A 57,671-nucleotide genomic window follows, 5' to 3' on the forward strand; every position below is an offset into this window, starting at 1 on the left:
TGGTACGGCGAGGTCCGTATCGCTTCGTGCGCCACCCGAACTACATCATCGTCGCCGGGGAGATTGCGACCCTTCCACTAGCGTTCGGCGCCGTCGCGATTGCGATCGTTTTCTCGGTGCTCAACGCACGTTTGTTATTCGTGCGAATTCGCATCGAAAATGCCGCGCTAGCGACGCGGACGCCGGCTTAATCCCGGCGGTCCAGCCGGTATCCGACGCCTCGCACGCTCGTAATTAGGAGCGGAGCGCCGATTTCGGCGAACTTCTTTCGCAAGGCGGCGACGTGAACGTCGACCACGCGCGTTTGCACGCCCGACGTGTCGTTCCAGACCGACTCGAGGAGCTGTGCGCGTCCCAGCAATCGCCCTTCGGCCTCACCCAGGCACCACATGAGACGGAATTCTAGCGCGGTCAAGGACGTGTCGTTTCCGTCGTGGGAGAGCGTGTGCAAATCGTGGTCGAGGCGCGTCGATCCAATCGCGAGACCGGGACCGGTGCGCCGCCCCGCAATCTTCAGGCGCCGGCGAAAAAACGACGAAACGCGAGCCAGCAACTCACAGTCCGCGAATGGTTCGACCACGTAGTCGTCGGCGCCGAGTTCCAATCCAAGCGTCACGTCGCTGTCGTGCGCCTCGCCGCCAACCATGACGATAAAAGCCTGGCTGCATTTCGACAGCGATTCGCATGCATCGAAGCCCGAACGATTCGGCAAACCCGCATCCAGAACGACCACGTCCGGATCGAACGATCCGGCCAGATCGAGCGCCGCCGCCGCAGTCGACGCCGCACGCACTTCATACCCGGCTGCGCGGAAGGCGTTCGTGCGCATATCCGCGACGCGCGTGTCGGCGGCCACTACTAAAATCCGCCCCGGAGCCAGATACTCGCGGGCGCCGTCGCTAGACGCGGACTGAAACATCCTCGCCCTCGTTCTTCGACGAACGGCGTGCCGCGCCGTCGTCGATGGCGGCATTTGCAACCGCCTTCGCCACCGCGTCGACAACGCGCGTATCGAATACGCTTGGAATGATGTATTCGGGATTGCGCTCTTCATCGGTGACGATTCCCGCGATCGCGAATGCCGCCGCGAGCTTCATGCGCTCGGTGATGCGGCGAGCTCGTACGTCGAGGGCACCGCGAAAGATTCCGGGAAACGCGAGCAGGTTGTTGACCTGATTTGGAAAGTCCGAACGTCCGGTTGCGACCACGGCCGCGACCGGCGCCGCTACGTCGGGCATAATTTCCGGCGTCGGGTTGGCCATCGCGAACACGATGGGATCGCGCGCCATGCGCGCGATATGTTCGGGTGCTAAGATACCCGGCGCGGAAACGCCGATAAATACATCGACGCCGGCCAGCACTTCGGCCAAAGAACCGCGGCGATTTTCGCGGTTGCAATGTTCGGCTAGCCATCTCCAGTGTGGGTTCTCATACCGGTCATCGCGATTCAACGCGCCGCTGCGATCGACTGGAATGACATCGAGCACGCCCGCACCCAATAACATCTTAATAGTTGCCGTACCCGCCGCGCCGCTACCAGAAACGACGACGCGGAGATCCTCCAGCCGTTTACCCACCACGCGGGCGGCGTTGATGAGCGCGGCCAAGATGACGACGGCCGTGCCGTGCTGATCGTCGTGCATCACGGGAATATCGAGCGCTTCGATCAGGCGTTCTTCCACTTCGAAACATCGCGGTGCGCTGATATCCTCGAGGTTGATGCCGCCGAACACCGGAGCGATTCGGATGACGGTCTCGACGATTTCGTCCGGATCTTTCGTATCCAAACAAATCGGGAATGCATCGATACCGGCAAATTGCCGGAACAGCATCGCCTTGCCTTCCATCACCGGCAAGGCACCGAGCGGACCGATGTCTCCTAAACCCAGCACTGCGGTGCCATCGGTGACCACGGCAACCGAGTTTCGCTTAATCGTCAGCGAAAACGCTTTGCTTGGATCGGCCGCGATCGCCATCGAAACGCGCGCGACGCCCGGCGTGTACACCGTCGACAGATCTTGACGCGTCCTGACGGGGATCTTGGGTTCGATGCGGATCTTTCCGCCGAGGTGCGCCAAAAACGTCGAATCGGAGGCGCTGACGATACGCGCTCCCTCGAGCATTTCGACCGCCGAGCGAACGTCGTCCGCCACAGCGTCCGAAGCAACGTTGATCGTGACGTCGCGTACGGTGCGCGTTTTCGTAACGGTGTGCATGTCGACCGCCGAGATCGTGCCGCCCGCGTCGCCGATCGCATTGGTGAGCGATCCGAACGCGCCCGGCTCGTTTGGCATCTCGACGCGCACGATGAGCGTAAAGCTGATAGGGGGTAATGACATGTCGTTACACCTCGTGCTCAGTTGCCGCTGATCGTCATCTCGGATACCCGGAACGACGGTGCGGTGACCGCACCGTCGAATCGCAGGTCGTTTCCGATAAGGTCGATCGCATTCAGCATTTCAAGATACCCGCCGGCTATTGTGAACTCGTCGATTGGATATGCCTTTTCTCCACGCTCGATGAAAAAGCCGCGTGCGCCCCGGCTGTAGGTTCCGCTAGCATGCTCGGTTGCAAAGCCAATCGTGTCGAGCACGAGCACGCCGCGCGGCGTCGCCGCGATTGCGTCGTCGAGCGAGGCAGTCCCCGCTTGCAGAAAACAATTGTTGGCACCCACACCGCTTCCGTTTGAGTTTCCGGTGCTCTGTAGGCCTAACCTGCGCGCGTAGTACGTATCGCACAAATAGGTCGTTAGCGTGCCGTTTTCGATCGCCGGCGTACGCCGCGTTTCCACTCCTTCGCCGTCGAATGGAGAACTCCCCAAGCGCCCGGTTAACCGCCCGTCGTCGACGATGGTTACGCTGTCCGCCGCGACGCGTTGTCCGATCCGGCCGATCAACCACGAGTTGCCTGCAGCGACGTTCGCGCCCGAAAGGGCGGCGAAGATATCGTCGACGATCGACGCTGCCACGTCGCGTTCGAAGATAACCGGCACACGCATTGTTAACGGCTTACGAGCGCCAAACATCTCGGTCGCGCGACGAACCGCGTTGCCGGCCACCAATTCGAGCGGTTCCAGCTCGTCGAGACGCCGCGCGGCAGTTCCGTAATGGCCGGTGCGCTTGAATCGCCCGTCGACCGCAACCGGACCACTCGAACGCGACGCTCGCGTCGAACGATACGAGCCCGAAAACTGCGCCGAGTTGGCAATCGCGATCTCCGACATCGCGTCGCTGTAGTGCGAACCGTTGGAGTTGACGATGCGTGCGTCCAACTTGCGAATCGCGCGCTCGAGCTCGAGCGCTTCTTCGACTTTGACGGATTCTTCGCGCTCGGAGATCGCGGGATCGTGCAGTCCTAAATCCGGAACCGCCTGCGCGAATCGCTCCGGTAAGCCGGCCAGTTCGTCGCGCGCGACGAAGGCCGCCGCTGCAATCGTTTGGCGCAGCATCTCGCTAAGCGTGCTGGCCGTAAAATCGGACGTAACGAGCGTCGCCTTGCGTCCGTCTACGAATGCGCGAACGTGCAACGCTTTGGCGGTCGAGCGTTCCAATCGCGAAACCACATCACCGCGCGCTTCGGCGTGAAACCGACGGTCGATCGACACCGTTGCCTCGACGGTATCGGCACCTTCGCGCAAAGCCAGTTCGACCGCGCGTTCGGCGACGTCATGCGCCGCGTCAGGCACCCTGCGTTCCTCCGACGGTGATCGATGCGATTTTCACCGTCGGCATCCCGACTCCGACGGGAACGTACTGGCCGCTCTTGCCGCAGGTGTAATGTCTGCGAGCCAAACGGCAGTCGCCGGCCACCGCGACAACTTTCGTCATCACTTCGGGTCCGTTGCCGACGATGGTCGCATTTTTCACCGCCGCAGTGACTCGTCCGTTCTCGATTAAATATCCCTCGCCCACCATGAACACGAAATCGCCTTTGCCGATTTCCACCTGGCCGCCTGCGAACGATTTCGCATAGATGCCGCGCTTGGTCGATGCAACGATTTCATCGACCGACGATTGTCCGGCCGGCATGTACGTGTTGCACATACGTGGTAGCGGCAAGTGCCGGAACGATTGCCGCCTGCCGCTCCCGGTCGAAGCCACGCCCATGAGACCCGCGTTCAACCGGTCTTGCATGTACGAGCGCAGAATGCCATTCTCGACTAACGCTTTGTGTTGGCCGGGCGTGCCCTCGTCGTCGACGTTCAGACTGCCGCGTTCTTCGGGCAGATTTGCATCGTCGTAAATCGTGACCAGCTCGCTCGCAACGCGTTCGCCGACGCGCCCGCTGTAGAGCGACGTTCCGCGCCGGTTGAAATCGCTCTCGAGCCCGTGGCCGACGGCTTCGTGCAGCAGTACGCCTCCGCCGCCATTGCCGACGACCATCTCCATCTCGCCCGCCGGCGCCGAGATCGCCGTGAGATTGACCGTTGCGACGCGAGCGGCTTCGGACGCCAGCGCCTCGGGCGTGTGCTCGTCGAAATACGCCAGCGACGTGCGGCCACCGTCGCCCGCAAAGCCCGAGCCGCGCTCGCGCCCGTTACCCGCCACGGCTTGCACGCCCAGCGCGACCATCGGCCGACGATCGTGCACCAAACGGCCGTCGCTAGCGGCAATCCACACTTCTTGTAGTTCTTCCGACACGTGCGCGTTCACGGACGCGACGCGCGAATCGAACGCACGAGCGGCGATGTCGGCACGTTCGAGTAAATGTACGAAGCGCTCTTCGCCGCTAGGATGGGTCGCAACGCGATACCAGTCGGCGATCGCGGCGGTCTTCAAGGGTTCGATGCGGACGGTACCACCGCGGCTCGTGCGGGCGATCAACGAGGCCGCGTCGGCCGCGCGCAGAAGCGCCTCTTCTTCAAGTTCGTCGGAAAACGCATACCCCGACGACTCTCCGACGATCACGCGAATGCCGACGCCGGCCGTAACGCCGATCGACGTTTCATGAATGCGGCCGTCTTGCAAGCGAAACGAACGCACGATCCGCCGCTCGCAGAACACGTCGGCGAATTCACCTCCGTGTCGCAACGAACGCTTCAGCAGTCGCGTCAGTGTCGTTTCGTCAAGCATCGGTAACAGCAACCCTCCTGGTTACAGCGTCGCCAAACGATCGACCGCGCGAACGATCGCAGCGTCTGGATCCCCGGGCGAGCCATTGATCATGAACGCGAACGCTATGCGTCCGTGATGCAGCGTATTGACGTATCCCGCCAAAGAGGCGACGCCGTCGATATGCCCGCTCTTCGCTCGAACGCGCCCCAGCGCGGTCGTAAAGTAATATCGACGCAACGTACCTTCGCGACCGCCGGCCGGCAGCAGCATATACATCGACGACGCTCCGCCGCGCGACTGCGCGTCGGCCAAGAGTCGCGCCAGCGTAATGGCCGCGATCCGATTGCTGTCGGCCAGACCGCTTCCATCGGCCAACTGCAATCCCGGCCGCGGAATTCCACGCTCGCTCAAGAATTGCGCTTCGGCCTTGAGCCCGGCCGCATCGTCGCCCGGTCCGCGTTCTGCGCCGAGCGAACGCAACAACTGCTCGGCATAGTGATTGTCCGAAACGAATAGCATGTGCGTTTCGAGTCCGCGAAGAGAGTCCGAGCGGTGATCCCACAGCACGATGGTATCGAGCGGTGCCGGGGCGACGACGGGTCGGGTCGCTACCGCGATGCGGCGATCGCGCAGCAAACGATCGACGACCGCTCCCGCCCAGCGATTGACGCCGTGCACGGCGGTCCAAAAATGTTCTTGCACGCCGCCGACCGTTTGCGTCGATTCGACGGTGTCTTCATCGATCGAGACGGCATTGGTCGGCGCGGCATAATCTTCGTCGGCATCGTCCTGACTCCAATGCGGATTCTGCTCGGGGCCTTTCATCGCGCTCGCGTCGACTGCGACCGCGCCGCGAACGCGCCGCAAGCCCGAACGCGCCAACATTCCAACGCCCGACTGCAAGTTTTCGCGGGTTAGCGACGGGTCGCCCGATCCGACGAGCCAGAGATTCCCATTCAACGTCCCGTCGACGCCGGCAGGTTGTTGCGCTGCGAGCACCGTGTGGTAACGGAACGTCGGGCCGAGCACATCGAGCGCCGTCGCTGCGACCACCAGCTTTTGCACGCTGGCGGGCGTCACGGCGTCGGAGGCGCGGTCGTCGAACAACATGTTTCCGGCGGCGTCCACCACGGCCAAGCTCCAGCGGTGCGCACCCGCGGTCGCAGGACGAAACGCATCCGCCATTCCGTCGCGAAGCCGCCGAGTATCGGCAGAACTCCAGGACGGCGGCGCAGACGGTTCGAGTAACGCGGGTAAGTCGCGAAAGAGATCGGATGGCGTTCGCACTTGGGGCAGACGGGCCGCCGCGTGCGCCGTGCGATCGCGGCTCCATAAGGAGGCCGCTAACGTAACGCACGCAATCAAAACGACGACGGCAATGAGTCTGCGCCTAAGTCCGCGCGAGCGCCTCGATCTTCTCCTGTAGTTTCCGCTGCTCTTCACGTAGCCCATCGATGTCGCTTCGCATTGCCGTTACTTGCGACGGCACCTTCGCGTTTTCGCGAATGCGGACGATTGCCTCCACCGCGTCTCGACGCGTGCGAGCGTCGCTGGCCGACGACGACAGGCGGTCGAGCGACGAAAGGAGACGCGAGTCTCCGAGCGATTCGGCAGCCGAAACCACCGCTAACTGCACCAAATATGCGGGATCGTCGATCAAGCGTTCGAGCGCTTCGACGACCGCGGTCCGCGCCGGTTCGACCAACTGGCCCAAACGCGACAGCGCACCGGGAGCCGCGCGCCGGACGCCTTCATCGCGTTCGCCGGCGGTCGTGTCGAGGATCGGTTCGAGCGCGCGCGCGTCCGCCAACTCCGACAGCCCCCGAACCGCCCCGGCTTCCACCGTTCCGTTCCAGGTTCGTTCGTGCGACGCGGCGACCAGAACGTCGAACGCGCGAGCGTCCCGCGTCTTGCCCAAACTCTCCAGCGCGGCCGCGCGCACGAAATAGGATGCATCCGAACGCGCAACGTCCAGCAACGCTCCGGCCACATCGGCGTCGCGATAATTTCCTAGCGCGGTCGCGACGGCGCGACGAACCTTAGGCTGTTCGTGGGTCAGCGCTCCCAAAAGTATGTCGCGCGCCCAGGGTGCTCGCGTTCCGCCGATTGCAGAAGCCGACTGCGCGAGCACACCCCAAAAGGGTTCGCTCGAAAACGACGCGCGTAACGCGTCGACCGCGGTCGACGAACCATCTCGCGCTAGTTCGCGCGCGGCGCGAATCCGCGCAACTACGTCGGGATCTCCCGCGAGCACGGCTGCAGATCGCTGCGCGCCGAACGCATAGGTAACGTCGGCCAGAACGAACGCGCCCGGATCGAAACGGATGAGTTTGGGCTCGGCGTCCAGCGGTATCGCGATGGTTTCGTGCGCGCGCTCCACGCGTACGTGCAGACGCCTCTCGCCCGCCACGGGACACGGGCCTTCTCCACTCGTCAGAGCCGGAAGAGTCGGCACGAATCCGAGATCCACGTCGAAAAGATAGGCTGGATTCTCGTCGTCGACCTTCTGCGTTTGATCGATCGTCACGGTAGCCACGCGCCGCTCGTCGTCCCACTCGACGGTTACCTTCAGCTCGGGATGGCCACCGCGAAAAACCCATTGGTCGAAGAACGCGCGGACGTTTCGCCCGGTCGCTTCCTCGATCGCGCGAATGAGATCGATCGTTTCGACGTTGCGTTCGGCATTGCGCTCCACGTAGCGGTGGATCGATCGCCAGAAACGTGCGTCGCCGAGGTATCCGCGCAGCATGTGGAGCACCGCGCCGCCCTTCTGATACAAGTGGCGGTCGAACAGCTCGATCGGATCGCGGAAACGATTATACACGATCGGACGGCGATATCGATTGGCGTCTTCGTCGAGATAGGCCGAAACGAACTCGAAGACATCGTATTCGTATTCGTCGAATCCCAAATTCTCTTCACGCCAAACGGCTTCGAAGAAGGTGGCGAAACCCTCGTTCAGCCACGCGTGCGCCCAGTCGCGGCACGTCAGCAGATCGCCGAACCATTGATGCGCCAATTCGTGCGATACCAACGGGTCGCTCGAAAAGTCGAGATGCGCCGTCGCGTCGTGGAGTGTGCGGTCCGTCTGGGTGGTCGCCGCCGTGTTTTCCATGCCGCCAAAAATAAAATCGGCGACCGCAATCTGCGAATACCGGGCGTACGGGTACGCGCGGCCGGTGCGCTTTTCGAACGTCTCGATCATCCGCGGCGTGTTGGAGAAGGCGCGCTCGCCGTCGGCTTCTCGCCCCGGCAAGACGTAGTACCGTACCGGCGTTTTTCCAGCGCCGGCCGTTCCTTGGCCGACTTCGACGAACGGTCCCGCGACGATCGTCATCAGGTAGGTGCTGTGCGGAACGTCCTGGCGATAGCGATAGATCGTCCGGCCGTCCCGATCGATTTTCTCGACCAACTCGCCGTTCGCGAGCGCGAAGGTACCGGCGGGCACATCGACGCGCGTCTCGGTCGGCTGTTTCTCGCTGGGACGATCGATGCACGGAAACCAGAACCGCGCGTTTTCGTCCTGGCTCTGCGTCCACAGATGCACGCGTTTTTGCGGCTGCGCTTGCGTCGGCTTGATGAAGAACAATCCGTGGCGCGGGTGCGACACGCGATATTGTACCGCGAACGTCGTCGTCTCGCCCGCACCAAGCGGCGGAGAGAAATAGACGTCGAGTTTTCCGTCGCGCCGTTCGAACTGCTGGGGTTGTCCGTCGCGTTCGACCGATGCGATTTCGAGATCGACCGCATCGAGCTGCAGCCGTTCGACGGGCTCGTCGAGCGCTCGCACCGTCGTCGTGCAGACGCCGTCCAGCGTTTCCGCGTCGAAGTCGGGTCGAAGATCTAACGCAATTCGTTCGACTTCGACGATGCGATCGGGTCCGTAGTTGGCCCGGGAGCCGGGCAATGCAAAAGCTCGATGGTCGTTCGTACCGTCACCGTTGATCATGGGTGCGGCTCGTTTCGCTCGTCGAGTTGCGTCGCCCCCCCGGTGACGTCGAGGACGCTTCCGGTCACGAAATCTTGGTCGCGAGCGACCAGGAATCGGACGGCATCTGCAATGTCCTGTGCGCTTCCGGCGCGGCCGACGGGATTCGGCGCCGTCCGCGAGCGCGCGACTTCGCGGTCGATCGTCTTGTCGCCGACATAGCCTGGAACGACGACGTTGACGGTGATTCCGTCACGCGCTTCCTCCAGTGCGAGAACGCGCGCGAAGGTCGTAAGCGCGCTTTTTGCCGCTTGATAGAATGCAGAGCCGGCAAACGGCTGCGTCGTGGCGGCGCCGAGCGATCCGAACACCACGATCCTCCCGAATCGCGCCGCACGCATGCCGGGAAGGACGGCTCGCACCGCCTGCACCGCGCTGCGCACGTTGCCATCGAACGCCTCGGCGTAATCCTCCAGCGTCAAACGCTCGAAGCGCTTGACCGTTAGCGGCCCCGCTCCGTGTACCAAGGTATCGAACGGTCCTCGCAGCTCGACGAGTTCGCGCAACCGCAGCTCGACGTCGTTCGCCGGAGCCGAGAAGTCGATGCGATCGGCGCTCCCGAAGGCGTTTGCGGCTGCAATCGCGGCCAGCGTCGAATCCGGCGACGTCCGGCGATACGTTATCGCTACGTGCTCGAAGCCGTCGGCTGCCAGCGAGACGGCGGCCCGCGCCGCCAATCCGGTCGCGGCTGCCGTCACCAACGCCCGTCGGGGCATGCCTTCGTTGCGCTTAATAGGCGGCTTGGTAGAAGGTCCAGCGCACATCGAACGCGTCGCCTCGCTGCGTCCGGCCGCGAACGCGGACCGTGTGGTTGCCCATCGGGAGCGATCGCGGCGCCGCGAAGTAGTACCATTTCGCGCTGCGCGAGATCGTAACGTCCACAGGCTTGCCGTCGATCGAGGTTTGGAACGAGCCCGGACGGACCTGGCGATCCAATTCGAATCGCAACTGGGGCTGATGGTTGTAAATCGTCCCGGTCGGCCAATGATAGACCAGCGCCGCTGTCGGCGTGGGCGGCGGCGGCATGGGCGGATGTGGAGGCGGATAGACCGGAGGCGGACCGCCGCCACCCGGTTGCCGTTTGCCTCCGGTGATCGAGACCGTGCTGGTCGAGTCGTTCCAATTGACACTCGCACCCAGCGCCGAGGCGACAAAGCGCAGCGGCACGAGGGTGCGTTCGCCGACCAAGAACGGCGCCACGTCGAGCGTCTCTTGGCGCCCACCGACGGTCGCTTGCAGCGAACCGATCGTGAGCGAAACGCTGGTCCCGTGGGCGGTCGCGTTAATCTGTCCGTTGGAGTACACCACGCTTGCGCCAAGACGCTCGAAAACGCCGCGCAAGGGTACGAAGACGCGCCCGGCTTGCACTACCGGCGGTTGATCGAACTGGACCGGCTGGCCGTTAACCACCACGGTGACGGATTGGGCCGCGGTCTCCAGCGGCACCGCGACAGCGAACACCGCCAACAGCGCCGCGCAGCGAGCTACGCGGCCTGTCGAGAAAACCTTCATACCGCTTCGATACCCGGGCCGGGCAGGCGGCAAACGAGCGAGCGCCCGATATTATCCGACGGGCGCCGGGGTCTGCGCCATCTCGGCGGCCACAGCGTTTCGGTCGGCCTGTCGCTCGTACCACCCGATCCACGAGTTGTAGATCATCGGCACGAGAAACAGTGTGAGAATCAGCGAGCTGGCGAGACCGCCGATGATCACGGTGCCCATCGCTTGGCGCCACTCGCCGCCTTCGGCGAAGCCCAGCGCCAGCGGAAGCATTCCGAAAATCATCGCTAACGTCGTCATCAGAATCGGCCGGAATCTCGTGGTGGCGGCCTGCAACACGGCCTCGCGAACGCGCATTCCGCGCTTGCAGAGCGTGTTCGAATAATCCACCAATAATATCCCGTTCTTTGAAACGAGACCGAAGAGCATGACGATGCCGATCATCGAAATGATATTCAGCGATTGACCCGCGTTCGGCTCGATGCGATGCATCACCGACAATCCCGTTAACGCACCGATGATTGCCAGCGGCACCGAGAACATAACGATCAGCGGCTCCAAGAACGAACCATACAAAATCACCATCAGCATGTACACGAGCATGAACGACGTCAGCAGTGCGATGCCCATGTTTTGCAGGGTCTCGATCATGTACTGGGTGTCACCTTGCGCCGTTAAACCCACGCCTTCGGGTAAAAATCCGGGCGTCTTGAGTGCGGTTTCGAGCGGGCCGGTCACGGTGCCCAGCGAGTAGCCCGGGAGTACGCCGCCGTAGACGTTCACGACGCGCTGCCGGTTCAAGCGCTGAATCTGGACCGGTGCTGAGGTCCACACGAAGTCGGCGATATCGGCAAGCGGGACGATCGTTCCGTCTTGCGCGCGCACTCGCACTGCTTTAAGATCTTCTGCCGTCGAGCGATATCCGACCGGAAACTGCACGCGCACGTCGACCAAACCATTTTCGGTGCGCACCTTGGTCGCGACCGCCCCGTCGACCGCAAAGCGTGCGACCGCTGCCGCGTCGGCCGGAGCGACGCCCAGTACCTCCGCACGCTGTGCGTTGATGTTTACGTTCAAACGGGGAGCGGCCAACTCGTTGCTGGTGTCGACGTTGACGCTGCCCTTTTGTTGACGCAGGAAATTCGCGACCTTTTCGGCCGCCGGTCCGATCGCATCTTCAGGACCCGAGAGTGAGTAGAATATCGAACTGCCCGAGCCGCCGCCGCTATCGCCCGCGACCTCGAACGAACCACCCGGTACTAAGTACCCGAGCGGGCGAATTTTATCGATGATCGAGTACGTCTCTTTGCGCCGGTCGGGAAGCGTTTGCGCGTTGAGACGCGCGTAGTTGTCGCCGATCGCGCTACCCCAGCCCTCGGGCTTGCGCCCGACGGTCGAGCTTACCGACTGGATACCGTCGATTTTGAGAATCGCAGCCTCGAGATGGCTCACGTACTTTTCGGTGACGCCGATCGGCGTTCCGGGCGGATATGTCACGGTCATCGAGATCGAACCGTTTTGCACCGCCGGCACGAAATCGAAACTGATCGGTCCGAGAATCGGGAGCGCGATCGCCAGCGCGACGGGCAACGCGAACGTCACGGCCGTAAGCCAAAATCCGCGGCCGGTAGCGGCGAACCACTGCCCGAGCATTCGAACGGCGTTAACGGCGCCATCCATAGCGACCGTGCCGGCCCGTCGCATGGCCGGCATCCGGCGAGTCCGGCGCCAGCGCATGTCGAGTTTCTTCGAAGAGAACGCGCGGCGGACGAGCAACCCCACGAGATGCCAGACGAGCGCCAAAGCCAGGAAGATGACGTTCACGCCGATGGTCGTGTTGCCGGCCCCGGCAGCCAACGTCAACGCGTTGACGACCAGAACGACGCACACGTACACCACGAACAATCCGTGTTCGAGTGCGAACGAGAGCGCGCGCGTGCGGTACCAGTTGAGGATGCGGTCGTAGTTCTGAACGAACGCGCCTAGAAAGAGCACTGCAAAAATCATGACCGGAATGACGAGGTTCAATTCTTTCGGCAGTCCCAGCATGCCGAACGGGATGAAATAGACCACGGCGGCCGCAGCCACCATTGACAGCGCGACCTTCCACGAGCCCAGCGCGTCCATCCAACGAGGCTTGGCGGTCGAACGCTCCTTGACGCTCCAGCGAGCCGCCAACAGCGGTGTCAACGTGAACGATACGAGTAGCGAAAAGAGCGTCGCGATGACGATGACCGAACCGAACTCGCGCAAATACTGACCGACGATACCCGGCAAGAACGCGATCGGCAAAAATACGACCACGTCGACCATCGTGATCGCGATGGCGGCCCCGCCGATTTCGCTGCGGCCGTTAATCGCGGCGTCGATTGGATCTTCACCCAAATCTCGATGCCTCGTTATATTTTCTAACACGACGATCGAGTCGTCCACCAGGATGCCGATGATAAGCGACAGGCCCATCAACGACATTGAGTCGAGATGGAATCCGAACGCGTTCATCAAGATGAACGTCGAGAGGATCGACGTCGGAATCGCGACCATGACGACGACGGCGTTGCGCCACAGATGCAGGAACAGCATCATCACGATCATCGTGAGGATGACGCCTTCGAACAATGACTGCCATACGCCGTTGAGCGACTTCTGCGTGTAGTCGGCCGGCGCGTCGATTTCGTTAAAGGTGAGCTCGGGGAACTCGGCTTCGATCTGCTTGACTTTTTCGCGTGCGATCTTGGTCGACGTGATTTCGTCGGCGTTGATGTTGCGGCTCATGCTGACGTACAAGCGGGGCAGGCCGTTATAGTGCGAGATCGACGTCGGCTCGACGTGTCCGTCGTCGGCGGTCGCGACGTCACCGATACGCATGCCGCGCATCGACGTGCCGCTGACCGGCAACGGAATGTTCAGCAAGTCCTGAAACGTATTGACTTCGGCGTGGACCGAAACGCTGGTTTCGCGCGTCGGCTCGCGCAAGATGCCGCCAGGCAGGTTCGAATTGTTGGCCGCGACGGCGTTGAAGACGTCGCGCAACGTCGCACCGCTTCCAAGCAGTTTGGCCGGGATCGGTTGGACGTGAAATTCTCGGGCGGCCGCGCCGTACACGTCGACGCTCTGCACGTTGGGAATCGCTTTGAGCAGCGGCTGGATGCGATTGGTCACGAGGTCGGCCAGCGCCGTCGGCGACAACGCCTTCGAGCTGACGGCGATGTCCAGCAGTGGTTCGGATGCGCCGTTTTTGTCGACCGAAGGCGGATCGAGGTCGGTGGGAAGATAGACGCGGGCCGTATCGACCGCGCTCTGCACGTTGATCGCCGCTACGTCGAGGTTGGTGCCGAGCTTGAACTGCACGACGACGACGGCGCTGCCTTCTTGCGCGCTTGCCGTCATTTGGTCGAGGTTGTCGATTCCGTCGAGCTGATCTTCGATCGGCTTGACGACGAGCCGCTCCATATCTTGCGGCGACGCACCCGGGTACCCGGCCGATACCACGACGATTGGGAAGGACGTTCCGGGCGGGTCGTTGCTACGACCGATTTTGGAGTAGGCGAAAAGTCCGAACACTGCCAAGGCGATGAATGCCATGGCGGTGATGACGGGTTTGTTAATGGAGAATCGCGTCAGCCACACGTGGGAACAACCTCTCGTCGGGCGGGCACCATGCTGATAGCTCTACGCACCGGCTGGGGCAACTGTTTCAGAGGGTAGCACGAGCATCGCTAGCGGCGGGTCAAAAAGAGATAAAAAGCGCGCCACCGACGAGGGCGTCACGCTCGGTACCCACTCGTAGTAAGTGCTCCTAGAAAATGCGCAAGACAGGACTTGAACCTGCACGAGATTTCGCTCCCCAACCGCCTGCGGCGGCCGGGGACCCCTACAGTTTGAAAACGCTTCGCACTTCGTGCTCCGCTTAGCGAGAGCAATCTCGTGCTCGCCGTGACTCATGCGCAAGACAGGACTTGAACCTGCACGAGATTGCTCTCGCTAGCACCTCAAGCTAGTGCGTCTACCAATTCCGCCACTCGCGCGCATTGAGGTCCGGGGTTTCCGGCTTCGGTAGTCTAGCCGCTACCGCATGTTCGGGTCAAGCGCGTCGCGCAGACCATCGCCGATATAGTTGATGGCGAGCACCGTCACCAAAATCGCCAAGCCGGGGAACACTGCCGCCCACCACGCCGTTTCGAGCGTGGCCTGCGCGTTCGAGAGCATGTTGCCCCACGAAGCCGTCGGCGGCTGGATACCCAGGCCCAAGAACGAGAGGGTCGATTCGAGGATGATGACGCCTGCGATGTCGAGCGTCGCCTGGACGACGATCGGAGCGATCGCATTGGGCAACAGATGCCGGAAGATGATCCGTCCGTCGCGGTTGCCGATGGCACGCGCCGCTTCGGCGAACTCACGCTCGCGTAGACTGAGGAAGGACGCGCGCACCAGACGAGCGACGCTCATCCACGCCAACGCACCGATAATTAGGACGATCACGCCAAAACTCAGTGCCGCCTTTGACGAGCTGGCGGCAACGATGGCCGTCAGCACCAGCAGTAGCGGTAGCAACGGAATCGACAGAAACACGTCGGTGATGCGCATGATCAGCCAATCGACCCAGCCGCCGTAATAGCCGGAAATGGCGCCCAGCGTCGTGCCGATCAGCACTTCCATGAACACGGCAAAGAAGCCGACCATCAGCGAGATGCGCGCACCGTACAGCAAGCGCGACAGTAGGTCGCGTCCGACTTCGTCGGTGCCGAGAAGATGGCCGCCGCACAACGCATGATCCACAAAGCACGGCGGAAGGGGCGGTCCTTGCCAATGCACTTCGTCGATTGCGTTGGGATCGAACGGCGAAAGCTGATGCGCGAAAATCGCAGCCAAAACGATCAAGCCCAGAACGACGATTCCGGCCATGGCCAGCTTGTGACGGCGTAACCGCGTCCAGAACGTTACTTTCGAGACGTTCTGATCGTCCTCGACGACGGCATTGGGTTGAAGCGGAATTGATGCAGCCATGTTATCAGTCGTATTTCACGCGCGGGTCGAGCCAGGCGTACACGACGTCCGCCAGGAGATTCGAGAACACGACCGCGACGGCGAGGATGATTAAGATGCCCATCAACAGCGAGATGTCGCCCTGCGTGAGGCCGTTGTAGAACAAGCGTCCCGTCCCGGGCCACGCGAAGATGTCTTCGGTAATGATCGCACCGCCCAACACGCCCGGAAGCGAAAGAGCGACGACCGTCACGACCGGTATCAGTGCGTTCTTCAGGCCGTGCTTGAAGAGAACCGCGCGAAAACCCAAGCCCTTGGCGGCCGCGGTCCGCATGTAATCGGTGCCCAGCACTTCCAACAGCGACGATCGCATGAAGCGGCTGAACAATGCGAGGGATAGCAGCGATAGCACCAACGTCGGCAAGATTAAATGCGACAGCCGGTCGCTCAACTCGAACGTGTCGCTACTGGAGATGCCGGCCGACGGCAACTGAATTTGATAGCCGAACGGCAGCGGTATGCCGTGCACGGCGAATGCCAGCTGCATCATCAATGCGAACCAAAATACCGGCATCGATTGTCCGAAGAACGCTAGCGTCGTGATGAAATAGTCGACCACGGTATAGCGGTAAACTGCCGAGACGATGCCGGCCGCAACGCCGACCGCGAGCGAAAACACGAACGAGGTCAGCATCAATTCGAGCGTCGCGGGCAACCGCTCCAGAATCGCCTGCAGCACCGGCTCCGAGTTGCTGGTCGAGTACCCGAAATCGCCGGTTAGAACGTGCATCAACCACTTAAAATACTGAACCGGAACCGGCTGATCCATCCCCAAGTTGTGCTTGAGGCGCGCGATATCGGCCGGGGTGATGTGCGGATTGGCCAGATACGGCGCCAATGGTCCACCCGGCATGTTATAGAGGATGGCGTAGAGGATGACCGAGATAAGCAGCAGCAGCGGAATCGATTGCAGCGTGCGGCGTACGACGTAGGTAAACAGCGAACGTATCCTCCGGCGGCGCTAATTAGCAGCCGGGGCTGAAATGCCTTCCGGCCTCGCATCCTCGCGGCGGCCTAAGCCAAGGATCTCACGTGCTTCGTCGGGTGTTGCAACGGGCCGCCCCGCTTCCTCGGCGATACGAGCAATGCGCGCTACCAACTCTTCGTTACTCGCCAGACGCCCTTTCGAGTAATACAGGTTGTCCTCTAGCCCGACGCGCACGTGACCGCCCATGGCGATCGCAGCGAGGGCCATCGGCAGCTGCTGGCGGCCGACACCGGCGACCGACCAGGTACACCCGTGCGGCAAGTCGTCCACCAAATCGCACAAGTTCGCAACCGTAGCATCCAGACCGCCCGGTACTCCGAGCACGAAGTCGACGTGTTGCGGCATCGCCAAGATGCCTTCGCGATGCAAGCGCCGCGCGTTGCTAAGGTGGCCTTTGTCGAAGATCTCTAGTTCGGGTCGCACGCCATATTCGGTCATCGATGTCGCAAGCGCGCGCATGATCGGAAAACTGTTCTCGAAGATCTCGTCGCCGAAGTTCACCGAGCCGCATGTGAGGGTCGCCATCTCGGGGCGCAACTGCAGCACGCCGGCGCGTTCCTGGGGCGACATTCCGATCGCGCCGCCGGTGGAAAACTGAACGATCAGGTCGCTCGCGGCACGAATCTCGTTGTAGGCTTCCGCGAAGCGCCCCACATCGTGCGTGTTGTTTCCATCGTCATCGCGGCAGTGTACGTGAATCATCGAGGCTCCCGCCTCGCGAATGCGGCGCGCCGTTTCGCCCAGCCGCTCGGGCGTATGCGGAAGGTGCGGCGTTTGGTCGAGCGTTACTTCGGCCCCGACCGGAGCGCAGGTGATGATGAGCGGCTGCATCCGGCGATGTTCGTCCGCGCCGGCGGCGGCTACTCCAGCCTCCGGCGAGCCCCCTCGATAATGGTAGCGTCGAGGCCGAGCAGTTCGGCCAGATCGACCGCGTCGCCGGCCGGCATTTCACCGTCGCCGGCCTTGCGCACCGAATAATCCATCGCACGCTCCAACAACGCTAGCGCGTCGCGCAGATTGCCCACCGTTCCGCGCGGCAGGGCTCGCAATCCGCCAACGGTGAGATGCTCGACGCCGGCCGCGGCCGCGACGCCGTCCAGATGCGTCGTCGCGAGCGTTCGTATTCCGCGCTCCCGGAAGAACGCCAGTAGCGACGCGAGCAGCGCTGAGCCTTCGCGCGGCCCGGTGGTTCGTGCAAACTCGTCGAGCAACATCAAGGCGCCGTTCGCGCGAGCTGCGACATCGCGCACGCGGTCAACCTCGTGCGCAAACGACGAAAGCAACGACGGCCCGACTTCGTCGCCGGCATGCAGCCATACGATTCGATCGAACAACTCGAGCCGTGCGCGTCGCGCCGGAACCGGCAATCCGAAACTCGCCAACGCCGCGATCGCTCCGCACGTGCGTAGCACGACGGTTTTTCCGCCCATGTTCGGGCCGGTGATCGCCGCAACCGAACGAACTTCGACGTCGAAGGGCGTGAATCGCAAGTCGCGTTGCTGCAAGGCTTCCTCGAGGGGAAGAAATCGCGCGCCTTCGAGCGCGACACCAACATCTGCAGCAAGCTCGGGCGCGGTGCAGGCGTAGCTGCGCGCGAACCGGATGGCCGCGTGCAATGCATCGAATGCGCCGATCGCATCGGACGCCGGCTGCAATTCCGGCACCGCCCGCGCGATCGCGTCCGAAAGTTCGCTACGAATCGAACGCTCGGCGTCTGCGACGGCGCCTGCGGCGTGGTCGCGAGCGATGCGCGATCGTTGCAGCGCATCGCCGGCGACTAACGTGCACAAAAAATACGTCGGCGCCTCGCGAATAACCGCGATGCTCTCCGGCCACTCGGTGGGAGCCCCCTCTCGCATGACGATGAACTCGTCGGTTTCGACCGCCGGCCGATGCAGAGCAGCGGCCACACGCGAACGCAACTCCGACTCCAACGCATCGACCGCTCGTTGCGTTCTCTGCAGTTCGCCGCGCGCTACACGCAACGCCGGATCGAACCCATCGCTCAAATAGAATCCGCCCCCGCTCGTGCGGCCGCGCGCCAACGACGCCGATAAGGCACGAATAAGCGGCGTGGCAATCGTTTTGGCGTCGGCCGCCTCGCTCAACGCGGAAGCGCTCAGCCGATCGGCGAGCCCGACCGCGCCGTCGCAGAAACGCGCGACTTGCAGCAACACGTCGTCCGGCAACGCTTCGCCGAGCGCGGCCCGGGCCGCCGGTGACGTGATGTCGGGTACAACGCGCAGCGATTCGGCGAAGACCCGCAGTTCGTCATCGGCGGTGCGCGTTGCTACGCCGTGTACCATCCGTGCTCGCGCGGAGGCGGCGGCTTCGTTTCCGCGTGCGAACGGCTCCCAACGCGCCAACGCACGTATGCCGCACTCGCTACTCGGTCGCAGAGCCGCGTCGAGCCATACGAGATCGAGCGCACGTGCCGTCGATTCGTCGGCAATGGCGTTCCAATTCAAGCGACACCCCAACCCGCATACACATCGTACGCCGGAAGACCGGTGGCTTCGGCCACGGCTCGAGCAAACGATAGAGGTTCGAACGCGTGCCCCCGGCCGATCGATGCGATCGTCGTGGCGATCGGATGCAGCGGGCGCTCACAGCGAACGTCGAGCCGTTCGAACGCTGCGTCGGCGGCGCGGCCGGCCAATGCAAACTGCGTCGGATCGCCGATGACGACTTGGCGCGTTTCTCGCGCGGCGATCAGCGGCGCGGCTTTCGATGCCGTCAGCGCTCCCTCGACCCTTAGCGCCGGCGCCCCGGCATCGAGTGCGGCGATTCCCAAGCGCTTAGCTAGTATGCGCGCGGCGTCCGTGGCGTCATCGGGCGTCGCGGCGGCAGCCGCACCCGTCGCGATCACGACCGCCGCTCCGCTGCCCGCCAATGCTGCAACGCGATCGATCGCACCGTCGACGATCACGACGTCGGCGAGTGTATCCAGACGCTCGAGCGTTCGAGCGACGCCGCTGGCAGTCGGAGGACCGATCAACTCTAGGTGTGCGGCTTCGCGGATGCGCACAATCGTGACGGGCCCGGCTGCGGTTTCAAGCGGCAATACCTCGAGCACTTCGGTCGCGAATCCCGCACTCAACGCGTCGGCCGCTGTAGCGACCACCGTGCCCGGGCGCACGAAAAGCCGGGGTTTTGCGACGCCGTCGACCGCGTCGAAGCTCTCTCCGTCGCGACCCGTCGACAACAGGGCGACGCGCAGGCCGGTCGCGATGGCGGCGGCATAGATAGCGCGAGCGGCGACCGTTTTGCCAACGTTTTTCGCGGTACCCACAACGAATATGCGGCGGCTACCCCGAGTTCGCGCTAAATGGAGCAGCGCGTACCCGGCACCGCGACTATCCAACATGCAAGATCTTCAGAACCGCAAACGTGAGGCCGGTAAGGGTCAAGAGCAAACCGCCCAAGAACGCGGCGTAGCGTTCGGCAAAGCCCCCGAGCCGCGCGCCGAGCGTCAGGCCGGCAGCGGTGGCGCACAGCGAAACGAAGCCGATGATGACCAGCGCGATCACCGGCGGGACGCCGATGTAGAGAATCGAGAAGCCGATGCCGAGCGAATCCAAGCTGATGGCCAGCGAAGCGACGAATAATCCCCACCCCTTGGAAAGGTCGAGTTTCGCCGCGGCACTCTTCGAACGGCTTTCGGACATCATGAAGATTCCCAGCACGACCAACGCGCCGAAGCCGACGAAGCCGGCGACTTCTCCGAACAACCGTCCTGCCGCGACGCCGATCCCGGCGCCAATTACGTTCATCGCGACCTCGGCAGTCGCGAACGCCAGACCAATTCGCAATTTGAGCGCACGCTCGACGCCCCGCACGCCGACACCGATACTCACCGCGAAGACGTCCAGCGAAAGGCTGAGCGCGACGAACGCGATCTTTAGCGCTGCCGTCACGTGATGCGCTGGGTCTTTCCAGCTGCCGCCTTGTTGCTGGTCGTGGGGATCGTAGCTCCTGTCATCGCCGTACTCGCGTCCATGTCACCCGGCGAGGCCGCGGCATCGTTTAACGCCGACGCGCGCGCCGCGCTGAACGTGTCGTTGACCGCATCGTTGGCTGCGACGGCGGTCGCCACACTGCTCGGCGTTCCGGCCGGGTACTGGTTGGGTCATGCGGGCCGGGGTGTTCGGGCCACCGCACTCTTTTTACTCGCACTGCCGCTGGCATTTCCGCCGGTAGCGTCCGGCTTGATGCTGATCGTCACCCTGGGCACGCGAGCGCCGGTCGGTGCCTGGTTGGCCGCACATGGCCTGCGCGTTCCCGACACGCTCCTCGGCGTCGGAGTCGCAGAATTCTTCGTGTCCGGTTCGTTCGTGGCCATCGCCGCCACGGCCGCGTTCGCGGCGGTGGATCCGGTGTACGCCGATGCGGCGCGCACGCTCGGTGCTGGAGAATGGCGGATTTTCGGACGAATCGCGTTGCCCGCTGCCGCCGGAAGCGTCTTGGCAGGCGTGACGTTCGCGTGGCTGCGCGCCATCGGCGAATACGGTGCAACGTCGGTGCTGGCGTATCACCCGACGTCTTTGCCGGTCGCGTTGTACGTCGCGTTGTCTGCGCAAGGGGTTCGTCAAGCGATGGCTTTGTGCTACGGATTCGTCGTGCTCGCGGTCGTTGCGCTATTGGTCGCGTGGATTCTGCGCCGCCGCGTCGTACCTTGAGGGGCATGGCGTTTCTCGACGGACTCTTCGCTCCCAACTCGGCCTTCCAAAAAAACTTTTTCTTTCTCGCTAAACGTTTCGTCCCGGGCGAATCGATCGAGTCGGCCGTTTCGACGGTCCGCGAGCTCAACGCGGCTGGGATGACGGCCTCATTGGATTACTTGGGTGAAGACGTGACGGAGCGCGAGGCCGCACTGCACACGGTCGACGCCTACCTGCGAATCCTGGATGCGCTGCAGGCGGCCGGGGTCGATTCGAACGTTTCGATCAAGCTCACGGCGCTTGGACTGTTGATCGACGAGGATTTCGCGCTGGACAACGTTAGCCGGATCGCCCAACGGGCCGCTCAGAACTCCGATCCATTCGTGCGCATCGATATGGAAGGCTCTGCCGTCACCGATGCCACCCTGCGCGTGTTCGAGCGCTGTTTTGCGGCCAACAAGAACGTCGGCATCGTGTTGCAGGCGTACCTGAAGCGCACCGCAGCCGACGTCGAGCGCGCGATCGCATTGGGAGCGCGCGTGCGCCTCTGCAAAGGCGCCTATCGCGAACCGCCCGAGATTGCGTATCAGCAAATGCCCGAGATCCGCGAAAACTATCTGCGCCTGGCCGAGCGGTTACTCTCGGCAGGCACGTATCCGGGAATCGCGACGCACGATCGCCGTTTGATCGGCGCCGTAAGAGATTTTTGTTCGCGCAACGCCATACCGCCGTCGCGCTTTGAGTTTCAGATGCTGCACGGGTGCCGTCCGGCGGAGCAACACGAACTGGTCGCGCAAGGCTACAACATGCGAGTGTACGTGCCGTTCGGAACCCACTGGGCTGGATATTTCTACCGTCGCGTGCTGGAGCGTCGCGAAAACGCCTGGTTCGCGTTGTCCTCGATCTTCTCGCGTTAACGCCGCGTGCGTGCCGTGGTGCAGCGCGTTTCGAACGCGCGCGTGTCGGTCGACCGATCCGAAACCGGCGCGATCGATGCCGGCCTCGTGGCCTATGTCGGCGTCGGCCGGAACGATACGGAACGCGACGCACTGTGGATAGCAGAGAAAATCGCCGAGCTGCGCGTCTTCGAGGACGACGCGGGCCGGATGAATCGCTCGGTCGAGCAATGCGGCGGCGGCGTCCTGCTGATCTCGCAGTTCACACTTCTCGGCGACGCGCGGCGCGGGCGGCGCCCCTCTTTCGCAGCAGCCGCTTCGGGCGAACCGGCGCGCGATCTCTACGAACGAGTCGGCAGCGCGCTCGAAACGCGCGGCCTGCGAGTCGCCTACGGCGTGTTCGGAGCCGACATGGAAGTGCAGCAAAGCAACCAAGGGCCTGTCACAATTCTTCTGGATTCCGAGCGAACGTTCTAGGAAGGCGCAGGCCGGTGTAAAACCTTTGTACGGCCCCCCAAACCTTTTGAGCGTAAGCTGCGTTCATTTAGTATCCCGGCCATCGCGGCCGGCGAAGATGTAAACGATAGGACGTGCCAGTGACTGAACAACCCAAGCGACCGGCGGGAATGTCGGTCCGCGAAGCCGGCCAAAAAGGCGGCGAGACCGTTAAGAAAAAGTACGGTCCGGAATTCTACGAACAAATCGGCCGCAAGGGCGGCTTAGCGACCAAATTGGCGCACGGTCACGAGTTTTACGAACAAATCGGGAAAAAGGGCGGTAAGAAGGGCGGCGAAGCGACCCGCGATCGTTATGGGCCCAACTTCTACGAACGTATCGGACAAAAAGGTGGCCAAAAGGTCAAACAACTCATCGAGGAAGGCAAGCGCGCAGCCGCGGCAGCGCGGGAGCAGCGCGCCAGCTAAGATTCGAACGGCGCTCTGGTTGAGCGCCGCTGTGGCGGCGACCCTTGTGGTCGCCGGCCGCATCCCCGCGCGCGCATATCCTCCTTCGCCGACAGCGCCTCCGAAGGCGCCGGCGCCAGTGACCCCTCATCCGGCCGGGAACGTTCTGCCCTTCGACTCGGACCTGGTGTTCGTGACCGACGATTCGATATCGTCGAAATCGTCCAAGACGGGTCAGCTCATCGGAACGCGATTGAAAGATCCGCTGATTGTCGGCGGTCGAGTCGTTGCACCCGCCGGAACGCCCGCCATGTTGCGCATCGTCGACGTGTCGGCCGCCGACATCGGCGATGTCTATGGATTCGTCGATATTTTCTTCGAGCCGTTGCAACTGGCCGACGGAAGAACGATTCCCCTTCGAGCGCCCATCGCGCGATTGCAGCCGCGCGACAGCGCCGGCCACGAGTCGACCGTCGAGCTCGAAGACACCGTTGCCGACGAAGTGATCCCGTACCACTTCCTGTATCACATCTTCCGCAAGGGGAAGAACTTTGTGCTTGGCCCGGGCTCGGAGATTCCCGCACGAACCGAAGCGACGCTCACGGCCCTCCCGAACGGGACGGTCGCGATTCAGACACCCGAACCGATGAGCGTCGAGTTGCGAATGCCGAAGTCGTCGTTCCCAGCTCAGCCCTTTGCCACGCCGTTCGCAAGCGGCGCATCGTCGCAATCGCATCGAGCACCGCGGCCGCAGGCGAGTCCGACCGGAACTCCCTGGCCTACTCCCGAACCGCCGACGGCAACCCCGTCTTCTTCGCCGGCGGCTTTGCCCTCGGCAGCACCATCGGCTTCGCCGTAAAGAAGGTTTGTAGCGTTTATGCACCTGCGTTCATCGTTTGCGAGTTTAGCGTTCGCCGGGATCGCGGCGATCGCAATGATTGCCGCCACGCCCGCTCCGACGGCGACCATGTCGCCCTATCCGCAAGGCACCGAGGCCGCCTTCGTCAAGTCGATCTCGGCCGATCTACAGCGCCGTTTTCCGAACCCGCAAGCCGCACAAGCCGCCGGATACTTTCGCTACACCAACGTCGATGAGGACGGCGCGATTAGCTACGCAAATTTGCATTGGCAAAGCGGCAACCCGCATCAACCCAGCCAACTGTGGTACGACGCGCAGGGCAATCTTCTCGGGGCCGATTTCTCAGCACTGCAGCGCACGTCGCCCGCACCCCCGCAAGTGTGGGGCGTCGACTATCACCGCTGGACGTCATTTCGCGAGCACATCCATTACGTCTTAAACGAGCCGGATGGGACGCAGAAATACGGCGGCGTTGGCCCGGCAAAATTCGCTGCCGCCGGCGGCAGCGTCGACGATCCAAAGCCCGAAACGCTGGTCAAGATGGGTCTCGCGACGTCGGCCGATCAGGTCGCGCACGTCTTTTTATTTCCGTCGATTTGGGACTTGATCGTGTGGGTCAAACCGAATCCGGCCGGCGCGTTTGCCGACAGCAATCCGACGGTTGCGACGCCGTCGCCGGGTCCCGCTTCAAAAATGTAGCGTAGTCCGCTGCGCTACTTGGTGCAGCGGGTCGATGCGATCTCGTAGGCGATGTCCGTGGCGCTATCCTCGGCCGTCGAAATTGCGTCGCGCTGTTTGTTGTAGTGAACGACGATCTTGACGTCTTTCGAATCTTCGGGCATCGCCTGAAGCTGCGGCGTCCATCCCGAAAGCGGATGCCCACCGCGCTCGATATTGTATTGCATCATGAACTGCGCCAGCGACGTAACGTCGGTCGCGAGCTGAAATTGATGTTGATATGCCTCGTTGAGCTTCTGCGCGGCATCGCGCATCTGCGCGGCAGCCGCCGGATCGGTGGTGAGCGACGCCGATTTGTTGAGTTGCTCGACCTCCGCGCCGATCGGACGGAGCGACGCTATGAGTACGTCCGATTCTTTGGTCAGTTTCACGCGCAGACCCAAGAAGCGGTTCACGTAATCCGGATGATCGAACATATCGTTCATCGCATCCATCTGTACGCCGACCGCATCGAACACGCGGTCGTTGGCGAGCATCGGGCGTAGCGCGGCGTTAAAATGCTCGGCCAGCGCGTTACAGTACGGAGAAGAAACGACGGTGACGATCGACTTGAGCTCGCGAGGCGCTGCGGTCGGCGATGCAGACGGAACCGGCGACGGCGCAACGCCCAGTAAGACGAACGCCAACGCCGCGCACATCGTACGGATCACTCGTTGCTCCAGTAATCCTTGAGCGCTTTGCCGCGCGACGGATGGCGCAGCTTACGCAGCGCCTTGGCTTCGATTTGGCGGATCCGCTCGCGCGTCACGCCGAACTCCTGGCCAACCTCTTCCAACGTACGTTGATGGCCGTCTTCTAATCCGAACCGCAGTACGAGAACTTTGCGTTCGCGATCCGTGAGGTTTTGCAGCACGTCCTGCATCTTCTCTTTGAGCAGCATCACCGATGCCGCTTCGGCCGGCGCCACGGCTTCCTGATCTTCGATGAAGTCGCCGAGATGTGAATCTTCTTCTTCGCCGATTGGCGTTTCGAGCGAAATCGGCTCTTGCGAGATCTTCATGACTTCGCGGACTTTTTCGGGGGTCAAACCCATTTGCTCGGCGATCTCTTCGACCGTCGGCTCCCGACCCAACTCTTGCAAAAGCTGGCGCGATACTTTGATCAGCCGGTTGATGGTTTCGACCATATGCACGGGAATACGGATGGTCCGCGCTTGATCGGCGAGCGCACGCGTGATCGCTTGCCGGATCCACCACGTGGCGTAGGTCGAGAACTTATAGCCCTTGGTATAGTCGAACTTTTCGACCGCGCGAATTAAACCGAGGTTGCCCTCCTGGATCAAATCTAGGAACAGCATTCCGCGCCCGACGTATTTCTTTGCGATCGATACCACGAGCCGAAGGTTCGCCTCGGTGAGCTGACGCTTGGCCTCTTCGCCCGAGTCCATAATCGCGCGAACGGCCGCGCCGTTTTTTGCCGATTCCAACTCGCCGGCTTCGATCCGCATTGCCAACGACTTCTCTTGTTCCATCGAGAGCAGCGGCACGCGACCGATCTCTTTGAGGTACATGCGGACCGGATCGTCCAGCGATAAGCTGTCGGAAATAGCGTCGGCTGCGGTACGCTCCTCGGCGTCGGCCTCGGCTTTTTCTTCCTTTTGATCCTCGCCTAAATCGATGCCGGAAGCGGAAATTTCCTCAAAGAACTCATCGAGCTGCTCGGGCGTGACTTCCTCGAGCACTTCGAAGGTGGCGCTGATTTCTTCATACGTCAGCGAGCCGCGACTTTTGCCGCGCGCCAGTAGTTTCTTTTTGAGTTCTTCGAGCGTAGGCGGCGGCGTTTCCGTGCCGCTAGCACTAGCTTTTTTGCGAGGCATCGAGCGTCTCACCCCCTTCGTTTCGATTTTCGTCATTTCGGTTGGCACCTGGGTCTCCAATTTCTTGCCGGTTCTCCAAATTCTCTCTTATCGTTTCAACCTCGCCGTCAGCGATTTGAATTCGGCCCACATATCGTCGGGAATCGATTCGCCGGCGGCCACACGTCGATCGATGGTCTCGTTTAACGCACGGTAACGGCCGCGTTCGTCGTCGAGCACCAAGCGTTCGACGATACGCTCCAAATGCGCGCGGCGATCCTCGGAACCAGCGTAAATCGTTGCCGAGCTCCGATCGCGCACCCCGAGGCCCGCGAGTAGCTCGGCGCTTTCGGCATCCTCGGAAAAGAGCTCGAACACGTCGGCGGTTTCCAGCAGTGCAAACGGCGCCGCAACGATGCGTTCGTAAATCCGGCGGTACGCTTCGTTGCGAAAACGCTCCGGCGCTATTCGCTTGCAAAAGTCGGCTACGAGTGCGGGTTCCTCGAGGAAGATGCTAACGGCTTCCCGTTCGAACGAAAGCGGCTGAGCCGTTGCGGGCACGTGCCGGCTACCCGTTACCGATCCGCCCGAACGCGGCGTAAAGTTCGCTGCGTCGGCGAGGAATCGGCTATTCCGAAGGTCGTCAACGCTCACCTGCAGCCGTCCTGCAACGTAGACGCGCCAGCGGTCCCACTCCGAACGATCGGTCATTTCGCGTATCAACGCTTCGGCTTTTGGTACGATGCGCGACGGCGCGTCGAAGCCCCGCTTGAGACGATCGATTTCCGCATCGATCCGAAACTCGATCGCAGGTTTGGCCCCATCGAGCAACGCCTGAAAGGCCGCGTTTCCGCGGCGCCTGACGTACGTATCGGGATCTTCATCGGGTGGAAGCAGCACGACGCGGACCGACGATCCGGCATGCTCGATGATCTTAGACGCAATATCGACGGCTTTGGTTGCGGCGGCGTTACCCGGAGCGTCACCGTCGAAGCACAGGTATACGTACTCGGCGTATTTTCGCAATTCTGACGCTTGCTCGGCCGTAAACGACGTGCCCAACGACGCCACGGCATTTTCGAAGCCCGCTTGATGCAACGCGATGCAATCGAGATACCCCTCCACCACGATCAGCGTCCGATCGAGTTGCGTCGCACGGCGCGCCAAATTCAGCGCGTACAGATGACTCCCCTTAACGTATGCCGGGGTAGAAGCGGTATTGAGATATTTCGGTTCCCCGTCTCCCAACGAACGGCCGCCGAATGCGATCGCTTCGCCGGTCGTCGAGTACGTCGGAATCATCAATCGGTCGCGGTAGAAATCGTAATATCCACGCTGGCCCATTTTGATGAGCGCCGCGTTGGCGGCGACCGCCGGATCGACACCTTCGTTGCGCAACTCCGTAACGAGCCCGTCCCAGCCGTCCGGCGCGTACCCCAATCCAAATCGCTCGATGGTGGCCGGCTCGATGCCTCGCGAAGCGCAGTACTCGCGCGCCCGGTCGCCACTCGGACTTGCGAGCACGCGTGCGAAGTATCCGGCCGCGATGCGATTGGCTTCGTAGATGGCTTCTCGCTCGGTGCGCGCACGCGCGGCCCCGGGATTTTCGGGTTCTAGCTCGATGCCGGCTTTGCTCGCCAGCATGCGAATCGCGTCGCCGAACGGCACGTTCTCCACCTTTTGCACGAAGGTCAGGACGTCGCCGCCGACCCCGCATCCAAAACATTTGAAGAAACCGCGATCGGGGTGCACGTGCAGCGACGGCGTTTTCTCGCCATGGAACGGACAAAGACCGACCAGATCGTTACCGCGTTTCTTGAGCGAAACGTAGCTTCCGATCACGGCGGCGATATCGACCCGGGAATGAATCTCCCGGATTACGCTCCGATCGAGCCTCACCGTGCTATCTTCTCCACCACCGCAGCCGACCTATGCCGCCCGGCGGAACGCTCGCACGCGGGCGCGAAGCGTCGCACGAGCGATGAAACGAATTTTCGATCCAATCCACCATTTCATCGAACTCTCGCCGGCCGAAGCGCACGTGCTCGACCTGCCCGCCATGCAACGGCTCCGGCGCTTGCGGCAGCTCGGTTTAGCGTATCTCGCGTTCCCGTCGGCCGAGCATTCGCGCTTCACGCATGTGTTGGGCGCGATGGCGGTTGGCTCGCAAGCGTTCGACGAGCTGGTACGCCATGGCCCGGATTTTTTTTCGGATGCCGCGGACGTTGCATATCAACGGCGGTTAGTGCGTGCCGCGTTATTGCTGCACGACGTCGGGCACGGACCGTTCAGCCATGCGTGTGAAGCGGTGTTGGGCGTGCGCCACGAAGCGCGGACCAAAGACGTGCTCGGCTTGGAGGAATGGCAACGTGCCCTCGGCGCGCTCGAGGTCGACCGACGCGATGTGCTGGCCCTCATCGCCGGCGAATCGACCTCGCGGTTCGCGCCGCTCAAGGAGTTGGTCAGCGGGCCGAATCTCGACGCCGACCGCATGGATTATCTGCAACGCGATGCGTACTTTACCGGCGTGCCGAGCGGCCGTTACGACGCACAACAACTGCTCGGATCGCTGCGGTTGATCCGGCGCGGCGATTCGACCGTCCTCGGCATCGACGTCCGCGGTGTTGTAGCGCTCGAGTCGTTCGTCCTCGCGCGCTACATGATGTTTGCGGCCGTCTACTTTCATCATACGACGCGTTGGTTCGAGCGCGTGCTGCAAGCGGTGCTACGCGAACTCTGGCCCGATCCACGAGCGCTCGATCCGATAGAAGAGTTTCTGCGGTGGGACGACTTCCGCGTGCTCAACGCACTCGACGGCGACGCGGGTGCGGCGGCCCGCGAGCTGCGAGAACGCATCGTTTCCTTCGGCGTCGTGGCCGAGTACAACGCCGAAAACGATTTGGGAACGTACGAAGCCTGTCGCGACGCGTTGATCGATCGCTTCGGCGAAGACAACGTTTGGGCCGACGAGCAAACGCAACCGCTGCACCGCTTGCCGTTCGGATTCGGACAGGCTTCGACCGTCTGGGTCGCAACGGCCGGTGCGGTGGTGGACGCCCGTGAAGTGTCGGACGTCATCGCGAAACTTAGCGGCAAGGCGTATTGGCGAAAGTTGTTCGTACGCCGCCGCGGCGACGCGGTAGCGCAAGCGCGCGAGCTATGCGTGCGCATCGCCCGCGCGCGCCGCGGAACGGCCTAGTCGATCGATCCGATGGCGGCTTGTGCCGCGGCCAGCCTGGCGATCGGGACTCGGAACGGCGAGCACGAAATATAGTCGAGTCCGATACGTTCGCAAAATGCGATACTGCTCGGTTCGCCGCCGTGCTCTCCACAAATGCCGATCTTGAGACCTGGACGCTGCGCCCGCCCGCTTTCGACCGCGCGCTCCATCAACGCGCCGACGCCGATCCTGTCTAATACTTGAAAGGGGTCGTCTTTGAGGATGCGCTGCTCCAGGTAGACCGGGATGAACGACGCCTCGGCGTCGTCGCGGCTGTAGCCGAACGTCGTCTGCGTGAGATCGTTGGTGCCGAACGAAAAAAACTCCGCGTATTCGGCTAAACTTGCTGCGACGATACAGGCGCGCGGCAACTCGATCATCGTCCCAATCCGGTAGGCCAACGTCGCGCCGCGTTCGCTGAAAACGCTCGCAGCCACGGCTTGCGCAGCCTGGCGCGTCGTCTGCATCTCGGCCTGCGTTCCGACGCCCGGAATCATGATGTCGGGACGAACGTCGACACCTCGCTCGAGTAGGTCACACGCCGCTTCGAAGATGGCACGAACTTGCATCGCGTAGATTTCGGGATACACGATACCCAAGCGGCAGACGCGCAAGCCCATCATCGGATTTTGTTCGTGCAGTTGCAACACGCGATGCAGGATGGCATCGCGAATCTTGAACTCCGGGTCGTCGCTTCCGCGCTGTACGCGCAGTTCGGTCACTTCGACCAACAAGTTTTCCAACGACGGCAGAAACTCGTGAAGCGGCGGATCCAGCAGCCGGATCGTCACCGTGCGGCCCGCCATCGCTTCGAGAATCCCGGCGAAGTCGGCGCGTTGCACCGGGAGCAGCTTGGCCAACGCTTCGTCGCGTCCGGCGCGATCGCCGGCCAAAATCATTCGCTGGACGATCGGCAAGCGATCGCGCTCCATAAACATGTGCTCGGTGCGGCATAAGCCGATACCCTCGGCTCCCATCTCACGCGCGCGCCGTGCGTCGGCCGGCGTATCGGCGTTGGCCCACACCTGCATACGCCGTAGCTCGTCGGCCCACGCTAAAAAGCGCTCGAGCCACGACGGCAACTCGGTCGGCGCGTCGACCAACTGCAGACGCCCAGCCGCTACCGCGCCGGTGGACCCGTCGATCGTGATCCAGTCGCCCTGCGCGAACGTGTGGCCTCCGAGCTTTGCGGAGCGGGCTTCGCGGTCGATCGTCAACGCGTCGCAGCCGGCTACGCACGGCTTTCCCATTCCACGCGCAACGACGGCCGCGTGCGACGTCGCCCCGCCTTTGGCCGTTAACACGCCCTCTGCGGCGATCATACCGTGTACGTCGTCCGGAGTCGTCTCAGTGCGAACCAGCACGACCGGTTTGCCCTCGCGATGCCACGCGACGGCGTCGTCCGCCGTGAATACGATTTGACCGGTGGCCGCGCCAGGAGACGCGTTGAGGCCTTTCCCGACCGCTTCGTAGTGCTGCGACGCATCGATGCGAGCATGAAAGAGTTGATCCAGCGATGACGCATCGACGCTTGCGACCGCCTTGCGCCGATCGATCACGCCTTCGTCGACCAAATCCAACGCGATCTTGACGGCCGCTTCGGCGCTGCGTTTGGCGCTGCGGGTCTGCAGCATGAACAGCTTGCCGCGCTCGACCGTAAATTCGAGATCTTGCATGTCGCCGTAGTGGCTTTCGAGCCGTTCGGCGATCTCGCGGAACTGTGCGAAGACACCGGGTTGGGAATCGGCTAAGTCGACGATGCGTTCGGGCGTGCGAATTCCGGCGACCACGTCTTCGCCCTGCGCGTTGCGCAGGTACTCGCCGAACAACACTTTTTCACCCGTGTTCGGATCGCGCGTGAATGCCACGCCGGTTCCCGAATCGTCGCCCATGTTGCCGAACACCATCTCCATCACGGTGACGGCGGTTCCAAGGTCGTCGGGAATTTTATGATAGCGGCGATAATCGATCGCGCGACGCGAGTCCCACGAATCGAACACCGCCGCGACCGCCAAGCGCAGCTGTTCGCGTGCGTCCTGCGGGAACTCGCGGCCGGCCACTTCACGAATTATGGCTTTAAATTGTCCGACCAGACGTTTCCACGTTTCGGCATCGACATCTGGATCGCGCTCGATGCCCAACGTCCGTTTCTCCGCATCCAGTGCATCGGAAAACCGCTCGCGGTCGACGCCTAGTACGATATCGCCGAACATCGCGACGAAACGCCGGTATGCATCCCACGCGAAACGTTCGTTGTCCGTGAGCCGCGCGAGCGCTTCGACCGTCTCGTCGTTCAGCCCCAAATTCAGTACGGTGTCCATCATGCCGGGCATCGAGATTGCCGCGCCGCTGCGCACCGAGACCAACAGGGGCCGTTCTACCGAACCCAGTTCCTTGCCGGTGCGCCGTTGCAATTCGGCCACCGCCATCGCGATCTGCTCGTCTAACCCGGGCGGAAACGAACGATCCAATTCGCCGTAGCGGAGACACGCCTGCGTCGTAATCGTGAAGCCCGAGGGCACCGGCAAGCCGGCGCCGGTCATCTCCGCTAAGCCCGATCCCTTCCCGCCCAGCAACGCCGACATGCCGCCGTCGCCCTCGTCGAAAAAGTAAACGTATTTCGGAGCGCCGGCGATCACGCCGGAGACTCCAACCGATCCCGTAACAACGCGTTCAAGGCGTCGCCGGCGACGCGTTCTTGCGCCATCGAATCGCGAGACCGCACGGTGACGCTGCCGTCATCGAGCGTCTCGTAATCGATCGTTACGCAAAACGGCGTTCCGATTTCGTCTTGCCGCCGATAGAGTTGGCCGATGTTGCCTTCATCGTACTGGGTACGATGCCGGCGGCGCAGATCGCTCTCGATCGAACGTGCCCGTTCGACGAGTTCGGGTTTGTTGCGCGCCAGCGAAAAGACCGCGATTTGCACCGGCGCGATCGCCGGATGAAAGCGCAAGACGGTCCGTTCGGTTTCTTTTCCGTTCGGATCGACTGCCTTCTCCCGTTCGAACGCGTCGATCAAGAACGTGAGTGCGGTGCGATCCATGCCTGCAGAACATTCGATCAACGACGGCGTGTAGTGCGATTTAGAGGCCTCGTCGAAGAACTGGAGATCTTTGCCCGACAGCCGCATGTGCGCGTCGAGATCGTACGTTCCGCGATGCGCGATCGACTCGAGCTCGCCCCAGCCCCATGGGAACAAATACTCGACATCGACGCCGGCCTTGGCATAGTGCGGTCGTTCCGCTTCGGTGAGTTCGTAGAAGCGCAACCGATCGGGATCGATTCCATAACTCGCATACCACGATTTGCGGCGGTCGATCCAAGACTGAAACGCCTCCATGTCGTGGCCGTCGTCGGGGACGAAATATTCGAGCTCGGCTTGTTCGAACTCGCGCACGCGAAAGGTAAAGTTGGCGGGCGTGATTTCGTTGCGAAACGATTTGCCGATCTGCGCGATGCCGAACGGCGGCCGCCGCCGCGCGGCCTGATAAACGTTCTTGAAATTGACGAAAATGCCCTGAGCCGTTTCGGGTCGCAGATAGGCGGTCGACGCGCTATCCTCCATCGGCCCCACGAACGTGCGCATCATCAAGTTGAACGCGCGTGGCTCGGTGAACGAGTCTTTGCTTCCGCAATCCGGGCACGAGGTACGGTCGCCGAGATGATCTGCGCGAAAGCGGTGCTTGCACACCTTGCAATCGACGAACACATCGTGAAACGCGTCGACGTGGCCGGACGCCTTCCACACCAGCGGATGCATGACGATTGACGAGTCGAACGCAACGACGTCGTCGCGCAGCTCGACCGTGTCGCGCCACCACGCGTCTTTGACGTTGCGTTTTAAGACGGCGCCGAGCGGCCCGTAGTCCCAAAATCCGTTAATGCCGCCATAGATCTCGCTCGACTGAAAGATAAAGCCACGCCGTTTCGCGAGCGCCGTGATCTCTTCCATCGTCGGGCGGCGCCTCTGGGTCGCCGTTTCCATTGGCCCCGAGTTCTCAGCGGGCAGGCGTAATTCCGTTTTTCGTCGTGCGTGCCTCACGCTGCATGCAGCGTAATCGGCGGCACCGGACGTTCACGATGCTGCGGCGGAAGTTGCGCTACGCGGCTGGGTTCGCGCGCGAAGTTGCCCGCACGCCGCCGCGATATCGCGCCCCATGTTATAACGCACGGTCACCGGAACGCCGGCTTTTTGCAAAATCGCCGCAAATTCCCAAATGCGTGCGTCGGGAGTCCCCGCGAAGGGCGCATCGGGCGTAGAATTGTACGGTATTAAATTGACGTGATAGAGGTGGCCGCGCATCAGGCGCGCCAACGCGCGTGCGGTTTCGTCGCTGTCGTTGTAGCCTTCCAGCATCACGTACTCGAAAAACATCTTGCGTTTGGTTCTAGCCGCGTATCGTTCGCAGGCCGCCATCAGTTCTGTCAGAGGAAACCGGCGATTGACCGGCATGATCGCCGTGCGCAACTCGTCCGTCGGTGCGTGCAGCGAAATCGCCAGATTTACTTGGCTGCCTTCTTCGGCGAAACGATCGATCTTGTCGACGACGCCGACGGTCGACACCGTAATGTGGCGGTGGCCGAGTCCGACACCGTTCGGATCGTTGAGGATCGCAATTGCGTCCATCACCGAGTCGTAGTTATGGAACGGTTCGCCCATGCCCATGAATACGACGTTGGTGACGCGCTTGTCGCGCGTTCGCAGTTCGCGCGCGAAAAACAGCACCTGGTCGATAATTTCTACCGGCGTCAAATGACGGCTGAAGCCGGCTTGTCCGGTCGAACAAAACGCGCACGCAAACGCGCAACCGGCTTGCGACGAAATACATACCGTCGTCCGGCCGCCGATATGCTCCATCAGCACGGCCTCGACTTCTTTTCCGTCGCGTAACGCTAGAACGACCTTCGTCGTCTGCTTGTCGGCCGAACGTTGTTCGGTTACCAACCGTACCGACGAGAACGTCACCCCGCGGTCGGCTAGCCCGCTCCGCAACGCCTTCGGCAGCGTCGTTACGTCGGATGGATCCTCAACGAGCTCTTTGACCCCCGCACGGTACAGTTGTTCGAGGCGATAGCGCTTTAAGTCGAATGCCGTGGCGAACGCATCGATGCCGGAAAAGTCGGCACGCGAAGCGAGATCTTCCATCCAAATTTCGAGGGGTTTGCGGAGCACGCCCCATTGTAGCATAGGGCGCGCCGTGCGTTCGGGCGACCGGGCACTCGGCGATTTAGTCGCCGAACAGCGGCGTTTGCCGCTCGCCGTTCGCGGCCGTCTCCGGCTCGTCCAACTTGGCACGAACGGCCTTCAAATCGTCCCATACGAGCCGTTTCACGGCATCGATCTGACCGCCGGTTTGGCGCAGTACGTAAGCCGGATGAAACGATACCATCAAGGCCGATCCTGCGGGCCCCGGATACCATCGCCCGCGCATCTTGGTAATCTGAAAGTCGTTGCCGAGAAACGACTTTGCGGCCGGCGCGCCGAGCGCGAGGATGACGGTGGGCGCGACGATCGCAATTTGTTCGTCTAAGAACGGCCGGCAGTTGACCATCTCTTGCGGCTCCGGAGCGCGATTCTTTGGCCCCCGCGGGCCAGGCAGCGTCGGCCGGCACTTAACGGTGTTGCAAATGTACACGCTCTCTCGCGGTAGATCGATCGCAGCCAGCATGCGGTCGAGTAACTTTCCGGCCGCACCTACGAACGGACGTCCGAGCGCGTCTTCGGTTTCGCCCGGACCCTCTCCGACGACCATCAAGCGCGCCGCCGGATCGCCCTCGCCATAGACGTTGTGGGTGCGCTCGTAGCCGATCGTGCAGCGCCGGCAGGCCGCTGCGACGGCGCTTTGCACGGCCAGCGCCGCACGCTTGCGTTCGCGCTCGACTTCGCTCACGCCGGGCGCGCCTGTGGTTCCGATGCTGCCTCGTCCAAACGTACGGCATCGCCGCTGACCGCGACTAAACACGACCCATCGCTTCCTTCGGAAACATCGAATTCTACTCGCAACACGGCGTTCGCACCAAGCCCGGAGGCTTCTTTTCGCAACGCTTCGAGCGCTTCTGCACGCAGGTGTTCGGCGTCGCTAAGAAATTCGCCGGCGGCTAAGCCGATCAGCATACCGAGGCTGCGAAACGTCGAACGCAAACGGTTGCGCGGTCGAGACGCCTGCGCACGCACCCGTCCCAACACGCGCACCGACTCGAAGCCGTCGACGTCGCACAACGTCACGACGTCCTCTCGGGCGATCACCTCGAGAAGCAGGCCGTGCGCGTACGGCGGTCGGAGTCTGGCAGCATGCCGGAGACTTCACCCTCGGTGCTGGTCATCCGCCTCGACGGAATCGGTGACGCGCTCGCGCTCTCGCCGCTACTGGCGGCGCTGGCTGCGTCGGGCGTTCCGGCCGACATCGTGCTCCGGCCCGAGAACGCAGAAATCTTTTCGCGGACTGCCGTGCGCCGCGTTGATGTCGCCTCGTGGCAATTGCGCTCGTCGCAGCCTGAGGACGACTCGGCGATGCACGTGCTGGCCGCCGAACTCGCCTCGCGTGGTTACACGCACGCGCTCGTCGCTACCGAGGATCCGAGCGGATATCGCTTAGCACGTGCGGCTCGCATTTCGCAACGGATCGGTTTCGAAAACGGCTGGGGCAAACCGTTCAAAACGTTGTGGGTGCGCGGCGCCATGACGCAAACGATCTATCGTCCGGCGGGTACCGACTCGCGCGCTTTGCACGAATGCCAAGTGTTATTCGAACTCGGTCGCGGATTGATGGCGGAAACCTCGCCAACGACGAGTATCGAACGGCTTCGCCCGCTCGTTCTCGACGAAAACGAGCCGCCCGATCCACGCGTGGCGTTTCAGGTGACCGACAAGTGGGAGCGATTGGGCATGCCGCTCGATGCCGTCGTCGCAGCGTTCCGCGAAGCCGGCCGCACGGAATCGATCCTGGCGATTGCGTCGGCGCGCGAGCACGATTACGTCGAGCGTTTCGAACAACTCAGCGGTGCGCATGTCGTGCGCTTCGAGCGTACGGCGCCGTGGAAGGCGGCGATCGGCCGGGCGCGAGCGGTAATCGCGCCGGATTCGGGCGCGTTGCACGTCGCCGGGACGGCCGGCACGCCGGTTGTCGCGATTTTTCCGGATGACCGGCAGTTCGAGCTGCAGACGGCGCGATGGCGGCCGTGGGCATCCCCGTACCGCATCGTACGTGCCGGCGCGGGCTGGCCGGAAGCCGCCACGCGATCGTTAGGCGAGCTCCTCACCGGCAAGCGCTGACGCGTCGATACAGTTCGATCCCTGCGTCGAACGAGATCGGTACGTAGGTGCCGGCGCGCACGAGCGACGCTAATGTATCGCCATATTCTTGCAGACGAGCGGAATCGGGAAAATTGCGATCGACCAACACGAAGCATGCCTGGGCATCGATATCGCTGCGTTCCGGAAGTAAGCGCGCCAGCGGATCGTCGAGCGCGAGGTGCGTATATGCCTCTTCCTGCGTGGCGACGCTTGCGTAGCGCGGAAGATTTGCGAGTGCGGCGTCCAGCGCGACGTCGCGCGCCTGGCGCGCGCGAAGGTTGATACCGGGATGCATCGGATTGGCCGCGACGAGTTCGACCGCCGCGAGCGCGACAGCCCACCACAACGCACGACGGGCGGTTGCATCGCGCATTGTGCCCAACGCCGCAGCGAAACCTACCAATAGATATCCCGCCCAGGCGCCGGTGTAGTGCGTCCCGAGCGTAAACGTCGTGTTCATTCGCGACAAAAGCACTTCTGCCAACGGTGCCGCGGCCAGCCACGTAACGCGCGAACGAAGTGGCACGAACGCGAGCGGCGCGAGGATCGCGATCGCAAACCACAGACGCGCCAAGCCGTCGAGGCCAAAGAGCCGGGTTGCGTCGCCCCACGTCCAGGCGTAAAACCGATTGGGCTGCCATGCGTGCACGGCCGCAGCATGCGGTTGGATGAGCCAGAAAAACGCGATAAGAACGAGCGCACAGAGAATCGCAGTCGCGATCGCCAGCGTGCGTCTTTTCGGATCGTGACGATACGCAAACGCACTTCCGGCGGCCGCGATACCGAGAAAAATCGCTTGATCTTCTTTGACCATCAACACGATCGCCGCACAAACGGCCGCGAGCGCGAGATATCCGGCGTCGAAGGCGTAGGCAGTCCACAACACCGCGGCCGGCGCAAAGCCGTTTTCGTGAAAGTCTCCGAACGTCAGACCCGCCAGTGGCGGATACAACCATACGACGACCGCTGCAAAGCGCGCGATCCGGCGGTCGGTGCGCCGCAGGACGATCGCATAGACGGGCGCGGCGCAGAGCGCTCCGGCGATCGCCTGCAACGCGACGAGGAGCATCGGCGATCGAAAAAACAGCAGCCCCAACGCTGGAAAATACAGGATCGGCGAAAAATGGAACGCCCAATGACTCCCTTCGATCGGGTTGCAAAAGCATCCGAACGCAGAGGCGACCGTTTGCGAGAAGAGTCCGAAGTCGACGAGGTTTCGATGGGCGCCGTACTTGATCGCGCCGAGCAACGTAAACAGCGCGGCGTACGTCGCGGTGCCGATCCAGACGAAGCGATCGCGCACGAAACCCCTTACGCCGGTGCGCGCGAGCGGCGCCGTTGCAAATACGGCCACACGAACGGGTCGATATCGCCATCGAGCACGCGTTGCGCGTCGCCAACCGACGCGTCCGTCCGGTGGTCTTTCACCAACTGATACGGCTGTAACACGTACGAGCGAATCTGCGAACCCCACTCGTTGGCTTGCCGCTCTCCGCGGATGTCGTCGAGACGGCGGTCGCGCTCTTCGGCCGCTCGCACCGCCAGCTTGGCGCGTAGCAAGCCCATAGCTACCTCGCGATTTTGTGCTTGCGAGCGCTCTTGTTGCGACCCGACGATGAAGCCGCTCGGTTCGTGAATGATGCGCACCGCGGATTCGGTCTTGTTGACGTACTGGCCGCCGGCCCCGCCCGACTTAAAGGTCTCCACACGAATGTCGTCAGGCTTGATTTCGACCGCAGCCGCTTCGCCGGCTTCGATCTCCGGCAACACGTCGACTGCGGCGAACGACGTATGGCGGCGATGCGCTGCGTCGAACGGCGACAGCCGAACCAAACGATGAACGCCGCGTTCGCCTTCGAGCATTCCGTAGGCATGCGGACCGCGAACGAAAAACGTGATCGATTTCAATCCGGCTTCCTCACCCTCGGATTGCTCGACGATCTGCGTTTCCATGTCGTGCGATTCGGCCCATCGCAGATACATCCGAGTAAGCATTTGCGTCCAGTCGGCCGCATCGACACCGCCCGCGCCCGCGAAAATGCTGAGGATCGCATTATGCGTGTCGAACTCGCCGGTAAAATTGGCGGTCATCTCGAGTCGCTCGATCGACGCTCGCGCCGTTTGTGCGGCAGCTTCTGCTTCTGCCAGCCCCTGCGGATCGCCGGCGAACAGCTCGAGCATTTCGCGCGCGTCGTGCAAAGCGGTGTCCGCGCGCTCGACCACGGTGGTTACTTGGCGAAGCTCGGCCAGCGCTTTCATCGTTCGTTGCGCCGCTTCGGGATCGTCCCAAAAGCGATCGCCCTGCGATCGCGCCTCGCCTTCTAAAAGCGCACGCCGCTTGGATGCGTGGTCAAAGACGCTCCTTGAGCGCTTCGAGTCGCGCGGCGAGGTCGGAAATCCCGGAGATGGTTGCGTCGCTCATGACGGCTTGCGCTTTGACGCATGGCACCCGCACCCTTGTCGACCCAGCGCCGCGTCGTGAATGCCGCACGACTAGTAGACGGAGGTTTTTGGATGACCATACAATCGCTCGAAGCCGGGTTAGCGCAGACTGCATTGCCGCCGTACGGGGCAGGCCAAGACGGGGCGATGGCGCTCGAGCAAGGGGCCGGGACGGCCGCGCCAAGCGACGCCATTTCGTTGTCGCCACAGCAGCCGGCGGCCAATTCGAGCCTCGATCAAGCATCGATGCTCAGCCCATTGTCCGGGATGCTCGCCCAACTCATGCAGATGCTGCAGCAGATGATGGGGGGAAGCTCGTCAGCGCTGCCCGGCACGGGACAATGTGCTCCCTACGGCGGGAATCCGTCCGGATCGAACTGTCCTCCCAACGGCGACGAACAATACTTCGCGTCCGCGCAAGGCAGCGACGACGGCGACCCGCACCTGTCGTTTAACGGCTCGAAATGGAACAGCATGCAGTCGCATCCCAATCTGCTGCAATCGAACTCCATTCCGGGTGGTTATCGCCTTTCGACGCAGGTAACAAACACGAATGCACGTGGCGTCTCGCGCAATCAATCGGCGCAAATTACGCTCGACGGCGGACGCACGACGATCGGCCTGAACGGCGACGGCAAAGCGTCAATCGTTAGAAACGGCGAAAATGTTCCGATCGCGCCCGGTCAAACGCTGCAGCTTGGCTCGGGCACGACCGTCACATGTAAGCCCAACGGCGCACTAAGCGTCAACTCGCGCAACGCGATGGGAGGTCAGATTTCGACGACGCTTTCCACCAAGAACGGCGGCGTCGATGTCAACGTCAGCGCACAAAACGTCGATCTCGGCGGCGCATTGGTACGCGGACAGAGCGTCTCGCCGGGACCGTCGCCCGTGCCGTCGCCGACTCCGGGTGGACCGCCCGGACAGTTCGTGCAGTCGCCAATTATGCAAGTCCCACCCTACGAAATGACACCGCCATCGACCTATCAAGAGCAGCCGGCGACGTATCAGGAACAGCCGACGCAGTACGACAACCTATAGACGAAACGAGCGCGCGGTGAAAGCCGCGCGCTCGATGGCGTTAAAGGGTTGCCCTCCAGGTCAGGTTGGTAAGGCAAGCGTGGTAAAACAAGCAAGCGAGAGGTTTGGTGCGGCTCTACCCAAAGTCAGAGTAAGCCACTTACATCGAGTGTTGCCGAGGAGTTCATGGTACCTGTCCAACGCCGCTTAGCCGCGTCGTGCGTCATCGTTTTATCGGGCGCCATCTCGGCATGTTCGGGCGCACCGAACGTTGCCACCACCATACCCGTTGTAGGCGAAGCCCTGCGGCCTGCACTCCGCCCGCTCAGTAGGATATTTACGTAATGGAAGCCGTCACGCGTCCACCCAAGGGCTCGGCCGCTCGCACCTATTATCCGCACGTCGAAGGTCTGCGCGGCGTGGCCGCCATGTACGTTTTTCTGTATCACGCTTGGCAATACGGCATTTTGCACGCCGGCGCAACGCTGCCGGGCTTGCTGCCGTTCACGCTGCCGTGGCTGCAATTCGGTCACTTCGCGGTGTCGGTGTTCATCGTTATCTCGGGCTACGTTCTCGGTCTCCCCGTCGCGCAACGTCTGCAGTCGCCATTCAGCCCCGGTCGATTCGCCAAGCGGCGTATCCGCCGGCTCATGCCGGCCTATGTGCTCGCCTTGTTTTTATCGATCATTCCGTTCTGCTTAATGGCGATATTGCTCGGCAGGCATCCGAATGCTAAGCATATCGCCGTTGCAGTTATCGCACATCTCGCGCTGATTCATAACTGGATTTTGCCGCTTGCCGAATATCTGAACGGCCCGATGTGGAGCATCGCGCTGGAGTGTCAGATTTATGTGTTTTTTGCGCTATTGCTGATTCCGGTATGGAAACGCTTCGGTCCGTGGGCACAGCTCGCCGTCGCGCTCGTCATCGGCTTGTTACCGCATTTCCTCTTCCACGGACGATTCGATTACACGATATGGTGGCTGATGGGACTGTTCGGTATGGGCGTCGTCGCCGCGCACATCACGGCGAACAAACCCGCGAGAGCACCCTTTTGGCGATTGTTGGCGCTGCTGGCTGCAGCCCTCGCCCTGGTCGCGATCACGCGTTCGGGCGAGGGAACGCCCGACAGCAATCTCTGGCCGGCCGATCTGATCGTCGGTGCGGCGATTTCGCTCATGTTCGTCACCTCCGATGGAGAAAAGCTCACGTGGACGGCGCGTTTCTTATCGCTGCGACCGATCGTAATACTCGGCACATTTTCGTACAGTCTATACCTCGTTCACGGGCCGCTCGTCGCGCTCGTAGGGGCCGCCCTACAACACATCAACGCCGGCGTCACCATCAGCGCAATCGCGTGGGGCGCGACGATCGTTCTGGTCCCGGCCCTGGCGTATTGCTTCTACCTCATCGCCGAGCGGCCGTTTCTCTCGGCGGGTTTCCGAGAGGCGATCGAAAAATCGCCCGACCACGAACGCTTATACGTTCCCGACGACGGGGCGGTCAGTACTTCCCAAAGTACGACGTAATATCGAAGTAAGAATCTCGCTCGGCGTTTGTCGCTGGGCAGACCACGTGTAAACGGTCGATTCGCCGCTCTGCATGTCGAGGATAGCATTCGCGAACGAGTCTCCTGCAGGGTCGGCGCGGCGACGCGATCGTTAACGATCCGCTAGCGCACCCAAACGCCGCCGGGCAGATCGCCGGCCAATACCGACGCCCCGGTGCTATCCTCCGCCACCTTGCAATTGGGATGCTTTGTCTCCGCGGATTTTAGCGAGTCGCCGACCGGCACATGCGAGGGGTCGCACGATTGCGATTTCAGCGATCACGACGCATCCTTTCGTTCGCGAAAAGTACTGCCCGCGGCCAGCGCCGTTGAAACGGCCAGACTGCGCTTACGCTTGCTACTTGGCTCGAAACCTGTCGCTTTCGTGATGATATTCGTTAGCCATGATACACCTCCGGGATCGATCGGGCGATTGTCGCGCGACTACCCGGTGGGCGAATGCAAAACGTCTTTTGCGACCGTCGTTCCGCCGGCATGCAACGCTGCGGCGGCACCCGGCTCGGAACTTGAAGAATCGAATGCAACGCGACGGCCGGCAAAGATCGTTCCGACGACGCGCAGGTTGCGGAGTTCGCGAGGATCGACGCCGAGCGGATCGTCGCTCAACACCGTGAGATCGGCGATTTTTCCGGCCTTGATGCTGCCGACGTCATTCTCTCGTTCGATCGAATACGCGGCGTCGATTGTGACGGCGCGTAATGCCTGCTCGGCAGTGATGCGCTGATCCGGATCGGCCGTGCGTCCGGACGGCGTGATGCGATTGACCGCGCACCACATTAAAAAGAGCGGGTCGGCGGGCGCCATCGGCATATCCGAATGCAGCGAGATGCTCACGTTTTCGCGCACGGCCGTGCCAAGGCGTGCCATGCTATTAGCGCGTTCGGGGCCAAGACCCATTTGCGAATACTTGTCGGCCAACGCGCACGGATAATACGGGTTGGCGCTGACGATCGCTCCAAGCTCTCTCAGCCGGCGCACTTGTTCGTCCTGCGAGACGGCGAAATGCACCACCGTAAATCGGTGATCTTCCCGAGGATTAGCCTGCTGCGCCGCAGCCAGCGTGTCGATAACGACCTGCAGGCCGGCATCGCCGTTCACATGCGTATGGATGTGATAGCCCGCATTCCAATACGCCGTAAAGGCGGCCGCGTAATCGACCGGTGCGAGGATCCACTCGCCTTCGTGCCCATCGAGGTAGGGCTGCTTCACTTGCATGAGCAGCGAGAATATCGCTCCATCGCAAAACAATTTGATTTGTTTCGGCAGCCACGAAACGTTGCCGCTTCCCCAGGCGAGGTGCGATTCGGTTGCGGGAATGAGCCCTCCGAGATCGGACTTGTGCTGTTCGTACAATCCGCGACCGTCTGGAATGAGATACGTTCGGAAACCGACATCGCCGCCCAGACTCTTCTCCCAAAATGCTTGGATCGGTCGCGTTAATTGCGTGCCCGGCTCGCAAATAGTCGTGATTCCCTTCGAGCGAACGTATTGCGTGAAGCGCCGCACCCCGGCCTCGATACGAGCCGGCGACAACAGATCTTTACCCACCGGCGCGAGTACGAGCTTCAAACCGTTTTCGTAGAAATGTCCTTGCACCAGGTCTGCCTGTTCGCTCGCTAAGCCCTTACCCGATAACGCATCGCCGGTGATGCCGTATTTGGCAATGGCAGCGCTGTTGAGAATGAGCTCGTGGCAGGATCGGTGCCAAACGACAACCGGCCGCTCTGGGCTGAGCGCATCCAAGTGCGCACGTCGTACTTGGCCGTGAAAATATTGGTGGTAGCCCCACGTAAAGAGCGTCTCGTCGGGCGGCATCGCCGCCATTTCATCGATCGCTTCGGAGAGACGAGCGACGTATTCGGCGTTATCGTTGGCGGCCGCAGAGAAGCGTTCGGGGACGTCCCAATCCTCGATCGCGATAATCGTGCAGGCAAACGATAGCGCACCCAACAGCGGATGTACGTGCTGCTCGATTAGTCCCGGAACGATCACGTCGCCTTGGTAGCGCCGGTCGACGACGAACGTTCCTATTTCAAGGTCTTGCGTAACCGATTCGAGCGTGCCGACGGCCGCGATACGCGAGTCGCGAACCGCAACCGCGGTTGCCGCATCGCCCGGCTCCATCGTGACGATTTTGCGCGCGACGTAGACAGTCGTATCGGCGCCGTCGAGCTCTGCGAGCACGTCGATGGACGGTTGCCGTTCCGGCTTTGAAAGAACGGTGGCCGGCGCGTTGGCCGCTAATAGTGGAAGGATGGTCGCGCATCCGGAACACTGCGCGTCGTGATCGTGGTGCAGCACGCACGCGTCGTTGGCAGCACCGAGTGGGCGCACCTGTCGGCGCGCCCCGTTCGTTTAGCCGATCATCGAGGTGGTCGCCTCGGGTTTGAAGTAGCCGCCGCGATTGAGGTCGTCTAACAACGTCGCCTGCGACGGCACCCAGCCGAGCGTCGCGCGCGTTTGTTCGCTGCGAGCCGGAACATCTATTGCGGCAAAATGCGCGAACCACCCGAAATGCTCGGCGGCCTCGTCGGGAGATTTCGAAACGGCCGGCACATCGAGGCCGCGCGCGATGCCTTCGGCGATACTCCTGAACGCAACACCTTCTTCTGCTACCGCGTGATAGCGCACGCGGCCGGTGCCTTTTTCAAACGCCAAACGATACAGATGCGCCGCATCGAGGCGATGCACAGCCGGCCACCGATTGGATCCATCACTAATGTATGCCGAAAACCCACTTTGGCGCGCTCGCTGGATCAGAAGTGGAACGAAAGCACGATCGCCTTCGCCGTGAACGCTCGGCGGCAAACGCACGATCGCAACGCGGACGCCGGCCGCGGTCGCCGCGTCGGCGGCGAGTTCGGAAGCGATGCGAGGATTGGCCGAAGCCTCAGCAGGCAGGTTATCTTCGATTGCGACACGTCCCGACTCGAGCAGCGCCGTTCCGGATGTCACGAGCAACAGTCGATCGGATCCAACCAACGCATCGGCCAGCGCTGCAATGGCGAGGCGGTCCTTTTCACAGTTTTCTGCAAACCTAGAAAAATCGTGGATGAATGCGGTGTGAATCACGCCGTCGCTCGATGCTGCCGCGGCGCGAAGGCCGTCCAGATCGTCCAGCGAGCCGCGATGCACGTCAGCGCCGGCTGCGCGCAGAGCAGCGGCTGACGAATCCGAAACGGGCCAAGCCAAGAACGGTGTGTCCGGCATCTAACAGTTCTCGAACGACGGCCGAGCCGATGAACCCGGTCGCGCCGGTGACGAAACTGGCACTGTGACCTTAAACGACACGGTGCGAGATGTAGCTTCTCTCGTGGGATCGCCTACAGTGCTTCGACCCCGTCGCTCGCCGAATCGCCTTCGTTTAGGTATGCTAGCTGCATGATCGCTATTCGAGTACACCGGTTCGGAGGACCAGAAGAACTACACGTCGAGCAGACACCGGTTCCAGAGCCACAGCCCGGCGAGGCACTCGTTCGCGTGCACGCTGCGGGCGTCGGGCCGTGGGATGCCCTGGTTCGATCCGGCAACAGCGGGTTGTCTCAGGCGTTACCGCTCACTCCCGGTTCCGACATCGCGGGCATCGTCGAGCGCGTCCGCGGTGACGACGCGACGAGCATCGCGGTCGGCGACGAGGTATTTGGAGTCACCAACGCGGCGTTCACCGGCGGCTACGCGCAGTATGCCGTAGCCGAACTCCGGTCGCTCGCACGCAAACCGAAGTCGCTCGGATTCGCCGAGGCGGCTTCCGTTCCGGTCGTCGCAGTCACCGCTTGGAAGATGCTCTTCGAGCATGCACATCTCACCGCCGGACAATCGGTACTCGTGATCGGCGGCGCGGGCAATGTTGGGGCGTACGCGGTGCAACTGGCCGCCTGGGCCGGCGCGCGCGTGACGGCGGTCGGCTCGGGCCAAGACGCGCCGTATATGAAAAGCCGCGGTGCCGCCGCTACGATCGACTTTCAAACCCAACGATTCGAAGAATCCGTGGCCGATGTCGACGTCGTCATCGATACCACCGGCGGCGACACGCAAACGCGCGCCTTCGGCGTTCTCAAGGCCGGAGGCATTCTGGTCTCGAGCGTCTCGCAACCGTCGGAAGCCGAGGCGCGCAAGCACGACGTGCGCGTCGCTTTTTTTATCGTCGATGTTCCGCGCGCAGAGCTGGAGCGAGTCGCAGGCCTCATCGACGACGGCATCCTTAAAACCGATCTGGGCGTGGTGTTACCGCTTTCATCCGCACGAAGGGCGCACGAGATGCTCGCCGGTACCGTCGATCATCCGCGCGGCAAGATCGTCCTCGACACGATGCTTCAAGGAGAATAGTTCATGCTCGTTCGTATTCCGCTGCTTCTAGCACTGCTCGCCGCGACCACCGCGACAAGCTTGGCCTATCCGGTTAATTTCGGTCCGCAATTTCACACCACATCGGTATCGGTCGATGGTTGTACGATCAGCGCAACCGTTGGGGGCCACGGGCCGGCCGTCGTTCTTCTTCACGGATACGCGGAAGACTCGCGTATGTGGAAACCGCTCGCCCAACGCTTAGCCGCGCACTACACGGTTATCGCTCCGGATCTTCCCGGCATTGGGAATTCGTCTATTCCGGCTTCCGGGCTCGACATGACGACGTCGGCGGTCCGCGTGCGCGACGCCGTGCACGCGCTCGGGTTCAGTAGCGTCGCGGTCGTCGGGCATGACATCGGCCTGATGGTCGCGTACGCATACGCCGCTAAGTATCCAAGCGAAGTGCGGCGGCTCGCGCTGATGGACGCGTTTTTGCCGGGCGTTCCTGGTTGGGAGCCGATCTACAACGACCCAGCGTCCTGGCATTTCCGCTTTTACGGTCCGACACCGGTCGCGCTGGTGCACGGTCGCGAGCGCATCTACTTCGAGCACTTCTGGAACGACTTCGCGGCTAATCCGAACCATTCAATTTCGCAGGCCGATCGCGCGGCCTATACGGCCGCCTACGCCCGCCCAGGGCGCATGGCTGCCGGCTTCGCGTATTTCGCATCGTTTCAGAACACCGCTGTCGATTTTACCAAACTCGCACAAACGCAATTGCAGATGCCCGTGCTTTCGATCGGCGGAGAGAAGTCGCTCGGCACCGCACTAGGACGTCAAGTAACGCTCGTAGCGACCAATGCCAAAGTCATCGTCGTTCCCAACGCCGGCCATTGGCTCATGGAAGAACAGCCCGCCGTTACCATGGATGCACTGACCGCTTTCCTGGGAGGAAGTTAACACCTTGAACGAACTCGATCAAACCACAGCCTAGCCTCGGCTGGTCAAGCTGGTCAAGAGGAAATGGCGCGCTCTGCCGCTTACGAACGCCGGAGTGCGCCGATTCGTGTTACGCCTGCTTCTTATCGTCTCGATCAGCGCTTGTCTTTCTGCGTTGGCACCTTTGCGTGCCCAAGCCGGCGCCCCAGCTGTCCCGGCGATCAAGACGTGTACGCTCGAGGAAGGCGTCGGGCGCGTTCGCTTTACCGTAGATCAACCGGACGATGCTGAATACGTCCATCTACGACTGCGCTTCTTCGATAAGCAAAAGCAGTGGCTGGCCGACGAACTCATAGAAGCGTGGGGCTTCGACGCTCCCATTCTTCCGATCGCTGGGCTTTTCGATTCGAGCTATATAGCCTCGGTCGAATGCGCAATCGATGGCTACGATAAAAAGACCGACATGGCGGGTGTCCAACCGTTTGTTGCGATCGCGAGGCCGAACGCTCCCGGCCGGAAACCGTGCCCCCAGCCACTAGGACTAATCGTCGATGGCGGGGACGATGCTGACTTTGAGGCTGCCCTCGTTGGGCCTAACTGGATTATGTTTCGCATGCGCGCGACGATCGAGCGACTCCTTAGCGACCGCCCGACGTTCTTCGCCGGCGATGTTTTTTCAGCCACCCTCGACCGCGCTTCGGAGCAGCGCGCGGTCATCGAAGGAGCGGATGGCCAATCGATAGCGTTACTTTTCGTCAACGTTCGCCCCGGCTTTCATCAGATCGACTTTGGGCCGTGGCCAGTCGAAGGGAGCCATCCGTTTTGCTTGCGCACCGGCTTGTAGTCACACTCGCGTTAGCGCTCTTTTATGTGCTGACCGGATGTTCGGTAACCTGTAATGACCCTGGATTGACGGTTGACGGTTCTGGCAAGATCGTCGTCCGTACCGAAACCGGCTTTATGAGCCCGAATTCAAACATCGTTCGCTCCATTTCGCAGCTGCCGAATATGCTAAGTGGCGAAGAACATCGTTCATCTTCCCAAGACTACATTCTTTCGAGCGACGGACGTTGGTTGTTTCTTTTGGAGAACACAGCCGGACATCCCAATCTCGTCTATCGCATCGATCTTGCCACAGGCATTGCGACAGTCATCGGACCCCATGCCGCCCTCGGTGTCTCGAGTTCTGCCCAAACAACGTCGAATGAAACTTGGATTACGTCCAACGGCACATACATCTATTCTGTAGATCAGAAACGCCCGATCGTCAGCCGTGCGACGCTTTCTGCGCCTGCAAAGCTTACTCCGTATATCACCGGTTCAAAAACGGGCTTGAGTGGCCCGATTGGAAGCGCTGTCGGTTCGAGCGGAATGTTGTGCATAGTTCAGGACGCGGCATCGGTGCGTTGCTACGCCGCGGGAGCCCATGGGAACGTAGCGCCCACGAGAACGATCGTCGGCAGCGATTACGGCTTCAGGCAGTTCGATGACATCACATTTGGTTCACGCAACGAATTGATTATCGCGGCATCGGATGGGACGGGCCGAATTGGAACTTCGACCCTTGCCTTTTTCGATCTCAGCGAACCCCAGCCGCACCTCGTCCGACGCCTTCAAGGGCCGCAAACGGCTCTCCGATTCGTCAATTCGCTAACCGTCAACCGCGCCGGAAACATTTTAGTACTGCAAAAGGACTCGAATCTATGGGACGCCGCAAGCGAATTGCTCGTCTTCGGCCCGCACCAGCGCGACGACGCTGCGCCGCTGGTCGTACGCGATCCGATTACGTCGCTTTCAAATGCCCATCGCATGGCTGCCGCAGAAGGCGGTGACGTCGCCATTCTCGGTTCGGACGGCGTAGCTATATTCCGACACGCCGCAGACCGCCCGTTGCAAGCGTGGCCCACCGCGCAGGATCTCCCGGCCAGGGGTTGGGATGTCGCGTTCGGAGGCGGCCGCCTAATCATCGCCAATGAGTTCGGCGTCCCTGTCTCATATAAGATCGCTAATATTGGTAAAACGATCACTTCAAACGGTTCCGGAACTATGGACCTTCACGACCCGGACTTTATATCGTCGGATCGATCCGGCCGCATCTATACGGCGTCGACCGCTGGGGTGGTTACGCTCTTACCGCTCGATGTACATGCGGCGACCGGATTCGAAAACGTCCATTTTCGGACGCCGTTCGGACGGAATTTAAGCGCATTTGCTACCGACGGGGCCGGCCACTCTTATTTTACATCGACGTTTAACGACGCCGTTCTCATCGTGGATCGTTCCGGAAGAGAGTCGATATTGCGAGGCCCTCGTACACAGCTAAATCACCCGACCGGTTTAGCGGTGGGACGAGACGGAACGCTATACGTTGCGAATTCTGAATCGAGCAATGTGTTAGCATTCGCGCACGGCACCGCGGGTAACGTCGCGCCGACGGCAAGGATCGAGGGGCCGGCGACCGAGCTCGTGGCACCGCAGTCGCTCGCTATCGACATCGCTGGGCGGCTCTACGTGTTTGACGGTCCTCAAGGTGGCACCGGATCGGACACCCCTCATTACGTTCGCGTCTTCGGCCCAAATAGCCAAGGTGACGTGGCTCCCCTAGCCTCGTATCGCGTTCCGGCGAAGTGCTGGACTGATTCTCTTTAGATGCGTCGTTGCTCCGGTGAAGTGCCAGATCAAAGTCCCTTGATGATCCAGCACTTCCCCAGATCTTGAACGCTAGCGGCTAACGACCGCTGCGAACGGATCGGCAAACGATCCGCTCAGCGTTTGGGTGGCGGTTCCGCCGGCGGGATAGGCATAGACCAGCACGTTCTTTTTCGAGGCGTCCGGACACGCGACCAGTTTGCCGTCGATTACGTATTGGCCACAGGCGCCGCTGTTGAGCAGCGTAGTTCCGGTGATCTTACCCGACGCGCTCATCTGATAGATCGCTGGTGTTCCGCCCTCGGTTAGTTGGTCGCCAACCGTCAACGAATTTTTTGCGAGCTGGACGCCGCCGGCAACATTGATCGTTGCACCGGAAACCGCGACCGTTTTAAACTTGCCCTTCTTAAACGACTGCAGCGAGAAATAGCCGCCGTTACTGCCATCAACGTATAGCGTATTCTGTTTATAGCCGACAAAGCTGACATAGACGCCGGCATCCGGATAGTTGATGCCGCTGCCGGTGCCGCCCGCGTACACTGTGACGCTGCCGGCATCGCCGGTCGTCGATTCGATGTTACCGACGGCGAGATCTCCAGCGTTATCGACGGCGCAACTGTATGGATACTGGCCGGCATCGTTCAGCGTCGCGATCGGGGTCGTTCCGCCGTGAGCGTATTCGATCAGGTTCGAATCGTAGGTGTTAACGATCCAGACGTTTCCTTTTTTATCCGAGCACTCTCCGGACGGACCGTTGAAGCCGGTCAACGTGCCGGCGGCTTTGAGTTTCGGCCATGAGTACACGTACACGTCGTACGTCTCGGCGTCGGAAACATAGAGAAGCGCTCCACCGGCGACGTCAGGCTTCATCCAAGAGCGGCTTCGATCTGGTTGCGCGACCGCCCCCGGCTTAAGGCTGAAGCCGTGACCGCTCGTGAGCGCCGCGGATGGGGAAAAGCCCTGTGAGCCGGCACCGCTGCTGCAAGCGGCCAGCACCGCGCTGCCCGCGACAACGACCGCAAAAGTCTTGAAAAATCTAGGTTGCACGTGAATTCGCTCCTCTAACGTCTCTGGTAGTCGAGGCAATAGTAAAGGAGCCGCCGGAACGGCGTCATGCGTAAATTACCCAGCCGCTTACCTGCCCTCGCCCAATTCCAGTGCGTCGCCGACCTGCCAGCGGGAACGGATCCCCAGCTTTGAAAATATCGATTCGCAGTGCCGGTGCACGGTTCGCTCGCTCAGCTGCAACGCGTCGGCCACCTCTTTATTTGTCCGGCCGGCCGCAACGAGCCGCGCCACCTCTGATTCCCGGGTCGTCAATGCGACACCCAAGTTTTGCTTGACTGGCTCTCCAAACCATCGGGGGCGCGCGGCATCCGTGCGCACCCCGAGGTGCCGGCGAATTTCGCTGGCTCGGTCTGGGTCGCCGGCGGCTTCTTCCGCCAGCGCTTGTAACAACGGCCGTTCGCTTTCCTCAAACGAGCTCGCAGCGCGAGCAGCAAGTTCGCGCGCGAGCTTCGACGCTTGGCGCCGTGACGAAGCATAGCTTTCAAATAAGTCGTAGTGTCCGCGCATAACGTTCGAGTTGGCAGTACACTGGCGCGCAACCAGGGCCGCGAAGCGAGGCAGTAGTTCGGGCGAGGCAACGCGCGCAATACGCGCGGCGAACGACAAGCTGTGGTCTAGCGATCGTAGCGTTGTAGCCGCTCTTGTCAGCAGGCGATCGTGCGCCTCTCGATCGCCCTCGAATTCGTACAACGTGCAGAAGGCCTCCACGAGTGGCCCGAGCAGTCTCGCCGCATTTCGGCTAAACGCAAGATCGATCAGCGTCGTCGCTCGGTTTGCGCGTATCAATGTCGTATCCGACAATAAGAGACCGACCTGGACGCCGATCGTTGCAACGGAAATTATCTCGTCCTGATGCACGGCCTGTTCGGTCGACGAATCCGATTGTTGAATCGCGTGAAACTCGTGCAGAGTAGCTGCAGCTTCTCGTAATTTTCCGGCCGTATACAAGGCCTCGGCGAGGGTTACCAAGCCAAACGGAACCGACGATTCAGCCAATCGAAAGCGCTCTAACGCTGCTTTCGCATATAGAATCGCCTTGTCGGAAGAGCCATCCTGAATTGCCGCCGCGCTGTAATTGTTCAGAATCTTTGCCAACATCAGCGATTCGCCGTGTCGCCGAGCGGCCTCGACAGCCAAGTCGAAGGCCGCAAAGCCTTCGCTCACCGAACGAGCCTTGATATTTGCAATGGCGCTAGCCTGATAATAACGAGCGGCAATTTCATCGTCGGTAAGATCGCCGGGCACGTCCACCGCGGCGAGCGCGCGAAGCGCTTGAGCGGGCCGATTGCCGATACCGAGACTGAGCGCCGTTCCGATTCGCGCCTTAACAAGGTTTCGCCGGCGATTACCCTCCGTAATCATCGCCTTTGCAGCTTTTCACGCCGCTTTTGAAGTGCCTCCGGGGTCTACCGCCCGGCACCCCCTCAAGGGTGCGGCTGCTACCGCGTCCAACGCGCGCACCTAGCATCCAAAACGCGAGAAGGGCAAACCCGATGAAACGGCTTTACAACCTGGCTATTTTGTTTACGATCGCCGTCATTTGCAGCCTTGGGTCATCGACCGCCGCGTACGCGGAAGACGTAGACGGCGTTCAAATAACCGAGGCCGATGTCAAGCAGCTTTTGACCGCACTGCACACCGCACTAAAACCGAACGATAGTACCATTCCGCTTCACGTCGCGATAAAGCCGGCGCCGCAGATGCCGAAATACGCTTCCGATTGGTTTTACGCGGGCATATCGACTTCGAGCTCGGGGTCGCGAACGATGACGGTTTGGACGAACACCGACTTGAACGGTGACGCTCTCCGCAACGCCATCACTGCGAGCTTTCTCGTCGCTCTCTCGGACGGCGGCTACGGGGGAACCGCGTTCAAGCAGCTGTACGACGTTGAGGCCGCAAGAGATGCGCAACTGCCTTCGGATGCGCCCAATCCATACCTCAACCGGCAGAAGCTCGGGGCGGCGTTAAGCGACCTATTGAAGTAATGACTCTGTTATCGAAGATGGCACTCGTGGCGGCCTGCGTCATTATTCCTGGAGTTGCACTAGCGGCGCTTGTCGCCATCGCTCTCCTGAACGTTCCATCGAACGACGGAATTCTACAAACCAATACAGTCTTATCCGACGACGCGAATGATGCAATCGTGTTACGCGAATTGCGAAAGCGCGGATCCGATCTCAGTAAACCGACCGATATCGTATTTTATCTGTACATTCCGAGCCTTCAAGACGCTCGCTCTTCCGTGCAAGAATTAGATCGCGACGGACTGTCGGCGCACTACGAACAGCCGCTCGGGCGCTTGTCGGACGGCTCATTCGAGAAGAGATACTCGGTGATCGCGCACGCTCGCGCGACGCCCACCATCGAACACCTTCGCTCCTATCGCACGATTTTTAGAAATCTCGCGAGACGGTTTAGGGGCGAATACGACGGGTGGGAAGCCGCCGTAGCCAAGTGACCTACTAGAAACAGGGGCGCTTCGGGCCTGAATTATCGCGGCTGGCAATCCCTCGACCTTATTCCCTAGGCAGTTGACGTAGCCCGATTGCCGAGCCATCGGGACTCTTGACGATTGCAATCAGGAGCCCGTTGGCGACATCGGTGGGATCCTGCACTTTTTCGCCGCCTTTGGCGACGATGGCAGCCAGCGCGACATTGATATCTGCGACATCGACATACACGATCGGAGCGGTCGTACTTTGCTGCGGCATTGCCGGAGTGAGTCCGACCTCCATCTCCCCTGCCTTAAAGCCGGTATAATACGGGCTATCGGCGTACGGCTCGGTGCCAAGCAGCTCTGAGAAGAATACTTTTGACTTCGCTATATCCGAAGTAGGGAAAACCACGAGTTTTACGGCGTTCATTGATACTCCATCGGTGAAGGGTTATATCCAGCAGACGGAACTCGGCCACCACACGTGACGAAATTTTGAAAAAATCTTACCTCGCCAAGATACGTCGCAAGCTTGCGGGCTGCGAAACGATGTACATCTCTCGTATCCGCCCTCGCTCGACGACAAATCCCGTGACTGACAACGGCTCGCCGCTCGGCAACCATGACAGGATCCCGGGCGACCCATTGACGATCACGGGCTCCATCGTACTGACGATGCGTGAAAAGCCGGCTGCCTGCGAAGCGACCGTTGCGGCGCCACGGATACCGTGCAGCGCGGGCGCCCGATCGGCTCGCAAGAGCACTTCGGGATCGAGCACCGCCACGATGCCCGCGACGTCACCCTCACGCGCCGCGGCGGCAAATGCATCGACCACCGCACGCCGCGCCGCGAAACTCGCGGCGGCCGGTGCCGTGCCTTGAACCCGACGCCTGGCACGGCTGGCGAGCTGGCGGGCAGCAAGTGGAGTGCGATCGACGATCGGCGCGATCTCCTCGAACGGAACAGCAAACATGTCGTGTAAGACGAACGCTAGGCGTTCGGAAGGAGTTAACGCGTCGAGTACGATCGTAGCGGCGAGGCTAAACAGATCGGCTTGAATCGCCGTCGCCTCGGGGCCGACCTCACGGCTTACGATAAAATCGGGAATCGTGGGTTCGAGGGGTTCCTCGCGCTTCGAACGGCGCGTCCGGAGCATATCGATGCAGATTCGTGCAACAACTCGCGTGAGCCAGCCATCGATGCTGTCGACATTATCGACGCCCTGCCGGCTCAATCGAAGCCAAGTTTCCTGTACGGCGTCGTCGGCATCGTCGAGCGATCCAAGTATCCGATACGCGACGCTGCGCAGATGCGGCCGGTTCTGTTCGAAGCGACCCGCCAACGCGTCCATCATGTGCGGCGTTTTAGCGTTAGACTATGCGGTTGCCTCCGGCCGCGCTCGGGAGCACGCCGTCCCGTTAAGCTACGCTTAGGGTACGGCGTGGTATAGTCACACTCCGGAGGGTTACGACATGGAAGAAGCGCGGGCGATTGCTAAGGAAGCCACGATCTACGGCTTTCCTCTCGTCGATAGCTACAGAATTCAGTACTCGTATTTCGTGGATCGGGATGGCTCGGAGTATAAAGCACCCTGGAACACTCTCGTGAACAACGCACGGGTGTACACGCCGGCCGACACCGCTATCCAGACGCCGAATTCCGACACGCCGTATTCGTATGTCGGCGCGGACTTACGCGCCGAGCCACTGGTTCTTACGGTTCCGGAAATCGAAGACAGCCGCTACTACTCGCTGCAGTTCATCGATATGTACACGTATAATTTCGCGTACGTCGGCAGTCGTGCGACCGGAAACGGGGCCGGAACATTCTTACTGGCCGGTCCTGGCTGGCAAGGAGCGGCTCCCAAAGGCATCACTTCGGTGATCCGAAGTGAGACGGATTTCGCTTTTATCTTGTATCGCACGCAATTATTCGATCCGACCGACATCGACGCCGTTAAGAAAGTTCAAGCAGGTTACCGCGTCGAGGCGCTATCGTCGTATCTGGGTACGCCCGCACCCGCCGCCCCCGCGCAGATCGATTTCGTCGAGCCGCTTTCGGCCGAAAACGAACGCACCTCGCTCGAATTCTTTCAAATCCTCAATTTCATCCTTCAGTTTTGTCCGACCGACCCGACGGAAGTTCAGTTGATGGAACGCTTTGCGACGATCGGAGTGGGCGCGGGCAAATCGTTCTACGTCGATTCGTTATCCGGCGATATGCGTCGTGCGCTGTCGGATGGCATGGCCGATGCGTGGGAGACGTTCAAGAACTATAAGGCAAGTGAGATCGACACTGGAAGGTCCTCGAGCGCCGATGCGTTTGGAACGCGCGCGTTCCTGAACGGGCGATACATCGATCGCATGACCGGGGCGGCGCTCGGCATCTACGGCAACTCGAAAGAGGAAGCAATCTATCCGGCGTACTTCGTGGACGCGGCCGGCAAAATGCTCGACGGCGCGAAGCGGCACACGCTTCGCTTCGCACCAGGAGCGTTGCCGCCAGTGAACGCGTTCTGGTCGTTTACACTCTATAAGCTGCCGTCCAGTCTCTTGTTTGCGAATTCGCTCGAGCGGTACTTAATCAACTCCCCGATGCTACCCCAGCTGCAGCGCGACGCCGATGGCGGAATTACGATCTATCTTCAAAACGAATCTCCCGGCGCGGAAAAAGAATCCAACTGGCTGCCGGCACCGGCAGGTCCGTTTTTCGCCGTCATGCGCCTTTATTGGCCGAAGGTTGCGGCGCTAGACTCCGAATGGAAGGCTCCCTCGCTACAAAGCAACTGACGTCCTAGGAGAACGGCTCATGACAACCGGTACCATCGCAGTCAACGTAGACAACTTCGTTCGCGCCGAAACCGACTTGTATTTTAAAAACCTAATCGGCCAAGGCGGCCTTGGTGCGATTTTTCATCATCGCGAGCCGGCCAGAATCGACGACCAGACCGTGATCCGTCTCAATCGCGATACGCTGTACTCATCGGCGATTTTCGACCTCAATGCCGGGCCGGTCACGATCGAGTTACCCGATGCCGGATCCCGCTTCATGTCGATGCAGGTAATAAACCAAGATCATTACGTGCCGGAGGTCGTCTACGGTGCCGGCAGCTATCGTCTCACGAAGGACACGGTTAGAACGCGATACGTCGCCGTAGCCATACGAACGTTGGTGGACCCGAGCGACCCTGCGGACATCGCGCAAGTTCATGCGCTCCAAGATGCCATCGTTGCCCGCCGGGATAGCGCGGGGACGTTTGAAGCACCGAATTGGGACGCTGCAAGCCAGAAGACCGTGCGCGACGCCTTGCTGGTGTTGGCATCAACGATGAGCGACTTCAAGAAAGCCTTTGGAACCGCTCGAGAAGTCGATCCGGTACGGCATTTGATCGCAACCGCGGCAGCCTGGGGCGGCAATCCCGATAAAGATGCGACCTATCTCAATATCACGCCGGACAACAACGATGGAACGACCGTCTACACGCTCGACGTCAAAGATGTGCCGGTCGACGGTTTCTGGTCGGTCAGCTTCTACAACGCTGATGGATATTTCCAGAAGAACGATCGGAACTCGTATTCGGTAAATAATCTGACCGCGAAGAAAGGCTCGGACGGTTCCGTCGCAATTCAGTTCGGCGGCTGCGATGATTCCAGCACGAATTGCTTACCGATCGTGCCGGGTTGGAACTACACCGTGCGTCTGTACCGTCCGCGAACCGAGATATTGAGCGGCCAGTGGGCCTTCCCTCAGCCGAAGCGCCGGTAAAAACTAGCGCCCCGAATAGATCGCGCAAGCCCTTTCGAATTGAAGTAAGCCTCGTTCGCCACCGGGTAGAACGCTCAGGAATTGGAACGTCCCTACGGTCACGAACAGCAGCACGAATGCGACCAGTACAGGCGTAAAATCGAAGCCGGCGGGTGAGCGTTTCCATGAAGCCGATAGGCGCATATTTATAGAACGCCCCGGAGACGAACCTGGATGAGTCGGGCGCTCCTAACGTTGCTCAAGGGAAGGGTGCGCGGCACTCGCCACGCACCCTCTGAGCAGCTTACGAAACGTTCGGTTTCTTACTGCTCGAGCACCTGAACGTTGTTGTCGTTGTCGTCATTGAAATAGATCTTGGTGTCGGAGTTCGTCGTGCCGGTCGCAACGATGCCGAAAATCGATCCGGCAGGCCCCTTATCGACGTTACGGACGTCCAGCACCTTGCCGGCGGCCGATAGTTCGATCATGAGGTTATTCCCGTCCGAATCGAGCGTGTTTCCGACAATGAGGTTGCCGTTGGGAAGTAGCGCCGTGCTGATCGGACCGTTT

Annotated in this window: 50 protein-coding genes, 1 tRNA gene and 1 pseudogene (2 of these 52 cut by a window edge); 19 read left to right on the forward strand and 33 right to left on the reverse strand. The window is 61.4% G+C overall.

Annotation, left to right across the window (positions count from 1 at the left end; genetic code table 11):
- Positions 1-191, forward strand: the final stretch of a protein-coding gene (locus tag VGF98_07155; protein ID HEY1681394.1) for an isoprenylcysteine carboxylmethyltransferase family protein. 310 nt of this gene lie to the left of the window's left edge; 191 of the gene's 501 nt are visible here — the last part of the coding sequence; its start codon lies beyond the left edge, outside the window; it ends in the stop codon at positions 189-191.
- On the opposite strand, the gene VGF98_07160 is transcribed toward VGF98_07155, so the two are convergent.
- The 16 genes from VGF98_07160 to VGF98_07235 form a co-directional block, all read right to left on the reverse strand.
- Entirely contained in the window at positions 188-919 is a 732-nt protein-coding gene (locus VGF98_07160; protein HEY1681395.1) for a response regulator transcription factor, read from the reverse strand. The genes VGF98_07155 and VGF98_07160 overlap by 4 nt on opposite strands.
- Positions 900-2,339 carry an NAD-dependent malic enzyme gene (locus tag VGF98_07165; GenBank protein ID HEY1681396.1) on the reverse strand — a complete coding sequence of 480 codons (1,440 nt, stop codon included), beginning with the start codon at positions 2,337-2,339 and terminating at the stop codon, positions 900-902. The genes VGF98_07160 and VGF98_07165 overlap by 20 nt, the downstream gene beginning before the upstream one ends.
- Before the next feature lie 17 nt (positions 2,340-2,356).
- Positions 2,357-3,685 (reverse strand): TldD/PmbA family protein, encoded by a 1,329-nt coding sequence (locus tag VGF98_07170; GenBank protein ID HEY1681397.1) that lies wholly within the window; start codon positions 3,683-3,685, stop codon positions 2,357-2,359.
- Positions 3,678-5,072, reverse strand: coding sequence for a metallopeptidase TldD-related protein (locus VGF98_07175; GenBank protein HEY1681398.1), 1,395 nt, complete (start codon positions 5,070-5,072; stop codon positions 3,678-3,680). Before VGF98_07175 ends, VGF98_07170 begins: the two co-directional genes overlap by 8 nt.
- A gap of 21 nt (positions 5,073-5,093) precedes the next feature.
- Complete coding sequence (locus VGF98_07180) at positions 5,094-6,419, reverse strand: D-alanyl-D-alanine carboxypeptidase (protein HEY1681399.1); 1,326 nt, start codon at positions 6,417-6,419, stop codon at positions 5,094-5,096.
- 25 nt (positions 6,420-6,444) lie between these two features.
- Entirely contained in the window at positions 6,445-9,003 is a 2,559-nt protein-coding gene (locus VGF98_07185) for a M1 family aminopeptidase (protein HEY1681400.1), read from the reverse strand.
- Positions 9,000-9,758, reverse strand: a complete 759-nt coding sequence (locus tag VGF98_07190) for an SDR family oxidoreductase (GenBank protein HEY1681401.1) — start codon at positions 9,756-9,758, stop codon at positions 9,000-9,002. Before VGF98_07190 ends, VGF98_07185 begins: the two co-directional genes overlap by 4 nt.
- Before the next feature lie 13 nt (positions 9,759-9,771).
- On the reverse strand, positions 9,772-10,554 hold the full coding sequence (locus VGF98_07195; GenBank protein HEY1681402.1) for a copper amine oxidase N-terminal domain-containing protein: 783 nt from the start codon (positions 10,552-10,554) through the stop codon (positions 9,772-9,774).
- A 51-nt stretch (positions 10,555-10,605) separates the two neighbouring features.
- Positions 10,606-14,172 carry an efflux RND transporter permease subunit gene (locus tag VGF98_07200; GenBank protein HEY1681403.1) on the reverse strand — a complete coding sequence of 1,189 codons (3,567 nt, stop codon included), beginning with the start codon at positions 14,170-14,172 and terminating at the stop codon, positions 10,606-10,608.
- A 314-nt stretch (positions 14,173-14,486) separates the two neighbouring features.
- Positions 14,487-14,570: transfer RNA gene (locus tag VGF98_07205), tRNA-Leu, on the reverse strand.
- Positions 14,571-14,610: 40 nt separating this feature from the next.
- Positions 14,611-15,549 (reverse strand): oligopeptide ABC transporter permease, encoded by a 939-nt coding sequence (gene opp4C / locus VGF98_07210; GenBank protein HEY1681404.1) that lies wholly within the window; start codon positions 15,547-15,549, stop codon positions 14,611-14,613.
- A 4-nt stretch (positions 15,550-15,553) separates the two neighbouring features.
- Entirely contained in the window at positions 15,554-16,537 is a 984-nt protein-coding gene (locus tag VGF98_07215; GenBank protein ID HEY1681405.1) for an ABC transporter permease, read from the reverse strand.
- Positions 16,538-16,549: 12 nt separating this feature from the next.
- Positions 16,550-17,407, reverse strand: coding sequence for a 3-keto-5-aminohexanoate cleavage protein (locus VGF98_07220; protein HEY1681406.1), 858 nt, complete (start codon positions 17,405-17,407; stop codon positions 16,550-16,552).
- Positions 17,408-17,436: 29 nt separating this feature from the next.
- Entirely contained in the window at positions 17,437-19,044 is a 1,608-nt protein-coding gene (locus VGF98_07225; GenBank protein HEY1681407.1) for a hypothetical protein, read from the reverse strand.
- Positions 19,041-19,943, reverse strand: coding sequence for a DUF1611 domain-containing protein (locus VGF98_07230; protein ID HEY1681408.1), 903 nt, complete (start codon positions 19,941-19,943; stop codon positions 19,041-19,043). The genes VGF98_07225 and VGF98_07230 overlap by 4 nt, the downstream gene beginning before the upstream one ends.
- On the reverse strand, positions 19,933-20,493 hold the full coding sequence (locus tag VGF98_07235; GenBank protein HEY1681409.1) for a manganese efflux pump: 561 nt from the start codon (positions 20,491-20,493) through the stop codon (positions 19,933-19,935). The genes VGF98_07230 and VGF98_07235 overlap by 11 nt, the downstream gene beginning before the upstream one ends.
- Positions 20,494-20,496: 3 nt before the next feature.
- Between VGF98_07235 and VGF98_07240 the strand changes: the two genes are divergently transcribed.
- From VGF98_07240 to VGF98_07265, 6 genes are all read left to right on the forward strand, one after another.
- Positions 20,497-21,255, forward strand: coding sequence for an ABC transporter permease subunit (locus tag VGF98_07240; protein ID HEY1681410.1), 759 nt, complete (start codon positions 20,497-20,499; stop codon positions 21,253-21,255).
- 5 nt (positions 21,256-21,260) lie between these two features.
- Positions 21,261-22,154, forward strand: coding sequence for a proline dehydrogenase family protein (locus tag VGF98_07245; protein HEY1681411.1), 894 nt, complete (start codon positions 21,261-21,263; stop codon positions 22,152-22,154).
- 6 nt (positions 22,155-22,160) lie between these two features.
- Entirely contained in the window at positions 22,161-22,610 is a 450-nt protein-coding gene (dtd, locus tag VGF98_07250) for a D-aminoacyl-tRNA deacylase (protein ID HEY1681412.1), read from the forward strand.
- Between the two features lie 119 nt (positions 22,611-22,729).
- Positions 22,730-23,056, forward strand: coding sequence for a hypothetical protein (locus VGF98_07255; protein HEY1681413.1), 327 nt, complete (start codon positions 22,730-22,732; stop codon positions 23,054-23,056).
- Positions 23,057-23,075: 19 nt separating this feature from the next.
- A complete protein-coding gene (locus VGF98_07260) occupies positions 23,076-23,894 on the forward strand; it encodes a hypothetical protein (GenBank protein ID HEY1681414.1) in 819 nt (272 codons plus the stop codon).
- 18 nt (positions 23,895-23,912) lie between these two features.
- Positions 23,913-24,593 carry a hypothetical protein gene (locus VGF98_07265; protein ID HEY1681415.1) on the forward strand — a complete coding sequence of 227 codons (681 nt, stop codon included), beginning with the start codon at positions 23,913-23,915 and terminating at the stop codon, positions 24,591-24,593.
- A 14-nt stretch (positions 24,594-24,607) separates the two neighbouring features.
- Here VGF98_07265 and VGF98_07270 read toward each other — a convergent pair whose 3' ends face one another.
- The 3 genes from VGF98_07270 to dnaG form a co-directional block, all read right to left on the reverse strand.
- Positions 24,608-25,282, reverse strand: a complete 675-nt coding sequence (locus VGF98_07270; GenBank protein ID HEY1681416.1) for a hypothetical protein — start codon at positions 25,280-25,282, stop codon at positions 24,608-24,610.
- Entirely contained in the window at positions 25,279-26,448 is a 1,170-nt protein-coding gene (rpoD, locus tag VGF98_07275) for an RNA polymerase sigma factor RpoD (protein ID HEY1681417.1), read from the reverse strand. The genes VGF98_07270 and rpoD overlap by 4 nt, the downstream gene beginning before the upstream one ends.
- 87 nt (positions 26,449-26,535) lie before the next feature.
- Complete coding sequence (gene dnaG, locus VGF98_07280; GenBank protein HEY1681418.1) at positions 26,536-28,326, reverse strand: DNA primase; 1,791 nt, start codon at positions 28,324-28,326, stop codon at positions 26,536-26,538.
- A gap of 82 nt (positions 28,327-28,408) precedes the next feature.
- Here dnaG and VGF98_07285 point away from each other — a divergent pair, with 82 nt between their 5' ends.
- Positions 28,409-29,626, forward strand: coding sequence for an HD domain-containing protein (locus tag VGF98_07285; protein ID HEY1681419.1), 1,218 nt, complete (start codon positions 28,409-28,411; stop codon positions 29,624-29,626).
- On the opposite strand, the gene ppdK is transcribed toward VGF98_07285, so the two are convergent.
- The 5 genes from ppdK to VGF98_07310 all read right to left on the reverse strand — a co-directional run bounded on the left by ppdK (position 29,623) and on the right by VGF98_07310 (position 35,897).
- Entirely contained in the window at positions 29,623-32,286 is a 2,664-nt protein-coding gene (gene ppdK, locus VGF98_07290) for a pyruvate, phosphate dikinase (GenBank protein ID HEY1681420.1), read from the reverse strand. The two genes, VGF98_07285 and ppdK, sit on opposite strands and share 4 nt — an antisense overlap.
- Positions 32,283-33,635 (reverse strand): glycine--tRNA ligase, encoded by a 1,353-nt coding sequence (locus VGF98_07295; protein ID HEY1681421.1) that lies wholly within the window; start codon positions 33,633-33,635, stop codon positions 32,283-32,285. Before VGF98_07295 ends, ppdK begins: the two co-directional genes overlap by 4 nt.
- Before the next feature lie 90 nt (positions 33,636-33,725).
- On the reverse strand, positions 33,726-34,796 hold the full coding sequence (rlmN, locus tag VGF98_07300) for a 23S rRNA (adenine(2503)-C(2))-methyltransferase RlmN (protein HEY1681422.1): 1,071 nt from the start codon (positions 34,794-34,796) through the stop codon (positions 33,726-33,728).
- Positions 34,797-34,878: 82 nt separating this feature from the next.
- Positions 34,879-35,541 carry a uracil-DNA glycosylase gene (locus VGF98_07305; GenBank protein ID HEY1681423.1) on the reverse strand — a complete coding sequence of 221 codons (663 nt, stop codon included), beginning with the start codon at positions 35,539-35,541 and terminating at the stop codon, positions 34,879-34,881.
- On the reverse strand, positions 35,538-35,897 hold the full coding sequence (locus VGF98_07310) for a heavy metal-binding domain-containing protein (GenBank protein ID HEY1681424.1): 360 nt from the start codon (positions 35,895-35,897) through the stop codon (positions 35,538-35,540). Before VGF98_07310 ends, VGF98_07305 begins: the two co-directional genes overlap by 4 nt.
- 45 nt (positions 35,898-35,942) lie before the next feature.
- On the opposite strand from VGF98_07310, the gene VGF98_07315 reads away from it, so the two are divergent.
- On the forward strand, positions 35,943-36,923 hold the full coding sequence (locus tag VGF98_07315) for a glycosyltransferase family 9 protein (GenBank protein HEY1681425.1): 981 nt from the start codon (positions 35,943-35,945) through the stop codon (positions 36,921-36,923).
- On the opposite strand, the gene VGF98_07320 is transcribed toward VGF98_07315, so the two are convergent.
- Both VGF98_07320 and prfB read right to left on the reverse strand, forming a co-directional pair.
- Positions 36,907-38,247 carry a DUF2079 domain-containing protein gene (locus VGF98_07320; protein ID HEY1681426.1) on the reverse strand — a complete coding sequence of 447 codons (1,341 nt, stop codon included), beginning with the start codon at positions 38,245-38,247 and terminating at the stop codon, positions 36,907-36,909. The two genes, VGF98_07315 and VGF98_07320, sit on opposite strands and share 17 nt — an antisense overlap.
- Positions 38,248-38,255: 8 nt before the next feature.
- Positions 38,256-39,305, reverse strand: a pseudogene (gene prfB, locus VGF98_07325) (peptide chain release factor 2).
- Positions 39,306-39,458: 153 nt separating this feature from the next.
- Between prfB and VGF98_07330 the strand changes: the two are divergent.
- The gene (locus VGF98_07330; protein HEY1681427.1) at positions 39,459-40,427 is read left to right on the forward strand and encodes a hypothetical protein; all 969 of its coding nucleotides are present in this window, start codon (positions 39,459-39,461) and stop codon (positions 40,425-40,427) included.
- A gap of 323 nt (positions 40,428-40,750) precedes the next feature.
- Complete coding sequence (locus VGF98_07335; GenBank protein HEY1681428.1) at positions 40,751-41,935, forward strand: acyltransferase; 1,185 nt, start codon at positions 40,751-40,753, stop codon at positions 41,933-41,935.
- A 464-nt stretch (positions 41,936-42,399) separates the two neighbouring features.
- Here the strand turns inward: VGF98_07335 and VGF98_07340 are convergent, their stop codons facing one another.
- Positions 42,400-44,310 (reverse strand): amidohydrolase, encoded by a 1,911-nt coding sequence (locus VGF98_07340; protein ID HEY1681429.1) that lies wholly within the window; start codon positions 44,308-44,310, stop codon positions 42,400-42,402.
- A 21-nt stretch (positions 44,311-44,331) separates the two neighbouring features.
- Positions 44,332-45,186 (reverse strand): SDR family oxidoreductase, encoded by an 855-nt coding sequence (locus tag VGF98_07345; protein HEY1681430.1) that lies wholly within the window; start codon positions 45,184-45,186, stop codon positions 44,332-44,334.
- Between the two features lie 171 nt (positions 45,187-45,357).
- Between VGF98_07345 and VGF98_07350 the strand changes: the two genes are divergently transcribed.
- The 4 genes from VGF98_07350 to VGF98_07365 all read left to right on the forward strand — a co-directional run bounded on the left by VGF98_07350 (position 45,358) and on the right by VGF98_07365 (position 49,851).
- Positions 45,358-46,302: an NADP-dependent oxidoreductase gene (locus VGF98_07350; GenBank protein ID HEY1681431.1), complete on the forward strand. Its 945-nt coding sequence runs from the start codon at positions 45,358-45,360 to the stop codon at positions 46,300-46,302.
- Positions 46,303-46,305: 3 nt separating this feature from the next.
- A complete protein-coding gene (locus VGF98_07355) occupies positions 46,306-47,223 on the forward strand; it encodes an alpha/beta hydrolase (GenBank protein HEY1681432.1) in 918 nt (305 codons plus the stop codon).
- A gap of 106 nt (positions 47,224-47,329) precedes the next feature.
- Positions 47,330-48,046, forward strand: coding sequence for a hypothetical protein (locus VGF98_07360; protein ID HEY1681433.1), 717 nt, complete (start codon positions 47,330-47,332; stop codon positions 48,044-48,046).
- A gap of 116 nt (positions 48,047-48,162) precedes the next feature.
- Positions 48,163-49,851, forward strand: a complete 1,689-nt coding sequence (locus VGF98_07365) for a hypothetical protein (protein HEY1681434.1) — start codon at positions 48,163-48,165, stop codon at positions 49,849-49,851.
- Positions 49,852-49,923: 72 nt separating this feature from the next.
- On the opposite strand, the gene VGF98_07370 is transcribed toward VGF98_07365, so the two are convergent.
- The gene (locus VGF98_07370) at positions 49,924-50,898 is read right to left on the reverse strand and encodes a hypothetical protein (protein ID HEY1681435.1); all 975 of its coding nucleotides are present in this window, start codon (positions 50,896-50,898) and stop codon (positions 49,924-49,926) included.
- Between the two features lie 87 nt (positions 50,899-50,985).
- Complete coding sequence (locus tag VGF98_07375) at positions 50,986-52,281, reverse strand: helix-turn-helix transcriptional regulator (protein HEY1681436.1); 1,296 nt, start codon at positions 52,279-52,281, stop codon at positions 50,986-50,988.
- Between the two features lie 131 nt (positions 52,282-52,412).
- Here VGF98_07375 and VGF98_07380 point away from each other — a divergent pair, with 131 nt between their 5' ends.
- Both VGF98_07380 and VGF98_07385 read left to right on the forward strand, forming a co-directional pair.
- Positions 52,413-52,907: a hypothetical protein gene (locus tag VGF98_07380; protein HEY1681437.1), complete on the forward strand. Its 495-nt coding sequence runs from the start codon at positions 52,413-52,415 to the stop codon at positions 52,905-52,907.
- A gap of 26 nt (positions 52,908-52,933) precedes the next feature.
- Positions 52,934-53,380 carry a ribonuclease E inhibitor RraB gene (locus tag VGF98_07385; GenBank protein HEY1681438.1) on the forward strand — a complete coding sequence of 149 codons (447 nt, stop codon included), beginning with the start codon at positions 52,934-52,936 and terminating at the stop codon, positions 53,378-53,380.
- Positions 53,381-53,438: 58 nt separating this feature from the next.
- Here VGF98_07385 and VGF98_07390 read toward each other — a convergent pair whose 3' ends face one another.
- Together VGF98_07390 and VGF98_07395 are read right to left on the reverse strand one after the other, a co-directional pair.
- Positions 53,439-53,786 carry a VOC family protein gene (locus tag VGF98_07390; GenBank protein HEY1681439.1) on the reverse strand — a complete coding sequence of 116 codons (348 nt, stop codon included), beginning with the start codon at positions 53,784-53,786 and terminating at the stop codon, positions 53,439-53,441.
- Between the two features lie 76 nt (positions 53,787-53,862).
- Positions 53,863-54,711, reverse strand: a complete 849-nt coding sequence (locus VGF98_07395; protein ID HEY1681440.1) for a sigma-70 family RNA polymerase sigma factor — start codon at positions 54,709-54,711, stop codon at positions 53,863-53,865.
- Positions 54,712-54,829: 118 nt separating this feature from the next.
- On the opposite strand from VGF98_07395, the gene VGF98_07400 reads away from it, so the two are divergent.
- A complete protein-coding gene (locus VGF98_07400) occupies positions 54,830-56,146 on the forward strand; it encodes a DUF1254 domain-containing protein (GenBank protein HEY1681441.1) in 1,317 nt (438 codons plus the stop codon).
- A 19-nt stretch (positions 56,147-56,165) separates the two neighbouring features.
- A complete protein-coding gene (locus VGF98_07405; protein ID HEY1681442.1) occupies positions 56,166-57,122 on the forward strand; it encodes a DUF1254 domain-containing protein in 957 nt (318 codons plus the stop codon).
- Between the two features lie 302 nt (positions 57,123-57,424).
- Here VGF98_07405 and VGF98_07410 read toward each other — a convergent pair whose 3' ends face one another.
- Positions 57,425-57,671, reverse strand: the 3' end of a protein-coding gene (locus VGF98_07410) for a hypothetical protein (protein HEY1681443.1). The gene runs 875 nt beyond the window's last position; the window shows 247 of its 1,122 coding nt (coding positions 876-1,122); its start codon lies beyond the right edge, outside the window — the gene reads right to left on this strand; the stop codon is at positions 57,425-57,427.

The organism is Candidatus Tumulicola sp. (assembly GCA_036490475.1).
Lineage (GTDB): Bacteria > Vulcanimicrobiota > Vulcanimicrobiia > Vulcanimicrobiales > Vulcanimicrobiaceae > Tumulicola.

Bases quoted from the DNA above. Each gene is read 5' to 3' on its own strand.
- VGF98_07160 (HEY1681395.1), bottom strand. From the start codon at position 919: ATGTTTCAGTCCGCGTCTAGCGACGGCGCCCGCGAGTATCTGGCTCCG.
- VGF98_07165 (HEY1681396.1), bottom strand. From the start codon at position 2,339: ATGTCATTACCCCCTATCAGCTTTACGCTCATCGTGCGCGTCGAGATG.
- VGF98_07175 (HEY1681398.1), bottom strand. From the start codon at position 5,072: ATGCTTGACGAAACGACACTGACGCGACTGCTGAAGCGTTCGTTGCGA.
- VGF98_07185 (HEY1681400.1), bottom strand. From the start codon at position 9,003: ATGATCAACGGTGACGGTACGAACGACCATCGAGCTTTTGCATTGCCC.
- VGF98_07190 (HEY1681401.1), bottom strand. From the start codon at position 9,758: ATGCCCCGACGGGCGTTGGTGACGGCAGCCGCGACCGGATTGGCGGCG.
- VGF98_07195 (HEY1681402.1), bottom strand. From the start codon at position 10,554: ATGAAGGTTTTCTCGACAGGCCGCGTAGCTCGCTGCGCGGCGCTGTTG.
- opp4C (HEY1681404.1), bottom strand. From the start codon at position 15,549: ATGGCTGCATCAATTCCGCTTCAACCCAATGCCGTCGTCGAGGACGAT.
- VGF98_07220 (HEY1681406.1), bottom strand. From the start codon at position 17,407: ATGCAGCCGCTCATCATCACCTGCGCTCCGGTCGGGGCCGAAGTAACG.
- VGF98_07230 (HEY1681408.1), bottom strand. From the start codon at position 19,943: ATGTTGGATAGTCGCGGTGCCGGGTACGCGCTGCTCCATTTAGCGCGA.
- VGF98_07240 (HEY1681410.1), top strand. From the start codon at position 20,497: ATGCGCTGGGTCTTTCCAGCTGCCGCCTTGTTGCTGGTCGTGGGGATC.
- VGF98_07245 (HEY1681411.1), top strand. From the start codon at position 21,261: ATGGCGTTTCTCGACGGACTCTTCGCTCCCAACTCGGCCTTCCAAAAA.
- VGF98_07265 (HEY1681415.1), top strand. From the start codon at position 23,913: ATGCACCTGCGTTCATCGTTTGCGAGTTTAGCGTTCGCCGGGATCGCG.
- rpoD (HEY1681417.1), bottom strand. From the start codon at position 26,448: ATGCCTCGCAAAAAAGCTAGTGCTAGCGGCACGGAAACGCCGCCGCCT.
- VGF98_07285 (HEY1681419.1), top strand. From the start codon at position 28,409: ATGAAACGAATTTTCGATCCAATCCACCATTTCATCGAACTCTCGCCG.
- VGF98_07295 (HEY1681421.1), bottom strand. From the start codon at position 33,635: ATGGAAACGGCGACCCAGAGGCGCCGCCCGACGATGGAAGAGATCACG.
- rlmN (HEY1681422.1), bottom strand. From the start codon at position 34,796: ATGGAAGATCTCGCTTCGCGTGCCGACTTTTCCGGCATCGATGCGTTC.
- VGF98_07315 (HEY1681425.1), top strand. From the start codon at position 35,943: ATGCCGGAGACTTCACCCTCGGTGCTGGTCATCCGCCTCGACGGAATC.
- VGF98_07330 (HEY1681427.1), top strand. From the start codon at position 39,459: ATGACCATACAATCGCTCGAAGCCGGGTTAGCGCAGACTGCATTGCCG.
- VGF98_07335 (HEY1681428.1), top strand. From the start codon at position 40,751: ATGGAAGCCGTCACGCGTCCACCCAAGGGCTCGGCCGCTCGCACCTAT.
- VGF98_07345 (HEY1681430.1), bottom strand. From the start codon at position 45,186: ATGCCGGACACACCGTTCTTGGCTTGGCCCGTTTCGGATTCGTCAGCC.
- VGF98_07350 (HEY1681431.1), top strand. From the start codon at position 45,358: ATGATCGCTATTCGAGTACACCGGTTCGGAGGACCAGAAGAACTACAC.
- VGF98_07355 (HEY1681432.1), top strand. From the start codon at position 46,306: ATGCTCGTTCGTATTCCGCTGCTTCTAGCACTGCTCGCCGCGACCACC.
- VGF98_07365 (HEY1681434.1), top strand. From the start codon at position 48,163: ATGAGCCCGAATTCAAACATCGTTCGCTCCATTTCGCAGCTGCCGAAT.
- VGF98_07375 (HEY1681436.1), bottom strand. From the start codon at position 52,281: ATGATTACGGAGGGTAATCGCCGGCGAAACCTTGTTAAGGCGCGAATC.
- VGF98_07380 (HEY1681437.1), top strand. From the start codon at position 52,413: ATGAAACGGCTTTACAACCTGGCTATTTTGTTTACGATCGCCGTCATT.
- VGF98_07390 (HEY1681439.1), bottom strand. From the start codon at position 53,786: ATGAACGCCGTAAAACTCGTGGTTTTCCCTACTTCGGATATAGCGAAG.
- VGF98_07395 (HEY1681440.1), bottom strand. From the start codon at position 54,711: ATGATGGACGCGTTGGCGGGTCGCTTCGAACAGAACCGGCCGCATCTG.
- VGF98_07400 (HEY1681441.1), top strand. From the start codon at position 54,830: ATGGAAGAAGCGCGGGCGATTGCTAAGGAAGCCACGATCTACGGCTTT.
- VGF98_07405 (HEY1681442.1), top strand. From the start codon at position 56,166: ATGACAACCGGTACCATCGCAGTCAACGTAGACAACTTCGTTCGCGCC.